Source organism: Bacillus sp. JJ1562 (assembly GCF_036962705.1).
Classification (GTDB): Bacteria; Bacillota; Bacilli; order Bacillales; family Bacillaceae_L; genus Ferdinandcohnia.
Genome location: NZ_JBALOQ010000010.1, coordinates 1 through 55,407 on the forward strand (window position 1 = coordinate 1; position 55,407 = coordinate 55,407).

Annotated in this window: 51 protein-coding genes; 46 read left to right on the forward strand and 5 right to left on the reverse strand. The window is 36.4% G+C overall.

Annotated elements, in window-relative coordinates; translation table 11 throughout:
• Positions 1-283: 283 nt before the first annotated feature.
• From V7097_RS06700 to V7097_RS06780, 17 genes are all read left to right on the forward strand, one after another.
• Entirely contained in the window at positions 284-1,057 is a 774-nt protein-coding gene (locus tag V7097_RS06700; protein ID WP_335702838.1) for an SDR family NAD(P)-dependent oxidoreductase, read from the forward strand.
• 328 nt (positions 1,058-1,385) lie between these two features.
• The gene (locus V7097_RS06705) at positions 1,386-1,856 is read left to right on the forward strand and encodes a RidA family protein (RefSeq protein ID WP_335702839.1); all 471 of its coding nucleotides are present in this window, start codon (positions 1,386-1,388) and stop codon (positions 1,854-1,856) included.
• Positions 1,857-1,898: 42 nt separating this feature from the next.
• Entirely contained in the window at positions 1,899-2,648 is a 750-nt protein-coding gene (locus tag V7097_RS06710) for an SDR family NAD(P)-dependent oxidoreductase (protein WP_335702840.1), read from the forward strand.
• Entirely contained in the window at positions 2,636-3,946 is a 1,311-nt protein-coding gene (locus tag V7097_RS06715; RefSeq protein ID WP_335702841.1) for a M20/M25/M40 family metallo-hydrolase, read from the forward strand. The genes V7097_RS06710 and V7097_RS06715 overlap by 13 nt, the downstream gene beginning before the upstream one ends.
• A 30-nt stretch (positions 3,947-3,976) precedes the next feature.
• Positions 3,977-4,753, forward strand: coding sequence for an MBL fold metallo-hydrolase (locus tag V7097_RS06720; protein ID WP_335702842.1), 777 nt, complete (start codon positions 3,977-3,979; stop codon positions 4,751-4,753).
• A gap of 32 nt (positions 4,754-4,785) precedes the next feature.
• Entirely contained in the window at positions 4,786-5,727 is a 942-nt protein-coding gene (locus tag V7097_RS06725; protein WP_335702843.1) for a carbohydrate ABC transporter permease, read from the forward strand.
• Positions 5,728-5,730: 3 nt separating this feature from the next.
• Complete coding sequence (locus tag V7097_RS06730) at positions 5,731-6,564, forward strand: carbohydrate ABC transporter permease (RefSeq protein ID WP_335702844.1); 834 nt, start codon at positions 5,731-5,733, stop codon at positions 6,562-6,564.
• Positions 6,565-6,585: 21 nt separating this feature from the next.
• On the forward strand, positions 6,586-7,674 hold the full coding sequence (locus tag V7097_RS06735; RefSeq protein WP_335702845.1) for an alanine racemase: 1,089 nt from the start codon (positions 6,586-6,588) through the stop codon (positions 7,672-7,674).
• Positions 7,674-8,765 (forward strand): aldose 1-epimerase, encoded by a 1,092-nt coding sequence (locus V7097_RS06740; RefSeq protein ID WP_335702846.1) that lies wholly within the window; start codon positions 7,674-7,676, stop codon positions 8,763-8,765. The genes V7097_RS06735 and V7097_RS06740 overlap by 1 nt, the downstream gene beginning before the upstream one ends.
• Before the next feature lie 14 nt (positions 8,766-8,779).
• Positions 8,780-10,114 (forward strand): neutral/alkaline non-lysosomal ceramidase N-terminal domain-containing protein, encoded by a 1,335-nt coding sequence (locus V7097_RS06745; protein WP_335702847.1) that lies wholly within the window; start codon positions 8,780-8,782, stop codon positions 10,112-10,114.
• A 41-nt stretch (positions 10,115-10,155) separates the two neighbouring features.
• Positions 10,156-11,409: an extracellular solute-binding protein gene (locus V7097_RS06750; protein WP_335702848.1), complete on the forward strand. Its 1,254-nt coding sequence runs from the start codon at positions 10,156-10,158 to the stop codon at positions 11,407-11,409.
• A 35-nt stretch (positions 11,410-11,444) separates the two neighbouring features.
• Positions 11,445-12,095, forward strand: a complete 651-nt coding sequence (locus V7097_RS06755) for an RraA family protein (protein ID WP_335702887.1) — start codon at positions 11,445-11,447, stop codon at positions 12,093-12,095.
• A 20-nt stretch (positions 12,096-12,115) separates the two neighbouring features.
• Positions 12,116-13,342 (forward strand): ROK family transcriptional regulator, encoded by a 1,227-nt coding sequence (locus tag V7097_RS06760; RefSeq protein WP_335702849.1) that lies wholly within the window; start codon positions 12,116-12,118, stop codon positions 13,340-13,342.
• Between the two features lie 16 nt (positions 13,343-13,358).
• Positions 13,359-14,696, forward strand: coding sequence for a hypothetical protein (locus V7097_RS06765; RefSeq protein WP_335702850.1), 1,338 nt, complete (start codon positions 13,359-13,361; stop codon positions 14,694-14,696).
• Between the two features lie 88 nt (positions 14,697-14,784).
• Positions 14,785-15,795, forward strand: a complete 1,011-nt coding sequence (locus tag V7097_RS06770; RefSeq protein ID WP_335702851.1) for a zinc-dependent alcohol dehydrogenase — start codon at positions 14,785-14,787, stop codon at positions 15,793-15,795.
• Positions 15,796-15,805: 10 nt separating this feature from the next.
• Positions 15,806-16,705: a fumarylacetoacetate hydrolase family protein gene (locus V7097_RS06775; protein WP_335702852.1), complete on the forward strand. Its 900-nt coding sequence runs from the start codon at positions 15,806-15,808 to the stop codon at positions 16,703-16,705.
• A gap of 516 nt (positions 16,706-17,221) precedes the next feature.
• On the forward strand, positions 17,222-17,338 hold the full coding sequence (locus V7097_RS06780; protein ID WP_335702888.1) for a DJ-1/PfpI family protein: 117 nt from the start codon (positions 17,222-17,224) through the stop codon (positions 17,336-17,338).
• A gap of 125 nt (positions 17,339-17,463) precedes the next feature.
• Here V7097_RS06780 and V7097_RS06785 read toward each other — a convergent pair whose 3' ends face one another.
• Positions 17,464-18,531, reverse strand: coding sequence for a peptidoglycan endopeptidase (locus V7097_RS06785; RefSeq protein WP_335702853.1), 1,068 nt, complete (start codon positions 18,529-18,531; stop codon positions 17,464-17,466).
• 324 nt (positions 18,532-18,855) lie between these two features.
• On the opposite strand from V7097_RS06785, the gene V7097_RS06790 reads away from it, so the two are divergent.
• The gene (locus V7097_RS06790; RefSeq protein WP_335702854.1) at positions 18,856-20,178 is read left to right on the forward strand and encodes a short-chain fatty acid transporter; all 1,323 of its coding nucleotides are present in this window, start codon (positions 18,856-18,858) and stop codon (positions 20,176-20,178) included.
• A 182-nt stretch (positions 20,179-20,360) separates the two neighbouring features.
• Positions 20,361-20,507, forward strand: a complete 147-nt coding sequence (locus V7097_RS06795) for a hypothetical protein (protein ID WP_335702855.1) — start codon at positions 20,361-20,363, stop codon at positions 20,505-20,507.
• A gap of 158 nt (positions 20,508-20,665) precedes the next feature.
• Here the strand turns inward: V7097_RS06795 and V7097_RS06800 are convergent, their stop codons facing one another.
• The gene (locus V7097_RS06800) at positions 20,666-21,283 is read right to left on the reverse strand and encodes a TetR/AcrR family transcriptional regulator (protein ID WP_335702856.1); all 618 of its coding nucleotides are present in this window, start codon (positions 21,281-21,283) and stop codon (positions 20,666-20,668) included.
• A gap of 445 nt (positions 21,284-21,728) precedes the next feature.
• Here V7097_RS06800 and V7097_RS06805 point away from each other — a divergent pair, with 445 nt between their 5' ends.
• Complete coding sequence (locus V7097_RS06805; RefSeq protein ID WP_335702857.1) at positions 21,729-22,934, forward strand: PLP-dependent aminotransferase family protein; 1,206 nt, start codon at positions 21,729-21,731, stop codon at positions 22,932-22,934.
• Positions 22,935-23,351: 417 nt separating this feature from the next.
• The gene (locus V7097_RS06810) at positions 23,352-24,770 is read left to right on the forward strand and encodes an amino acid permease (protein WP_335702858.1); all 1,419 of its coding nucleotides are present in this window, start codon (positions 23,352-23,354) and stop codon (positions 24,768-24,770) included.
• A gap of 305 nt (positions 24,771-25,075) precedes the next feature.
• Here V7097_RS06810 and V7097_RS06815 read toward each other — a convergent pair whose 3' ends face one another.
• Positions 25,076-26,845: a sigma-54-dependent Fis family transcriptional regulator gene (locus V7097_RS06815; protein ID WP_335702859.1), complete on the reverse strand. Its 1,770-nt coding sequence runs from the start codon at positions 26,843-26,845 to the stop codon at positions 25,076-25,078.
• 278 nt (positions 26,846-27,123) lie between these two features.
• Between V7097_RS06815 and fdhA the strand changes: the two genes are divergently transcribed.
• From fdhA to V7097_RS06840, 5 genes are all read left to right on the forward strand, one after another.
• Positions 27,124-28,338 (forward strand): formaldehyde dehydrogenase, glutathione-independent, encoded by a 1,215-nt coding sequence (gene fdhA / locus V7097_RS06820; protein ID WP_335702860.1) that lies wholly within the window; start codon positions 27,124-27,126, stop codon positions 28,336-28,338.
• 12 nt (positions 28,339-28,350) lie between these two features.
• Positions 28,351-29,115 carry an MIP/aquaporin family protein gene (locus tag V7097_RS06825; protein ID WP_335702861.1) on the forward strand — a complete coding sequence of 255 codons (765 nt, stop codon included), beginning with the start codon at positions 28,351-28,353 and terminating at the stop codon, positions 29,113-29,115.
• Between the two features lie 393 nt (positions 29,116-29,508).
• Complete coding sequence (locus V7097_RS06830; protein ID WP_335702862.1) at positions 29,509-30,807, forward strand: DEAD/DEAH box helicase; 1,299 nt, start codon at positions 29,509-29,511, stop codon at positions 30,805-30,807.
• Between the two features lie 93 nt (positions 30,808-30,900).
• Positions 30,901-31,524, forward strand: a complete 624-nt coding sequence (locus V7097_RS06835; RefSeq protein WP_335702863.1) for a branched-chain amino acid aminotransferase — start codon at positions 30,901-30,903, stop codon at positions 31,522-31,524.
• Positions 31,525-31,594: 70 nt separating this feature from the next.
• Complete coding sequence (locus V7097_RS06840; protein WP_335702864.1) at positions 31,595-31,966, forward strand: nucleotide excision repair endonuclease; 372 nt, start codon at positions 31,595-31,597, stop codon at positions 31,964-31,966.
• A 478-nt stretch (positions 31,967-32,444) separates the two neighbouring features.
• Here the strand turns inward: V7097_RS06840 and V7097_RS06845 are convergent, their stop codons facing one another.
• Positions 32,445-33,440: a DoxX family membrane protein gene (locus tag V7097_RS06845; RefSeq protein WP_335702865.1), complete on the reverse strand. Its 996-nt coding sequence runs from the start codon at positions 33,438-33,440 to the stop codon at positions 32,445-32,447.
• Between the two features lie 192 nt (positions 33,441-33,632).
• Between V7097_RS06845 and tcuA the strand changes: the two genes are divergently transcribed.
• The gene (tcuA, locus tag V7097_RS06850) at positions 33,633-35,138 is read left to right on the forward strand and encodes an FAD-dependent tricarballylate dehydrogenase TcuA (protein ID WP_335702866.1); all 1,506 of its coding nucleotides are present in this window, start codon (positions 33,633-33,635) and stop codon (positions 35,136-35,138) included.
• Positions 35,139-35,187: 49 nt separating this feature from the next.
• Here tcuA and V7097_RS06855 read toward each other — a convergent pair whose 3' ends face one another.
• Complete coding sequence (locus tag V7097_RS06855; RefSeq protein WP_335702867.1) at positions 35,188-36,048, reverse strand: LysR family transcriptional regulator; 861 nt, start codon at positions 36,046-36,048, stop codon at positions 35,188-35,190.
• A 175-nt stretch (positions 36,049-36,223) separates the two neighbouring features.
• Between V7097_RS06855 and V7097_RS06860 the strand changes: the two genes are divergently transcribed.
• From V7097_RS06860 to V7097_RS06950, 19 genes are all read left to right on the forward strand, one after another.
• Positions 36,224-37,699 carry an aldehyde dehydrogenase gene (locus tag V7097_RS06860; RefSeq protein WP_335702868.1) on the forward strand — a complete coding sequence of 492 codons (1,476 nt, stop codon included), beginning with the start codon at positions 36,224-36,226 and terminating at the stop codon, positions 37,697-37,699.
• Between the two features lie 32 nt (positions 37,700-37,731).
• Positions 37,732-38,619: an NAD(P)-dependent oxidoreductase gene (locus tag V7097_RS06865; RefSeq protein WP_335702869.1), complete on the forward strand. Its 888-nt coding sequence runs from the start codon at positions 37,732-37,734 to the stop codon at positions 38,617-38,619.
• Between the two features lie 148 nt (positions 38,620-38,767).
• Entirely contained in the window at positions 38,768-39,925 is a 1,158-nt protein-coding gene (locus tag V7097_RS06870; protein WP_335702870.1) for a 3-hydroxyacyl-CoA dehydrogenase, read from the forward strand.
• Positions 39,926-39,950: 25 nt separating this feature from the next.
• On the forward strand, positions 39,951-40,721 hold the full coding sequence (locus V7097_RS06875) for an enoyl-CoA hydratase/isomerase family protein (protein ID WP_335702871.1): 771 nt from the start codon (positions 39,951-39,953) through the stop codon (positions 40,719-40,721).
• Between the two features lie 31 nt (positions 40,722-40,752).
• Complete coding sequence (locus V7097_RS06880) at positions 40,753-41,541, forward strand: enoyl-CoA hydratase/isomerase family protein (protein WP_335702872.1); 789 nt, start codon at positions 40,753-40,755, stop codon at positions 41,539-41,541.
• A gap of 54 nt (positions 41,542-41,595) precedes the next feature.
• Positions 41,596-42,735, forward strand: a complete 1,140-nt coding sequence (locus V7097_RS06885; RefSeq protein ID WP_335702873.1) for an acetyl-CoA acetyltransferase — start codon at positions 41,596-41,598, stop codon at positions 42,733-42,735.
• A gap of 1 nt (position 42,736) precedes the next feature.
• Positions 42,737-43,144: a Zn-ribbon domain-containing OB-fold protein gene (locus V7097_RS06890; RefSeq protein ID WP_335702874.1), complete on the forward strand. Its 408-nt coding sequence runs from the start codon at positions 42,737-42,739 to the stop codon at positions 43,142-43,144.
• Positions 43,145-43,413: 269 nt separating this feature from the next.
• The gene (locus V7097_RS06895; protein ID WP_335702875.1) at positions 43,414-44,994 is read left to right on the forward strand and encodes an ABC transporter substrate-binding protein; all 1,581 of its coding nucleotides are present in this window, start codon (positions 43,414-43,416) and stop codon (positions 44,992-44,994) included.
• Between the two features lie 109 nt (positions 44,995-45,103).
• Complete coding sequence (locus tag V7097_RS06900; RefSeq protein ID WP_335702876.1) at positions 45,104-46,048, forward strand: ABC transporter permease; 945 nt, start codon at positions 45,104-45,106, stop codon at positions 46,046-46,048.
• 16 nt (positions 46,049-46,064) lie between these two features.
• The gene (locus tag V7097_RS06905) at positions 46,065-46,904 is read left to right on the forward strand and encodes an ABC transporter permease (protein ID WP_335702877.1); all 840 of its coding nucleotides are present in this window, start codon (positions 46,065-46,067) and stop codon (positions 46,902-46,904) included.
• 17 nt (positions 46,905-46,921) lie between these two features.
• Positions 46,922-47,950: an ABC transporter ATP-binding protein gene (locus V7097_RS06910; protein WP_335702878.1), complete on the forward strand. Its 1,029-nt coding sequence runs from the start codon at positions 46,922-46,924 to the stop codon at positions 47,948-47,950.
• Positions 47,925-48,890 (forward strand): ABC transporter ATP-binding protein, encoded by a 966-nt coding sequence (locus V7097_RS06915; protein ID WP_335702879.1) that lies wholly within the window; start codon positions 47,925-47,927, stop codon positions 48,888-48,890. The genes V7097_RS06910 and V7097_RS06915 overlap by 26 nt, the downstream gene beginning before the upstream one ends.
• 124 nt (positions 48,891-49,014) lie before the next feature.
• On the forward strand, positions 49,015-49,404 hold the full coding sequence (locus V7097_RS06920; RefSeq protein WP_335702880.1) for a hypothetical protein: 390 nt from the start codon (positions 49,015-49,017) through the stop codon (positions 49,402-49,404).
• A 20-nt stretch (positions 49,405-49,424) separates the two neighbouring features.
• Positions 49,425-49,784 carry a MaoC family dehydratase gene (locus V7097_RS06925; RefSeq protein WP_335702881.1) on the forward strand — a complete coding sequence of 120 codons (360 nt, stop codon included), beginning with the start codon at positions 49,425-49,427 and terminating at the stop codon, positions 49,782-49,784.
• Positions 49,785-49,868: 84 nt separating this feature from the next.
• Positions 49,869-51,449: an AMP-binding protein gene (locus V7097_RS06930; RefSeq protein WP_335702882.1), complete on the forward strand. Its 1,581-nt coding sequence runs from the start codon at positions 49,869-49,871 to the stop codon at positions 51,447-51,449.
• Positions 51,450-52,093: 644 nt separating this feature from the next.
• Entirely contained in the window at positions 52,094-52,432 is a 339-nt protein-coding gene (locus V7097_RS06935) for a hypothetical protein (RefSeq protein ID WP_335702883.1), read from the forward strand.
• A gap of 36 nt (positions 52,433-52,468) precedes the next feature.
• The gene (locus tag V7097_RS06940) at positions 52,469-53,167 is read left to right on the forward strand and encodes a DUF6946 family protein (RefSeq protein ID WP_335702884.1); all 699 of its coding nucleotides are present in this window, start codon (positions 52,469-52,471) and stop codon (positions 53,165-53,167) included.
• 285 nt (positions 53,168-53,452) lie between these two features.
• Positions 53,453-55,012, forward strand: coding sequence for an HNH endonuclease (locus V7097_RS06945; RefSeq protein WP_335702885.1), 1,560 nt, complete (start codon positions 53,453-53,455; stop codon positions 55,010-55,012).
• Between the two features lie 64 nt (positions 55,013-55,076).
• On the forward strand, positions 55,077-55,235 hold the full coding sequence (locus tag V7097_RS06950; RefSeq protein WP_335702886.1) for a hypothetical protein: 159 nt from the start codon (positions 55,077-55,079) through the stop codon (positions 55,233-55,235).
• The last annotated feature ends 172 nt before the right edge of the window (positions 55,236-55,407 follow it).

Sequence of the window (55,407 nt, forward strand, 5' to 3'; positions counted from 1 at the left end):
GTCAAATCCATTATCTGTAGTCATCGTAGTTCTTCATGAAGTTATTAGTTATTAATCAAAATATACTTATCTTTAAATATTTAAAATAATCAAAAGATTCATTTAAAAGGTGTTGACTATGGATTAATATAGATGCTATTATGTGATAAATAAGTTAATAAAGATACTTTAATAACTAACTTTATTAACTAAGTAAAATCCTTGGTTGGTTTCTTGGTTCTATAAAAAAACAACCAAATGTAAGCGTTAGCATTTAAAAATAAATAATGAGGAGAGATATCATGTGGGAAGGTTAGCCGGAAAAGTTGCACTTATCACCGGAGCTGGTTCAGGTATTGGAAAAGAAACGGCCATTCTGTTTGCTGCAGAGGGTGCTATGGTTGTTGTTAACGATGTTAATGAAGTTGCTGGAGAAGCTGTTGTGAGTGAAATACGTGAAAATAATCATCAGGCTGCCTTTATTAAAGGGGATGTTACAAATCCGTTAGAAGTTAAGAGTTTAGTAGAGAGCATGATTGGGCAATTAAATCGGGTTGATATTCTATTTAATAATGCTGGTATAAGTGGTGTTGGACCACTGCATGAAGTGGAATTAGAGGATTGGCAACGTGTGATGAATGTGAATGTTAATGGTGTATTTTTAGTTTCAAAATACGTTCTCCCTTTTATGATGAGTCAAAAGAGTGGATCCATCATTAACATGTCTTCTTGTCTAGCGGATATAGGATTAGCTAATAGAGCTTCATATTCAGCTAGTAAAGGAGCTGTATTATCGTTAACAAAATCAATGCAGGTTGATTATGCAAAGTATAACATTCGAGTAAATGCATTGATGCCAGGTACTATTTATACACCATTTGTAGAGGATTATCTATCCAGAGATCCGAACCCAGAAGCAGCACTTGATGCGATCAAAAGAAGACAATTAAGCCAGGAATTAGGAAAACCGATCGATGTGGCATTTGCAGCGCTTTATCTTGCATCAGATGAGTCTCGATTTATGATGGGTTCCTCCTTTGTCATTGACGGTGGAGTCATAAATGGAAAGTTAAATTAAAAAAGTGTCCACACATTTCAAGGTTCATAAAATAGGTTAAACAACTGACTTCAATTAAATATAAGTGTAAGACAACTTAACTATCAAACATCTAAACTTATTAACTTATTAATAAGCAACTTCGCACTAATTCTTATATTGACCTCAGCAGAAGACGCATAATCAAACCTTCATGACCATTACTGAAACACTTGACTTAAAGAATCATGTACAAATAGCTCCAAAACATGTTGTTCTATGATATTAAGATACGTCTTAAGACATGTTGCTTTGTATAGTAAATTATTTAGTTTAACTAACAAAATTAGTTTAAGGAGATGTTTTTTATATGTCAAGAATAGAAGCAAGACTAAGAGAACTAGGAATTGAATTACCAGAAGCACCTAAAGCAGCTGCAGCGTATGTTCCTGCAAAAACATTCGGTAACGGTAATTTTGTGTATACATCCGGTAACGATTGCCGTGTAAACGGAAAATTAATGTATGAAGGAAAGCTTGGAAGTGATTTAACGATAGAACAAGGTCAGGAGGCTGCTAGACAAACAGCTATCAACTTACTTGCTGTCCTAAAAGAGCATCTTGGTGATCTTGATCGTATTAAAAGTATTGTAAAAGTATTAGGATTTGTAAACAGTGCTCCAGGCTTTGTTGAACAGCCGTATGTAATCAATGGGGCGTCAAATCTTTTCGAAGAAGTATTTGGTGAAACGGGGGTACATGCGAGATCAGCATTAGGTACGAGTGACCTACCTTTTAATACCCCTGTGGAAATCGAAATGGTAGTTGAAATAAGCGATTAATACAAGCTTTTTCAAATGAAAAATCTGATAAGGAGTGAGTATATGCGTTTAAAAGAAAAAAAGGCGATTGTTACAGGCTCAGGACGAGGAATTGGTTTAGCCATTGCAAAGAAGTTTCTCCAAGAAGGAGCGCAGGTTGTAATTTGTGATATTAACGAAGAAAATTTAAACAAAGCGGAGGACGAACTTCGTCAATATGGCGAAGTATACCCGATAAAAGTTAATATAACGGAGCGCTTGGAAGTAGAGACTCTGGTGGCTTTTGCTAAAGAGAAGCTAGGGCGTATCGATGTTCTTGCAAACAATGCGGGAATCGCTCACTTTGAACCATTTCTTGAAGTGTCAGATGAATATTGGAATAAAACACTTTCAGTAAATTTAACAGGGACATTCCTCTGCTCACAAGTTATAGCGAGAGAGATGGTAAAACAGAAATCTGGTTCGATAGTAAACATGTCATCTAGTAACGGAATATTAGCTGAGGCTAATCTAGCACATTATAATGCTAGTAAAGGTGGAGTGAAGCTACTTACGAAAACGATGGCGATCGAATTAGCTCCATATAATATCAGAGCAAACAATGTTTGCCCAGGGTTTATCTTAACTGAGCTAGCAATTGAAGGAGGGATTACTGAAAAAGAACTCAAAGAATATACTCAAAAAATCCCTTTAAATCGTTATGGAAAAGTTGAAGAAGTCGCAAATGCATTTTGCTTTTTAGCTTCTGATGAAGCTTCATTTATCACAGGTACAGAGCTTGTAGTAGATGGAGGTCAATTATGTCAGGAGTAGTGAATAAATCAGATACGAATTATCTAGATAAAATTGATCAATGGATTACAAATAATCAAGAAGTGATTCTTGCTTTCAATCGTTCTCTTGTCTCTATTCCAAGCCAGAATCGGTATCCTACAGGTGAAGAAAAAGAGGTACAACAATTAGTTGAAAAGACATTAAAAGAACTTGGTTGTGAAACAGATGTATTTTTACCTACGGATGTACCTGGATTAACAGCACATCCTGCATACCTAGGGGAACGATTCTATGAGGATCGCCCAAATGTCGTAGGTACAAAAAAAGGAACAGGTAATGGAAAGTCTATTATTTTTTCAGGGCATATGGATACCGTACCGGAAGGCGATGACCCGTGGTCGGTGGATCCTTATGCTGGGGAAATTAAAGATGGAAGGCAATATGGATTAGGGTTATTTGATATGAAAGGAGGAATGGCCGCATCCATGATGGCCTTAAAACTCCTTAATGAATTAGGCATAAGGCTTAAGGGGGATGTCATCATTGAAAGTGTGGTGGATGAAGAATACGGGGGAGCGAACGGTACACTGGCATGTCGATTAAGAGGCTATGAAGCAGATATTGCAATTGTTCCAGAACCGTCAAATATGATTGTTTGTCCTGCTGCTCAAGGAGGAAGTATGTTCCGAATTAAATTTCAAGGTCGGGCAGGTAGATCCTTTAGTGGGGAAAAACTATTAAACCCAGTTTATCCGGCTGCTAGATTTATAGAGATCTTTCGCCAATTTGAAGAAAATAGAAGTCAAGCTATACCTAACTCAAAGTATTATAAACTAAATCCAGGTCTTCCAACCTACATACAAGGTTTGAAAGCAGGCCCAATCAATCTCCCACTTTGCGATCGAGTACCTAGTGAATGTACATTGGACGTCTGGTTCCAATGCTATCCAGGTACAACTGAGGAAGAACTGCGTGAGGAGTTTGAAGCCTTTATAATGGAAAAGTCAAAAGAGGATGAGTTATTAAAGATGATGCCTCCTAAAGTCCAAAAACTCATTCGTTTTTTACCAGGTACAAGTATTCCGGAGAATCACGGAATCCTTGACGTCGTAAAAGAGGTGTCTGAAGAAAGTAAGGAAGAATTACTCATTGATGGTGCGCCATTTGCATGTGATTCATTTATGTTCAATATGTACAGCAATACTCCAGCAATTATTTGGGGACCAAAGGGTGGAAATGCCCATGCACCCGATGAATTCATTTATGTAGATGATTATAAGAAGTTAATTAAAATGTATGCGCTAACAATAATAAAATGGTGCGGAGTTGAGAAGTAGGGAATCAATTAGAAGGTTGGAGGAATTGAAATGGATTTAATGAATGAGATTTTAGAATTCGACGTTCAATCATCCGAGATTTCAATATGGTATTTGGCTGGGGCTGGTTTTGTATGTAAGACCCAAAATATGCTATTTATGATGGACCCATACTTAAATACGCTGCCAGACACAGCTGATTTAACGAGAAAACCGTTTATTCCATTTGAGGCAGATAAAATTAGAAAATTAGATTTAATCTTCTCAAGTCATGAACATGATGACCATTGTGACCAGAAAACCATTGAAGCAGTTGCAAAAAATACCAAAGCCATATTTATTGGTCCAATGACTTCAACAAATAAAGCATCTTCTTGGGGTTTTTCAGACGATCGATTGAGAAGTGTCAAAGCCGGTGATGTAGTTAATATTGATCATATGAAAATTACAACACTCGAATGCTTTGACCCAGCATGTCCAGATGGGAATATCTATTTAATTGAAACGGAAGGAATCACTATGATTTATTGTGGTGATAGTTTTGGACATGAAAAATTTAAGCAGTATGGTGAGGAGTATGATATCGATATTGCATTTGTCAGTACAGCTATCAATCCTCCAGGTGTCAATTGGTACATGCCAGCAGGCGAAGCATGTGAAGCAGTAAAAATGCTTCATCCAAAATTATTTATTCCAATGCACTGGAATATTTGGCAAGAGGCATATTTAAGTCCCTTGGAAATTCATCGAGCCGCAGTAGAAAAAAATATTGCTGATATTACACTGCTAATGGGTGTAGGTGAAAGAATCACTTATAAAAAAGGATAGGTACTAAAACTTTTAAATAAAGGGGGAAGAGCATGAAAGTAAATGGAACCGATGTAGAGATACCATTGTCGCAGCAAAAAAACATTCAGACGGTGAGAAAAAGGCGTAAAAAGATTGTTTTGGGACCATATCTATGGCTACTTCCAAGTGTCTTATTAATTTTTACGGTTGTATTATATCCAATCATTGAATTGTTGATTACCTCTGTCTCAGATATGAGTCTATCTGGTTTACGCAAGGGATTCATTGGATTGGAAAATTTTAAAACTCTGTTTAAGGATGCAACCTTCTTAAAGGTGCTTAAAAACACGCTCATTTGGACCGTCGCTGTAGTTGGAATCAGCACCGTATTATCCTTAGGGATCGCTAGCTTGTTGAATCAAGAATTTCCTGGAAGACGTTTTGTACGCGCTACGTTGATTGTGCCTTGGGCGGTTTCGACGATCATTACAGCAGTAATTTGGAAATGGATTCTAGACTTCAACTACGGTTCTCTCAATCTAATGTTATTAAAATTAGGGATTATCGAAAAGAATATATATTGGCTTGCAGATCCAGTTCTCTCATTTCCACTCATGATCGTTGTAGGGATATTTGTGACAATTCCTTTTACCTCATTTATTTTCTTGTCTGGATTACAATCAATTCCATCATCTTTGTACGAGTCCGCAAGTGTTGACGGGGCCAATTCAATCAAATCTTTTTTTTACATTACACTACCACAATTGAAACCGGCCCTCACAGTTAGCACAGTATTAAATACGATTTATGTTTTTAACTCCTTCCCAATTATCTGGGCAATTACAAAAGGAGATCCAATTAACCGGACAGACTTGGTTACTACATATCTATATAAACTTGCATTTCAGGAAAATAAAATGGGTGAAGCTGCGGCTGTATCGGTTATCAGTTTTATATTACTTTTATCATTTGCCTTATTCTATTTAAAACTAGTAACTAGAAAGGGGGACTAACGAATGCATAAACCTAGAGGAATGAAAAAAGGATTTCTTATTATTTCGGCTTATCTTTTAGCAACTGTCTTACTATTTCCATACTTAATAATGCTAATTACTTCATTGAAAAGTGAGAAGGAAGTTTATTCGTTACCTCCTACTTTGTTACCACAGGATTGGACATTTCAAAACTTTATTGATATATGGCACAAAATACCATTACTAGATTATTTACTTAATTCCTTTTATATCTCAGGAGGCACAATGCTAGTGACACTTGTTTGTGCGATACCTGCAGCCTACGTATTAGCTAGACTAAACTTTGTAGGCAAAAAATATTATCTTTACCTAATTATTGTAACCCAAATGTTTGCTCCAATTGTTCTATTAGTCGGCTTGTTTCGAGAGATTCAGTTTTTAGGTTTAATGGATTCAATCTGGGGATTAATTTTAGTAAACGCTGCGTTTAATCAGGCATTTGCAGTATGGATCCTAAATGGATACTTTTCCTCCATTCCTTATGATTTAGAAGAGGCGGCATGGTTAGATGGTTGTACAAAATGGCAGGCACTTCGAAAAATTATTCTTCCACTTGCCGTACCAGGAATTATTACGACCGTCATCTTTGTCTTTATTATGGCATGGAACGAATTCGTTGTTGCTTTAACCCTAATTTCCACAGAAACAAACAAGCCTTTAACAGTTGGGATTTATGCCTTTTTTGGAAAGTTTGATGTGAAATGGCAATACTTATTTGCCACATCTCTTGTGACAACCATACCTGCGATTGTACTCTTTTTGATGATCGAGAAGTATTTAATCAGTGGAATGACATCTGGAAGTGTAAAGCACTAGGAAGAAGAAGGAGAGATAGTTATGTTAAAGGAGCTCGATACACCGGCGTTAGTATTGAATCTTGATGTCATGGAAAAAAACCTTCGTAGAATGTCAATGCTCGCAAAGGAAAGCGGGATAAAGCTGAGACCGCATATCAAAACACATAAAAGTCCGTATATTGCACTAAAACAAATCGAATACGGGGCGGCAGGGATTACAGTTGCAAAGCTTGGAGAAGCAGAAGTGATGAGTAGGCACGGAATAAAGGAGATATTAGTAGCCTACCCAATCATTGGAGAAAAGAAGCTAGAAAGGTTAAAGGTCCTTGCAAAAGAAGTCAATATTATTACTTCCTTAGATAGTGTAGAGGTTGGAGAGGGAATTAATAGAGTCGGTGCGGAATTAGGGAAAGAAATGCAGGTTTATGTTGAAGTGAACACAGGTTTAAATCGTGTTGGAAAAGATCAAGAGAATACTGTCGAGCTTATTGAGAGATTAGCAGGCTTTGAGTATGTAACCATTAAAGGATTAATGACTCATGCGGGACAGTCGTATAAGACGAAGAACAAAGAACAATTACAAGAGATTAGTGTTCAGGAGGGGGAATACTTGGTAGCTACACAAAGATTGGTGAAAGAAAAGCTAGGCATCGACATCCCAGAAATTAGTGTTGGATCAACTCCTACCTCTTATATTGGTCATCAGGTTGCTGGAGTAACTGAAATGAGACCAGGTACCTATGTGTTCAATGATGGTACCCTGATCGAGCTGGGGCTTATCGATGAAAAGGATTGTGCTCTAACCATCGTATCAACGGTAGTTAGTAAACCGGACCGTAATAGAGTGATCGTCGATGCTGGTTCCAAAACATTATCTTCTGATAAGGGTGGATTTAACCAAGGATTTGGATTAGTGAAGAATAAGGATGTTTATGTAAGCTGGTTATCTGAAGAGCATGGTGTAATTGAAAGTATGGATGTAGGAGCGAATATTCAAATTGGAGAAGTAGTAGAAATCATTCCGAATCATGTTTGTCCAACGGTTAATTTAGCGAATGAGCTGATTGGATACCGCAAAGGTAAAATTGAAAGATTCATTCAAGTAGAAGCTAGAGGGAAAAACAAATAATGATACATGAAAGAAATTACGGCTGTAGGATTGAAACGGGATGGATCTACAAAGGCATGAATGTACTTATTCTTCAAAATGAATATCTTAAGCTTTCTATGTTCGTAGATAAAGGAAGCGACATATTTGAACTTATTTACAAACCAATGGATATCGATTTTTTATGGAGGTCTCCTTCTGGAATAAGAAAACCAAACTCCACTCCTTTTGCTACTACACCTTCTGAACATTTTATGGATTCCTATTTCGGTGGATGGCAAGAATTATTTCCTTCAGCTAGCGGTTCTACTACTTATTTAGGAAGCTCAACTGGCTTTCATGGAGAAGTAACCTATCTACCATGGGAATACAAAATATTAAAAGACACTACAGAAGAAGTTGAAGTACTTCTCACAACAAAAACTGTTCGGACTCCATTTGAAATCAAAAAGAGAATCAAATTGAAAGCAGGTCAGAAGGTTGTCTATATTAATGAAACGATCAAGAATCATGGAAATATCGACTTACATTATATGTGGGGACATCACCCTGCATTCGGTGCACCTTTTTTAAGTGAGGATTGTGTTCTATCCCTACCGAGTTGCGAAATCATTTCGCAGAAAAAACAGGAAGATAACAATCGTTTTAGAACAAATGATGCGTTCGTGTGGCCTCTTGGAAAAGACAGTCAGGGGAACCCTGTTGATATGAAGGAGATAGTTAGTATCAATGAAGGAACCTCGGATATGCTTTTTGCTCGTAACCTAAAAGAAGGATGGTTCGGGTTAACCAACCAAAAGCTTGGTATTGGAATAGGGATGAGCTGGCCAGTTGAAATGTTTCCTTATATCTGGATATGGCAAGAATTTGGTGGGAACAAAAGCTACCCGTGGTACGGCAACGCGTATACTCTTGCGATAGAACCATTTACGAGTATCCCAGAGCTAGGAATAAATGGATTACAAGAAGCGATTTCAAATAAAACAGCAGGTGTAATTAAAAAGAAACAAGAGGTAAAGAAAGAATTGAAAGTGGTAGTTTTTGAGGGGGATTCGAAAGTGAAGAGAATTCACCCATCTGGGGAAATTGAATTTATAGACAATGCTATATAAAAGGAGGTAAAGGGATGAGAGCAGGTTGTTCGAAAGTTGATATCACTCCTCCGTTTGGAGCGCCTATTGGGGGAAACATTAGAGAGGATAACATTTCAAGAGATATCCATGATCCATTGTATGCAAATGTCTTATATTTAGAAAACGACAATCACTCCATATTGTTTATAGGATTAGACATTATTAATGTACATGATTCGTTTACAAAAGATATCAAGGAATATCTTGAAGTTCTTTTTCAAATCCCTATAAAGAATATCATTATTTTTGCAACACACACACATTCTGGACCAGACACTCAAATATTTAGTGAAGAAAAGCATCCGATTATACGTGAATACTTAGAAAACCTTAAATTTAAAATTGTCAAAGCCACTGAACAATGTTTGGAAAATACTTTTACCTGCAAAATAGGGATTGGTACTCAACATGAAAAAAGTGTTAGTTTTAACAGAAGGTTATTTATGAAGGATGGGTCACTACGGATGAATTGGGAGTCATTGAATCCAGCTGATGTAATAGGCACTAGTGGACCGATTGATCCCTCACTTTATGTGATTTCTGTTAAGGATCAAGTCGGCAGAATCCGAAGTGTACTTGTAAATTTCACATTACATCCAGCCATTTTAGTAGGGAAGGATTGGAAAATATCTAGAGACTTTGTCGGTCCACTTACGGATGGTCTAGAAGAAAAAATAAGTAAAGAGCTTGTCGTTTTATTTGCAAATGGTGCAGTGGGGAATATTAACCATATAAATGTTCATGATTCAAATCAAACACGTGGATTTGAGGAGACAAAACGAATTGGCGAAGTGCTTTGCTCTAAAGTGGTATGTGCTTTAGATGAGATACAGTATTTGGAAGACTTTGGAATAAATAGCCAAACAAAATCTATAAAACTACCTCGAAGGAAAATATCAAAAGAAAGAGTACAAGAAGCGATTGCCCTACTAGAGAAAGTAAACTGGAAGGTTCCCTCTTTATTGGATGGTAAACCGAAGGAAACGTATGCATTAGACGAAATTTATCTCAGCAAACTTCCAGAAACCTTTTTAAAAACAGAGATTCAGACCATTCAGATTGGTGATGTCTGTATTGTAGGTTTACCAGGAGAGTTTTTTGTTGAAATAGGTTTGAAGATAAAGGAGCTCTCTCCTTTTACACATACTCTCATATTTGGTTTGGCAAATGATCATGTTGGATACGTACCTACAAAACAAGCATTTAAGGAAGGGGGGTATGAGACAATTACATCTAGAACAAGCCAGCTTTTACCTGAGACAGAAGATCAGGTAATCGGACATGTCCAAGACATGCTTACTCGTTTGGAAGCAAAAATAGTTGATTAATTGTACGACTATCAATTTGAACACTGAAAGGGGAAAAAGAAATGGAAAAGAAATCTGGATTTATGAAAGTGGTGTTTGTCTTAATCCTGTTTTTCTTGCTTTTGATTGGCTGTTCTAGTAATAGTGAAACATCCCAAGAAGATTCAGATGGTGACGTGAAAAAAATTAAATTTGTTGCTGCTCAATATAGTGACGCGACAGAGCCGTATTTAAAAGGAGTAATCGACAAGTTTGAGGAAGAGAATCCGGATATTAAGGTAGAATTAGAGGTTATTGGTTGGGATGTTCTTGAGCAGAAGGTAAATACAATGGTAGCAACAAATCAAACTCCTGATCTTTTAAATACATCTCAATTTGCTGCTTTTGCAGAAGATGGTTTACTTCTACCTGTTGAAGATGTAATTTCTCCAGAATTAAAAGGGATGTTTTACGAGTCCTTCTTTAATGCAAATACTGTAGATGGTAAAGTGTATGCTCTTCCTTACTTGGCCTCTATCCGAGGTCTATTCTTTAACGAAGATCTTTTTGAAGAGGCAGGAATTAAAGAAGCTCCAAAAACATGGAAAGAGCTTGTTGAAGTAAGTAAAACGATTAAAGAGAAAACAGGTAAAGACGGATTTGGTATCCCAATGACGAACTTTGAAGGTCAAGCTTATTTTTCATACTTCACATGGGGGAATGGTGGAGGCTGGAAAAAGGATGACAAATGGGCTTTGAATTCTCCTGAAAACGTGGAAGCTCTTGAATTTATGAGCGAATTAGTTCACGATCATAAAGTCACGAATCCAGAACCAACAGCTATTAACCGTGATGAAATGCATAAGGTATTTGGAGCTGGGGAGCTAGGTATGATGATTTCAGCTAACTTCTTACCAACGATTTTAGCAAAGGATGCTCCAGACTTGAACTATGGTGTGTCAACGATACCAGTAAACGATGGAAAAGATCCATTTAACCTGGGTGTTGAAGACGTGTTAATGGTATTTAAGTCAACAAAACATCCTGATGCTGTTGGAAAGTTTTTAGAGTATTTTTACTCGGCTGAAAATCATGAACAGTTTATGACAAATGAAGGAATGTTGCCAGTCATTGAAGAAGTAGGAGATAGTATGGCAAGTAAAGACCCTGAAAAGGCAACTTTTATAGAACAACTACCAGTTGCGAAATTTTATCCAATTACCGACCCAACATACACTGAGGTACGGTTAGGCGCAATTAAAGCAACACAACAAGTGCTTCTAAAAGAGTTATCACCGAAAGAAGCATTAGATGCATTGCAAGCAGAAATTGAATAAACAATACTCGATAGGAGTGGAGTGAATTGGAAAAAATGACGGTAAATTTAAATCTCTTACAAGAACAATTATATAGTGCTGTTTTAGTGGATATATTAGATGATCTTGGGTACAGAAACCAGGGTATGGACCATACCATTCGACCTGTAGATCCTTCTTTTAAAATAGTAGGCTATGCATTTACCATGCTTGCTACAGACGTCTACGAAATACCAACAGAGCCATATAAGAAGGAACTGCAAGCCATTGATGAACTAAAACAAGATCATGTCGTTGTAGCGACTACAAATGGGTCTACAAGTAGTGGATTCTGGGGCGAACTATTAAGTACAGCTGCACAGGTCAAGGGATCAAGAGGAGCTGTAATCGACGGATTAACAAGGGATAGTGAAAAAATAAAAGAAATAGGATATCCTGTGTTTGCAAGAGGGTATAGTCCATATGACTCAAAAGGAAGAACCGATGTAATTGACTATAATGTCCCAATTAAATGCGGAAATATTCTCGTATTTCCGGGTGACTTAGTATTTGCAGACCATGATGGAATCGCTGTAGTTCCCAAGCAGTTAATAGAACCCGTTCTGCAAAAGGCATTAGAAAAAGTTAATGGTGAAAATGAAATGAGGAAGGCTTTACAAAACGGTATGGGTGTAGTAAGTGCCTTTAATAAATATGGTATTTTGTAAACTAAGTTAGGAGTGAAACTATGTCTTCCCCTTTAACAGCAACGGATATAAGACATTCAAATAAAGTGAGAATTCTACAATATATTAAATTAAAAACTGAAACGACGAAGCCAGAAATCGCTAAGGAGCTAAAAATAAGTATCCCTACGGTATCCAGCTTAGTTGATAGTTTAGTCAAGGATGGATATGTAAAAGAGTGTGGTAAAGGGGAATCAACATTTCATGGTGGAAAACGTCCTCAGCTTTTAACATTTAACCCACTAGGTAGAGGAATAATAGCTGTTCATATTAGTTCAACGGTTATTACAGGTGCTCTAATCGATCTTAATGCAAATAGCCTATATAAGACCCAAAAATCGATTAAAGGTTGTAAAGGAAAAGAAAGTTTATCAGTTATTGAAAGTATTGTAGCCGAGTTTGTTAAAGTGGCGAATGAATTGGAGATAGAATTATTGGGGATTGGCGGAGGAGTGCCTGGTTTGGTAGATCAAAATTCAGGCACCATCCAAAAATCGATTCACTTTAATGATTTAACAGGTGTCAATTTAGGAGAAATATTATCTAGTAAATTTCAACTTCCAGTCTGGATAGACAATGAGGATAACAATTTTGCATTAGCTGAAAAATGGTTAGGATTAGGTCGTGATGCTAATTCCTTTGTCAGTTTGATTACCGATATTGGAATTGGGGCTGGAATTATTATCGATGACCGTCTTGTAAGAGGTGTTGATAATAGTTTCGGTGAGGTTGGCCATACGATAATTAGCTTTGATGGACCCATATGCAGCTGTGGAAATAGGGGCTGTTGGGAAACATATGCATCCTCTTCAGCATTATTGAAACAAATAGAATATCAGTTAGAATATACATCAATCTTAAAAGATCTTGTGAAAGAGAATGATAGTCTTACAGTGAAGCAAATTATTAAAGCCATTGAACTAGGAGATCGCCTAGTTGAAAAAATCGCGATTAAGGAACTTGGGAAATATCTTGGATTGGGGATTGTCAATTTAGTTAATATCTTCAATCCTGAAATGGTTATCCTTTATGGTGAAATTAATCAGCTAGGTGATCGATTACTGAAAGAAATCCAATACTGGTTAGACGAACGAGCTTTACGAGCCCCAGCGAATAGGGTGAAAATCAGATTTTCAACTCTAGGTGAAAATGTTCATATTTTAGGTGCGGCTGCACTTGTTAATATGGAATCGTTTAATAAACCCGAGTATCTTTTTTCTAATAGATAAAGAAGGGGAGATTTTCTTGCAAGCAGGATGTAAAAAAGTTGAAATCACACCACCTGTAGGAGCACCGATTGGTGGGAATGTTAGAGAGGATAACTATTCACGAGGTGTACATGATTCCCTCTTTGCTAATATCTTGTATTTAAATAATGAAGAAAATCAAATTCTTTTCATCGGAATGGATGTTGTAGCTGTACCAGGTTTCCTTGTGAAAAGAATGAAAACAAGAATTGAATTGGAATGTGGGATAGGTGCTAATCAAATTACGATTTTTGCCACTCACACTCATTCTGGACCAGATATTATGGAATGTTTTAAGGACGACTTCCATCCAATAATTATAAAGTACCTTGATGAATTAGTAGAAAAGGTTGTTGCTGGAGTTTCAAGCTGCATCGAACATAAGTGGACAGCAGAATTAGGAGTTGGAAAAGGGTTTGAGGAATCGGTTGCCTTTAATAGAAGAATTTTTATGAAGGATGGTTCCTTGAAAATGAACTTTGAACCTATCAATCTACATAAGGTAGATAAGTCTGCTGGTCCGATAGATCCAGATCTATTTGTGTTAAGTGTTAGGGATGAACAACAAAACATTCAATCTCTTATAGTAAACTATACACTTCATTCTGCTATATTGGTTGGAAAGGATTGGCTTTTCTCGAGGGATTTTATCCATAAATTAACGGTTAAATTAGAAAGCGAAATTGATGAAAATTTGGTTGTTCTATTCGCGAATGGAGCTTCAGGAAATATTAATCATATTAATATTAATGAACCAAATCAATCAAGAGGGTTTGAAGAAGCAGATCGAGTCGGTGAAATTTTAGCGGATAAGGTGCTTGCAGTAATTAGGTCTATCAATTATTCATCATCGCACCAAATAAATGTACTGTCTAAACAAGTACAATTGCCAAGAAGAGAAATCACATCAGAAATGGTGGAAGAGGCAAAGGTGATTCTTGACCAAGTAAATTGGAAGGTTCCTTCTCTATTAGATGGAGTTCCAAAAGAAGGATATGCTAAAGAAATTATTGCCCTAAGTAAAATAAAAGAAGATTATTTAGAAACTGAAATACAAGTGATTCAAATAGGAGAGCATGCAATTGCCTGTTTGCCAGGTGAATTTTTCGTTGAACAAGGGTTAACGATAAAAACAAATGGCCATTTTAAAGAAACTATGGTTATTGGTTTAGCTAACGATTGTGTCGGATATGTTCCCACAGAAAATGCTTTTACTGAAGGTGGTTATGAAATTAAAACAGCAAGATCCAGCCAGCTTTTGCCGAAATCAGGACAAATGGTAGTAGACGAAATCCTGTGTATGCTAAAAGAGGTAAAGAAGGTAAATGCTGTATAGGTAACTTTGTTAAGAACAAACTCAGCTGTACGATTACTCGGCTTGGAAAGCCCAATTTTAAAAAAGGAACTAGTAAAGGAGTGATGGAATGAATGCTACCATGAAGGCACTGGTATATGAAGGACCAAGATTAATGAATATGAGAAGTTTACAAGTACCTTCACCTAGAGAAGATGAAGTTCTAATCAAAGTAAAGAAAGTTGGAATTTGTGGTTCTGAATTAAGTGGATACCTAGGACATAATTCATTACGCAAAGCACCGCTTGTCATGGGCCATGAATTTTCAGGAACAATTGAGGAGTTAGGATCAAAGGTATCTTCTTTTCAAGTACATAATCATGTTACTGTGAATCCTTTGATTTCATGTTTGAAGTGCAATAAATGTATAACAGGTAAAGCTCATTTATGCACATCAAGACAACTGTTAGGGGCTCATGTTCCAGGGGCTTTTGCCGAATACGTTTGTGTTCCAGAGCGAAATGTCTATATGCTACCAAGTGATGTTTCTTTAGACATAGGAGCTTTAGCCGAACCACTTGCCTGTGCTGTCCATGTTTGTCGGTTAGCGAATCTTACTGGGATAGATACGGTACTAATTATAGGTGCAGGTCCGATAGGTCTATTCTTATTACAATCTGCCAAGATCTTAGGGTCAAGCAACATTATCATGATGGATATTAATAAAGAACGATTACACATTGCTGAAAAGTTAGGGGCAAGTACCGTCTCTTCTGTCGAAGAATTAAGAGGGGTTATACCTAAGATTGGGGTAGACATTGCGATCGATGCAGTTGGATATGATGTGACTCGAAACCACTGTGTTGAATTTTTAAAGACGTCTGGGAAAGTTATTTTTACCGGACTACATGAGTCACGTGCTAGTCTTCCAGTAAACGACATTATCCGAAAAGAAATTAACATGCAGGGAGCATTTGCTTATACGCCAGATGATTTTGAAATTGCCTTGCATTGGTTAATTGAGAGAAAAGTTGAGCTTCTTCCAGGTACTGTTTATTTACCAATAGAAGAAGGACAATCTGCATTTGAAAGTCTGATAGAAAACGCAGGGAATGTGACAAAAGTTCTATTAACCTTGTAGGAGGGAAAAAATGAAACTTTTAACTATAAAAAAAGAGGATAAATGGGTGTTAGGCGTTCAAGAAGAAGTGGGAATTATAGACATGGAGAAAGCCTTATCTCTTCATCCAAAAGAGGGCGTCCCAACGACCATAATAGATGTGATTCATGGTGGGGCTAAAGTGATGGACATTTTAAGTACCTATTTAAAGGAGCTCCCTTTACAGAAAGATTCTCCCTTTGTCCAAAAACCACAACACATAGAGTGGGGACCAGCTGTTACACAACCAAGTAAAATAATTTGTGTAGGGCTAAACTACAGAAGGCATGCAGATGAAACCAATTCTTCTTATCCAGAGGTCCCTATCTTATTTAATAAATTTAATAATACATTAACAGGACACAATTGTAGTATTGAAATTCCTAAGGTAACCCATAAGCTAGATTACGAGGTTGAATTGGGATTAGTTATTGGGAAAAAAGCGAAGTATGTTTCGAGAGAAGAAGCACTAGAATATGTATTTGGGTATTGTACAGTAAATGATTTATCTGCAAGAGACCTACAAACAAGAACTCAACAGTGGCTTTTAGGAAAATCATGTGATGATTTTAGCCCGATAGGTCCATACTTAGTGACAGCCGATGAAGTGGGGAATCCAAATAATTTAGCCATTAAAACGATAGTAAATGGTGAATTACGTCAGAATTCGAATACATCCGATATGATTTTTTACTGTGATGAAATTATCAGCTATATATCTCAACACATGACTCTAGAACCAGGTGATTTGATCTTAACTGGAACACCTGAAGGAGTTGTGCTTGGATTTCCAGAAGACAAACAAGTCTACATTAAACCAGGTGATATTGTCACGGTAGAAGTAGAAAAATTAGGTGCGTTAACAAATACGTTTATTGAAGAATATAGATGATTTTAATAATCGATAAATTAAGGACAGGATACCTTTCTTTTTTTCAAAAAAGATTTCTTTGAAAATTTTCCAGTGCTAATACCTTAGGAACACGAGGTAATAAGACTTAGAAGATAACTGATTATGAAATTAGGATTGTTGAATATCAATAAGGCTGTATCACTAATATTGGTAATGGTTGGATTGATTTAGATTTTATAAAAGAAACCATTAGACAGATTAGACAGATAGAAAAGAAGGACAAAGATTGTAATTTGTATCCACGTGCAAAACAAAGTGATAATTTGTCTGCTGTATTAATTGAAAATAATAAACATAACAAAAAACTGGTAAATGGAGTTGGTTTCGAATGAAACAATTGCTACCAGTATCTGTTGCAGTTTCTTAGGGTACGTTTGATGACAAAGAGCACCAACGTACACAAATTAGGAAAGTATTAACTTTTGTACCTAAACACAAGAATTTCCTTTGCAAGTATCAGAAGTTTTAAAGTGTAAAGTAAGAGAACGAAACGGTATAAAAACGCTGAAGAACTTTTTGGACCAAGAGGTAGTGGTTGATGGAAATATTATCACTTCTCGTACACCTAAGGATGAACCGGGATTTATTAAAGAAATTTTAAATAAATTATAAGATTGTCTAATCAAAGGGTCTCTTCTAGTTTTGGAAGTGGCCTTTTTTACAACAGGTCTTACTTTAATGAGAAGTAAAAAGGAAGTCAATCCCTAAGAATTAACTTCCTCACGCGTTAAAATCTCTTAATAAAACCTCTTAAACCCTTCAAAATGTTTTTTCCAATAAGAGTCATTTACGTTCGAAATGACAACTCCGTCATTTGAAGCATGGATAAATTCATTGTTCCCAATGTAAATCCCCATATGGGAAATACCAGGTTTATAAGTTCCTTGGAAGAATACCAAGTCTCCAACATTAGGTGTATTTACATAATAGGATCGCATATGGAAGCCTTCGCTTGAATAGCGATTAATATTTAATCCTGCTTGGTTATATGCATAGTAAATGAACCCACTACAGTCAAATCCATTCGGTGAAGACCCACCCCAGGCATAGCCAGTTCCCAATAGGCCTTTAGCGACGTTAATCAACTTATCGACATTATAGCTAATATTTGTTGGCGGAGTTTCAACTACAGGAGCTTCTACCTTAGCGCCATCACCAATATTTAGCTTTTGACCAATATAGATTATATCTGATTTCAGGTTGTTCCAGTTCTTAAGGTTTGTAACTGTAACCTTATATTCTAATGCAATTCTTGATAAGGTGTCGCCTGACTTTACTGTATAAACAGTAGCAGATTGAACCGTTTCTACTTGAGGCTTCTCTGTTGTCTGTGGAGTAGAGTTAGTTGGTACCTCTGTTGTGTTCGGTTTACTTACAACAAATACATTTCCTGGGAATATAAGCGTGGAATTCAAGTTATTCCATTGCATTAATTCATTAAGTGAAATCTTATGTGCCAATGCAATCCGACTTAGTGAATCACCAGATTTTACAGTGTATGTAGTTGCCGTTGATGTACTAGGTATTTGGACTACTTTTTCAGTTACGGGTTGTGTATTATTGCTTGTTGCATTGTTGGTGGAATCTGTCTTAAGAATTTGATTCGGAAAAATAATATCACTTGTTAAATTGTTAAAGGACTTCAATTGTGTAACAGTAATATTATGTTTTTGAGCAATCTTCCAAAGTGAATCACCACTCTGAACTTTGTATGTGCTTGATGCCTCAACCTCACCCGCAGCAAATAATGCAGAGGCAATGATTGCAGCCGTAGTCGCGGTCATATATATTTTCTTATTACCCAACTTTTGTACCTCCTCACCAATCTATCATTCTAATAAAATATTATACTATATGCTTGTCTTGTTTTGTAGATTAATGTGGAAATAGAGGAAAAGTTATCTAATTTTAAAAGGCAAATGCCACCTGAAATTGCTCATTTTTGTCGAATAAGTTGCAAAAATAAAAATGTCACGCCAAGCGGAAAGTACACCTCCTAAGTAAAAAGTAATATCATCTCCGCCAAATTTCCTATTCTCCTATAAGAAAAATCAACGGAAAATAACGATTTTCATATTCTACAACTATTAGGAATATAATGATTCAAATGCTTACAAGGGGAGTGTGAAATGAGAGCGTTAACAAACTTTTTCGTTCGACTAGTTCATCGTTTTCTTCCAGATGCCTTTATCTTCGCTATTATTCTTACTTTCTTAGTGTTTGTATTAGGCATCTTGTTTACAGAAAGCGGACCAGTTGAGATGGTTTCGCATTGGGGAAATGGATTTTGGGATTTACTTGCTTTTACGATGCAAATGTCGCTCGTGGTGGTAACTGGGTATGTATTAGCCAATGCACCTGTTATCAAGAATTTCCTAGTTAGAATAAGTAAATTGGCTAAAACGCCAGCGCATGCAGTCATGCTTGTCACTTTTGTGGCATCAATCGCTTGTTTAATCAATTATGGATTCGGATTAGTCATTGGAGCCCTGTTTGCTATCCATGTGGCCAGGCAAGTACCATCTGCAGATTTTCGTATTTTAGTAGCAGGGGCATACAGTGGATTTCTGGTTTGGCATGGTGGATTTTCAGGATCAATTCCATTGACGGTGGCAACGTCTGGTCACTTTTTAGAAGACCAAATGGGAGTCATTCCGGTTAGTGAAACCCTCTTTAGTCCATACAATCTATTCATTGTGGCAGCACTAGTAATAACACTGCCAATATTTAACCGGTTTTTGATAAAAAGCACGACTACAATCGACCAAGACCGATCTAGTTTGATGATTCCAGATGACTCGGATTCTACAACAGAATCGAAAAATCCAACTACACCGGCGGAAAAAATTGAGAACAGTAAGATCATTTCGATGTTGATCGGAATCATGGGTTTGGGCTATATTGCCTATCATTTTGTTACGAAAGGCTTCGATTTAAATATTAATATCGTAAACTTCATTTTCTTAATCTTAGGAATCATGTTGCATAAAACACCGAAACAATTCCTAAACACGGTAACGAATGGAGTAAAAAATGCAGGGGGAATTATCATTCAATTCCCGTTCTATGCGGGTATTATGGGAATGGTTACATTATCAGGACTTTCCGAGCAAATTGCTTTGTGGTTCCTCACATTTTCAAATGCACATACTTTACCATTCTTTTCGTTTGTTAGTGGTGGCCTTATCAACATATTTGTACCATCCGGTGGCGGTCAGTGGGCATTCCAAGGTCCGATTATGATCGAAGCAGCGGAGGCTATTAATGCAGATATGGCGAAAACGGCAATGGGTGTTGCCTGGGGGGATGCCTGGACCAATATGATTCAACCATTCTGGGCCTTGCCAGCTTTAGCAATAGCAGGATTGCATATTCGGGATATCATGGGGTTCTGTGTCATGATTCTCCTCTATAGCTTCATTCCGATTTCAATTGGTTTATTACTGTTTTAATAGAAACGCAAACGGTCAATCCGTTTGCCTTTTTACATAATTTATAGAAAAGGGATAGCAGCGGTTGTTCGCAACCTTAATTTTGGAGTCAATCTAAAATTGGAGATTGGTTGAACATAAAAGCAGTTTTTGAGGGAAATGTAAAAGTGAGAAAAGATTTGACTTAAGGAGGCTATACTTTTGTGAAAAATAGGAAGAAAGAGGCTGAAGAAGCTAATAGCAAGATGGATGAGATTTTTAATGGAGAAGATAATGATGAATCGATACATATCGTACCTCTTTTAAGTGACAATACCCGATTAGCTATAATCGAGGAGGAAGAGGAATAATTCTAGTGCTTGGCCCACGGTTATAAATTACCGTATTGGGGTCAGGCGCCCTTTTTAAGAAATATGCCTTTGATACCCCAAATAAATATTATAGTGCAAAAAAAAGCTCCCCGAATATTAATTCCGTAGGAGCTGTTGTTTATTTTATGAAAGAAAGCTTATAAATAAATCGCATCGACATAGATTGTGACAATTGTTTCTGCTATTTCTTCCATTGGACTTTTATTTTTCTCAAAAACAATTTCCCACTGGTACATTTCATTAGCATAAAACCACATACGTGCCGCAATTTCTGCTTTCAAATCTGTTCTAGCTAGACCATTTCTCTGGGAATAGGTAATATCTTTTGTAATGCTTTGAATAAAACCTTGCCTAATGTCTTCCCATTTTTCATTTGCAATAGGTGAAATTCCAATTCCCTCTGAAAATACCTTCATGATATCTCTTTCAGTCTCAGCTATCTTTAGAAACCTCAAAATTTGCCCTAAGATTATTTCTTTCGCTTCTTCTCTTGTAGAAGGAAAAAAAGGAGTATGCGCTATCTCGAAGAATTCCTTCATAACATCTTCCATTAAAAAAATTAAGATGTCATCTTTTCCATCGAAATGACTATACGCAGTTCCATAACCTATTTGGGCATGTTCAATAATCTGTTTTATGGTTGTATTTTGAAAACCTTCCCTTAAAAAAACATGACGAGCAGAATTTATTATTTTGTATCGAGTTTTCATAGCCCTTAAGTGTCTGCCGTCTTCAGTCTTCTCTGCTTCTTTCACAATTGAACCCCCCTTTTTATAGGTATCGATAGTAAAATGGCATAATAATCCTTACGTTTAGAAAGAAAGTATTGTCTATTAATCTAGCATTCCGGAATGTTAGAAAGGTGGAAATTAATGATAATAGAGGAACATTGATAAAACGTTATTAATCGGGAAAAAAGAAGATTATCATCTTGGTTTCAGTCCGAACCTGTCTCCAAAATTGCTGTTATACAGACCTATATAACATATCTTGACTTATTAAGTAAATACTATTCTACCAATTACTTGGAAAACGAGCAAGTTTAGTAACAGTTATGTGTTGAGGATGTATTTTAAGAAAAGAACTTGACACCATGTCGGAATTATTTTATTGTATTGATACAACATAATTTTTAGAATTAACAGAATTAATTTAATACTCAAATTTGTAATGCTTATCATTGAAGGGAGGCTTATTTATATGAGCTATCGTTTTGCAGAACGAACTAAAATGTTTAAATCTTCACCTATTCGTAAAATAGCAGGTCTAATTCAAAAAAAAGGAAGTGAAGTCATTTCATTTGCTGGAGGAAATCCGTATGAACCTTACTTTCCTTCAGCAGATATTAAGAAAGCATTTGATAAAGTTTTTGAATCTGGAAACAAAAGTTTGCAATATGGAATGACTCCAGGGTTTATGCCATTAAGAGAGCTTATAAGCCAACGTGTGTTGACCAAAGGAATACAAGCAAAGCCAGAAAATATCCTATTAACAACAGGTGCCCAACAAGCGATCGATTTATTTAGCCGTATTATGATATCTCCAGGTGATGTTGTACTTACTGAAAATCCAACATTTTTCGCAGCCGTTCAATCATTTGAATCGTATGAAGCGAACGTAGTTGGAGTAAATGGTGATGAAGATGGAATGTATCTTGATGAGTTAGAATCCAAATTAATTCAATACAAACCGAAATTTATCTATGTTGTCCCTACATTTTCGAATCCAGAGGGAAGAGTTTGGAGTCAAGAACGTCGTAAAGCCTTATTGGAACTAGCCTACAAATATAATACGCTCATTTTAGAAGATGATCCGTATGGAGATATTCAATTCAATGAGAATGATCAATATATCCCTATTGCAGCAATGGATTACGAGAAAACTCATGTTATATATACAGGTACTTTTTCCAAGACAGTTGTTCCTTCTTTGCGTGTCGGCTGGGTAACAGGACCTACTCAAGTTCTTAAATATTTATCGCAAATTAAAGAGGCAGCAGATCTTATGTCAAGTACCCTTAACCAACAGGCCCTCTATTACTTAATCAAAGATATGGACTTGGACGCTCATATTAGTATGTTGAGAAAAAAATACTTTCTACATATGAACACAATGCAGAATTATTTAAAATCGGTTGATCCAAACTTTGCATCTTGGGTTGAGCCGAAAGGTGGAATGTTTATCTGGGTAAAAGTCCATGAGAGTATTAATACAACAGAATTATTATCAGAGGTATTAGACCATGGGGTTGCATATATTCCTGGCGGTCCATTCTATGTTGAAAACCCACAGCAAAATACGTTACGCCTTAATTTTACACATTCAAGCCCAGAACAGATAAGTGTAGGAATGGAGCGATTAGTATCTGTATTTAACCAAACTGTTGCGCATGTAATTAGGAATTAGGGAGCTAAACTTATGAAATTATTAAACCTTCAGTTTAATGGGGACAATTTATTATATTAGCTCTTGAAATGCTTAATATGGCTGAATGATTTAAAAAAGTAATAGATCATTTCTAAATCGAAATTTATAACTTGAGATTCGCGCCTCGAATAAGCACCCCTTTTTCGAGGTACTACATATTAGTAACCCTTGTTCCCATTGGATAACTCAGGGTTATGCATGATTCCATTTTGGAATTGGTGGTTCGCAGAAAAATTTAATAGACATATTTAATAAAAACCAACTTGTTTTTCCAAAATAAAGAGGAGTGGTAAAGGAACTAGAGATATAATGATATGCCGCTGCCATAAGAAATAATAGTTTGCTAGAAAAAATAGTAAAGTGCATATTTACGTCATTTATATGAGGGTGAGGAAAATGAAACATAATGACAATTTCCAGGATATTATCGAAAGGGAGAAAGGGTTAAATAAGAGTTTAAAAACCTCCCAGCTTACCATGATTGCAATTGGTGGTGCCATAGGAACTGGATTATTTTTAGGTAGTGGTCTTGCAATTGGCAGTGCGGGCCCAAGTGTGATTGTAAGTTATGCAATTGGCGCGTTAATCTCTTTGATACTAATAGGATGCCTTTCTGAAATGACAGTTGCTCATCCGACTTCGGGATCATTTGGTGCTTACGCTGAACGATATTTGAATCCTTGGGCAGGGTTTACAGTTCGTTATTCCTACTGGTTTGGTCTTGTTTGTGCAGTTGGCACAGAAATCACTGCGGTTGCCATTTACATGAAATATTGGTTTCCAACTGTCCCGGGGATCGTCTGGATTTTACTATTTTCTGCGACGCTTCTTTTTGTGAACGCTACCAGTGTAAATGTGTTTGGTGCTGTTGAATATTGGTTCTCCCTTATTAAAGTCATTGCAATTGTTGGTTTTATTATCTTAGCGGCTTATGTCATTGTTGGAGGAAATCAAACCAATATCGGTACACAAAACCTAACTATACATGGTGGTTTTTTCCCAAATGGGTTTTGGGGAATGTGGATTGCCATCTTTGTTTCTCTCTTTAGTTATTTAAGTATTGAAATGATTGCCGTTAGTGCTGGGGAAGCGGAAGACCCTGAAAAAGCCGTGCCAATTGCACTTCGCTCTGCAGTTATTCGTCTTATCTTATTTTACCTATTAACGCTTTTCCTTATGGTCATGATTGTACCGTGGAGTTCCGCAAGTTCAGACAAAAGTCCATTTGTAAAAGTTATGGAGATTCTCCACATTCCAGGAGCAGCGGGAATCATGAATTTTGTTGTCCTTGTTGCTGCGCTTTCCGCAATGAATAGTCAATTATATATTTCTACTCGAATGATGTTTTCGTTATCACGTGCAGGATATGCTCCTAAGAAGTTAGGTCAATTAAGCAAAAATAAGGTTCCTGTCATTGCTTTATCTACTTCAGTAATCGGGATTGCAATAGCATCAGTTTATTCAGTTGTTTCCCCTGATACAGCTTTTGTACAAATGATATCGATTTCAAGTTTTAGTGCGATGTTTGTTTGGTTCATGATTTTTGTGACACATTTCTTTTTTCGAAAAAAGTGGGAGCAGCAAGGTGGCCGGAAGCTTCCTGTACGTATGATTGGCTATCCTTACTTAACAATTTTAGGTGCAATTTTGTTAGCATCAGTCGTATTATCTACTTGGTTTTCTCCTATGTTTAAGGATACCTTGGTCCTTGGCTTTCCATGGTTAATTTTCATATCAGTTATCTATTTTATTTGGAAGAAGATAAAATCAAAAAGTCACGATGAAAGTATAAGCAACAAAGGTACAAGCTTATAAAAATCTATTAAACAATAAAAAAATTGAAACTAGGGGACAGTTCGTGTGTTTCTACTCTGATAAAGAAACAAGAGAACCGTCCCTGTGTTTTATGTTGTAAGTAGTTGAATTCTATATTTGATAATTATTTTGATAGCAGACCACCTAAATAGCAAATGAAAGAGAAAGATGAGATATTTTTGGGGAAAGATGATGAGTAAAACTGGCAAACGTGGAGTGGCGTGGACTGTAGAAATAAATGGTTAAAAGGGCCCACCCCCGAGTGTGCTAAAGCATTACCGCACTTGGAGTCAGGCCCTAAATCTCTATTTCTGTAATTTATACTTTTTCATTTTTAGATATAGCGTATTTCGACTGATTTGTAGGATGTTGGCGGCTTTAGTAATATTCCATTCTACAGAATGTAATGTATGTAAGATAGCCATTTTTTCAGTGTTCGTCAGAGAAAGTGGAGTGTTTACTTCAGAATTTCCACGAGTAGGTTGACGCTCAAACTCATCTTCAAAGTGTAAATCCTCACCATTAATCTTATTTTCTTCTGCAAAAAAAGATGCCTGCATAAGAACGCTTTTAAGCTCCCGTATATTACCTGGCCACTGGTGGGAGATTAGTTTTTGTTTCGCATCATCCGATAAATGAATAGAAGGGGTATCTAGTTTTGTTATCAAATGTTCTGCTAGCTCAATAATGTCAGTTCTATGTCGTAGAGGAGGCAGTGTAATAAAGATTCCTCTCAACCGATAGTATAAATCCTCTCTAAATCTTCCTGCTAGTACTTCCTCGCGCAAATTTTTATTTGTTGCAGCGATTACTCTTGTGTCAATGACTTTAACTGAATCTCCGCCAATTCGGGTTACCGTTTTTTCTTGTAAAACGCGAAGTAAGGCTGCTTGTGCCTTCAAAGACATGTCTCCAATTTCATCTAAGAATATAGTTCCACCGTCAGCAGCTTCGAACTTACCGGGTGCTCCTTCACGCTTTGCACCTGTAAAAGCACCACGTTCGTAGCCAAATAATTCACTCTCAATCAAACTATCAGGGATGGCACTGCAATTTATCGCAATGAAAGGTTTTGTTTTCCGTGTACCAGATGTATGTAAGGATTGTGCGATTAATTCCTTACCGGTTCCGCTTTCTCCATAAATGATGACAGGATATTCAGATAAGGATGCTTTTTTAACAATTTTCCTTACATTTACTATTTTTGCACAGGAGCCAATAATATCAGAGATTGTATAAAGCTTTTTGTCCTGGGAGGATTTAGTGCTATTTCTATGTAAGGAAACAACAGAACGAAAAACTTTATTTGAATAATCGTCTATTATATCGATCGAAGAACCACCTTTCATATGGAACTCCTGTCCAATACAATCACTGCCTAATAATTGCTCGGCGGGTTTATTTGCACGAATAATTCTTCTTTCATGATCGAGTGTAAGATGTGGATTTGAACATAGATTAGCAGTAATTTCCATTTCTTTTAATGCTAGTAGCTTTTCACGGTTTACATGATCCATGAGTAATCGGTTTTGCACAGCTTCTACAATCATACTTGCTAAAGAAACCATCGAAGGATGAAATAACTCTTTCCTAGCACTAATATTAACTGCTCCGATAAATTGGCCACTTGGAGAAAAAATGGGGCTTGCAGCACATGTGAGAAAGTGATTTTTAACATGGAAATGGTGTTCTGCGTGGGTGATGATGTTTTTTTTCTCATAAATGGCAAGTCCAATTGCATTTGTACCCTTAACTTCCTCTGACCAATTTGAGCCAATTGAAAAATAATCAATGGATACATCAATATCGAGTTTACCTATTTTATGAATGATTGTTCCATTACCGTCAACGATCACTGTAACAAGTCCACTTGACTGAATGGTAGGATAAAGCTTTTCTAAAATGGCAGTAGTATGTTTGATCAAATACTCATTCTCTGTTAGAACCTCTTGTAATTTCTTACCCGTAATTTTGATATCCTGAATTGGGCCAGTGGGTGAAAGTCCAAACCTTTGACATCTCTTCCAAGAAAGATCAATGATGTTTCTTTGATTTAAAAGATTGACGGATGACATGAATATACCTATCCCCCTTAAATACTTTCATTGCCATTCTATGCGCGAAAATCATATTTTACATCTATTATTATACTATTATTCCAATATTTTGAAAGTAATGAATACATTTGTTTCACTTCTGTATCAAAATAGGACAGATGGTGCTCAAGTTCTGAACAGCATTTTTATTTTTCATTCTTAAAAAGGCTAATTTTAAAAGAAATTATGTTTGGCACGATAATTGCAAGTATATAAATTGACTGATTCATATTGATCTTAATAAAGGGGGAAAAAAGATGGCAGGGAATAGAGCAGTAGCTTATATGGGACCTGGTAAAGTAGAGGTAATGGATATTGGTTATCCAGATTTAGTGTTAAGAGATGGACCTGGGGTAAATCCTTTAAACGTAGGACGTAAATGTGATCACGGTGTTATCTTGAAGGTAGTGACAACGAATATTTGTGGAAGTGACCAGCACATGGTTAGAGGGAGAACAACAGCTCCTTCAGGACTTGTGCTTGGGCATGAAATTACTGGAGAAGTAATTGAAGTTGGTCGTGATGTGGAATTTATCAAAAAAGGTGATCTTGTGTCCGTCCCGTTCAATATTGCGTGTGGACGATGCCGAAGCTGTAAAGAGCGCAACACACATATATGTGAAAATGTAAATCCGGATCGTCCTGGTTCAGCCTATGGTTATGTAGATATGGGGGGATGGGTAGGAGGTCAGTCTGAATATGTGATGGTACCCTATGCCGATTTCCAATTATTAAAATTTCCGGACAAAGATCAAGCGATGGAAAAAATTAAAGATTTAACAATGCTCTCTGATATTTTTCCAACAGGTTATCACGGAGCAGTGAGCGCAGGTGTTAAACCAGGATCTACTGTTTATATTGCAGGAGCAGGTCCTGTTGGGCTAGCAGCTGCACATTCGGCACAGCTATTAGGGGCTTCTGTCGTTATTGTAGGGGACTTAAATGAAGAAAGGCTTGCCCAAGCAAGAAGCTTTGGCTGTGAAACAGTAAATCTACGTCATCACACTGATTTGGGAGAGCAAATTGACCAAATTTTAGGTATTCCTGAAGTTGATAGTGCTGTAGATTGCGTAGGCTTTGAAGCATCTGCCCATGGTGCAAGTGGTATAGAAGCACCTGCAACTGTATTAAATTCAATTATGCAGGTCACACGTGCTGGAGGACGACTTGGGATTCCAGGTCTTTATGTAACAGGAGATCCAGGTGGAATTGATGAAGATGCCAAAATTGGTACATTGAGAGTTCGTCTAGGATTAGGTTGGGCAAAAGCGCATACGTTTGTTACAGGACAAACACCAGTCATGCAATACCACCGTGACTTAATGAAAGCGATTTTAAGTGGAAAAGCACAGATTGCAAAAGCTGTTAATGCAACTGTTATATCCTTAGATGAAGCACCAATGGGCTACGAGAAGTTTGATAAAGGCGCTTCAAGAAAATATGTAATTGACCCTCATGGACTTGTGAAATAAAGGTGGCTGCTGATGGAGACGCCCAACCTGTTCAAACGATGTTTTGCTGAAGGTATTGGTACTGCTTTATTAGTTCTTATTGGTCCTGGAACAGCTGCTTTTAATGGAATTATTACGGCTAATAACAACGAGACTACAACATTGGCGGATATTGGAGTTATAAGCTTTGCCTTTGCAATTGTTGTTATGGCAATGATCTATTCAATAGGACGAATAACGGGTTGTCACATTAACCCAGCTGTTACAATCGCATTAGCTTCGACTGGTCATTTTCCATGGAAAGAAGTAGGACCATATCTTATTGCACAATGTGTGGGCGGTACCATAGGGGCGTTTGGAATTGTAACGGTTTTAGGCATGGACGGAGTCTTGTTAGGTAATTTAGGGGCTACTGTACTTGCACCAACTACCGGATATATGCAGGGTATGATTATCGAAGCCATTGCAGCGTTTATTCTTATGTTCGTCATTATGGGAATTGCAGTAGACTCCAAGGCTCCAAAGGATTGGGGAGGGCTTGTTATTGGTTTAACGGTTGGAGGGATTATCATGATGACTGCCGGTCCTACGGGCGCATCATTTAATCCCGCAAGAACCTTCGGACCATATGTTGTAGATAGTCTATTAGGCGGCAATATCAACTGGATCCAATTCCCTGTCTATGTAATTGGTCCAATCATTGGTGCCATTGCAGCGGCGGTCGTTTATAAGTATATGACTAGTTCGAAAAAGCTACCATTATCGAATGAGACTTCTCATAATGAAGTAGTTAAATAGAGTTATGTAAGGGTGATAGTACCTCCATTTTTTTGAGGCGACTATCACCTTTTTAGTTTTTATGGAGGATAATATGAATGAATATCTAGTTTTTTGCCGAAATATTATATGTGCATGAAAATTGAATAAAGAAAAGAAGGTATTGTTTGGCAGAAGACTAAAATGTACCCGGAACCATAAGGACCTGACCTGACCCCAATGTTGATATAGCGACTCAGCATTAAAGCATTACCGCACCTGGGGTCAAGCCCCTTTTTTCAAAAGAAATGCGCATCATTGAAATGCAACATTAATAATCCAAATCACTCTGTAAATACTAACCAATATGCTATAGTAAATAAGCCTTTGAACAAACAAACGGACATTAATATACGAAAAGAGACGTGATTAGCCTTGCCAGATTTTTTACAACTGGGTATTCGAAAAGAGATTAACCATACATTAAAGTCATTAGGTATAGGAGTGCCTACTTCCATACAAGAGCGGACGATTCCATCAGTACTAGAAGGGAAGGATGTGATTGCAAAAGCACAAACTGGAACAGGAAAGACGTTGGCTTTTGTTCTGCCCACTCTTGAAAAAATTGATGTGCACAATTCGGATGTTCAAGCCCTTATTTTAACTCCAACAAGAGAATTGGCTCAGCAAATTTCAAAAGAAATTAAGAAAATGATTGAGAACTTAGATGGTGTCAATGTGTTAGCTGTATATGGTGGTCAGGATGTTGAGCATCAATTAAAAAAGTTAAAAGGAGCTCAACATATTGTCGTTGCAACGCCTGGTCGGTTATTAGATCATATTCGCCGTGGAACAATTGATCTTTCAACGATTCAGATGCTTGTGATCGATGAAGCTGACCAAATGTTACTTATGGGTTTTCTTCCAGAGGTAGATGACATCATTCATGAAACATTCCCATCTAGACAAACCATGTTGTTCTCTGCAACAATGCCTAACGAAATTCGCTCTCTTGCAAAAAAATACATGATAGAGCCAGAGTTTATAGAAGTGAAAGCAAAAAAAGTAACTGTTGAAGAGATTAAACAAGTTGTGATTGAAACAACTGACCGGAGAAAACAAGCAACTTTATTGCATTTAATCGAAGAGCATCGTCCTTTTTTAGCGATTATATTCTGTCGTACAAAAATTCGTGCTAAAAAGCTTCATGATGCATTGATTGCCAACGGGTATGAATCAGATGAGTTGCATGGTGATTTACCACAGTCCAAACGTGAAAAAGCGATGAAACGATTTCGTGATGCGAAAACTCAGTTCTTGGTTGCAACAGACGTTGCTGCACGGGGACTAGATGTAGAAGGAGTAACACATGTCTATAACTATGATATTCCACATGATGTTGAGAGCTATGTTCACCGGATTGGACGAACTGGCCGTGCAGGTGGGGATGGGGTTGCCATTACTTTAGTGGCTCCTAAGGATATGGAGTTCCTACGAATGATTGAAAAAGGGATTCATCAAAAATTCGAAATACAAGTGATTAAAGGAGTAAGTATCCCTGATCGGGAGGAATACCAGAAAGAAAGAAACGAGCAAATTAAAAAAACAAAGCGCCATGAAGGTAGTGGAAAAGACAGAAGCAATGGTGCAAGGTTTTCTTCAAGTAGAAAACCTAATGGACAAAAAAGAAGCGAATCAAGCACTTCAACAAGAGGTAGAAGACGTAGTCGCTAAAGAGTAAATGATACATAATGGAATTCCTTACCTCTGGAACGAAAGACGCTTTAGTCCACCGGGGTAAGGCACCAAATACAGGAGGCTACACCCATGTTACAAAAACAATTGAAAAAATACATTTCATCAGAGTTGATGAGTAAAGAACAAACCGCCCCTTCGTCAATGCCATTATATCAAGAGGAAAAAGAGTATATTGAGAAATATGAATTGCTTTCAAATGACGTTACATTAATAGAAATAGATCCTACTACACGTTTCCTTGAAGCTTACATTGAAAGATGTGATAAAGAAACAGAAGAAACTCTCTCTAAAGAATCATTCGTTTTTTTAGAACACCCGATTGACTATCTACAAAAACACAAGAATGAATTTCTATACTTTGAATCTAATTGGTTGGAACTAATCGGCGTTGATGCGATTTCATTTGAAGTGAATGATGTATTTGGAACATACGATGTCATGGTAGGTTTGAAGCTGCAGAAAAAGTTTGGGTCATCTCTTAAAGAAAACTTACGTAAGGATTTACATGGAGATGAAGCAAGATTTGAATTGATTTTTAATCAAGGCGATGGCTTATGGGACTTGAATTTCGCTTTGAATTTTGTGAATGGGTTTAAAGAGGAGATGTCATTAGAGGAAGCATATCGTCTAATTTATCGATTTTTATTTAAGCTAGTAGAGAGAACGGAAGAAGGAAGCATGGACGTGAATTAACTGCAAAATTTCATTTCTTTCTTATATATGATACCATTTATCTCTATACAAAAAAGGGACGTGATTGGACATGATAAAAATTACCATACCTGCTCCAGATCTTACAATAACAGAACGGAAACAAATTCCGAAAGAAAATGAACCAGTAATCAAGGATATTTACGGATTTATTGATTTCCATCTAATACCAAGAGATAAAGGTGGCATTTTCTTATTTTTTGATAAAAATGATGAGCTTCTTTTTGTTGGGAAAGCGCGGAAACTACGTCAAAGAATAAAAAAACATTTTGAAGATACGGTATCTCCTATTAAAATGCACAGAGACGAAGTACATAAAATCGATATTTGTATCGTGGAAGATCCAATGGAGCGAGAAATTTATGAAACCTATATCATTAATAAACTCAAGTCGAAATATAACGTGGACAAAGTATTTTATTAAAAGATTGTTTTAGTAAACAGTTTTGCTTTTATACACCTGTTGATTTTCAGCTTAGGGACTCGCTTTCCGCGGACTCATGCCAATCAACATAGATTGCAGATCAATAAATTGTTTTACAATAGCAACAATCTCTTTAGAAAATAGCCATTAAAAATGACAAGAGGGCCTTAACGGGTCCTTTTTGTGTTATTAGGTAAAAGAAGACAAGGTCGAGAGATGTAATTTTGACAAGTAACAGTGACTTGTCGATAGGGGGTCTCAAGAACAAGTGTATAGGGAAACTAGGGGACGGTCTGTGTTTTTCTACTCTGAAAAAGAAACTAGAGAACTTTCCCTGTGTTTCCCATCAACAAGAGGTAGAAGACGTACTCGCTAAGTAGTTTAAACCATAAGTGCTCTGTAAAAAACACGGAACTTATACAAATGGAGTGCCTGCCCCCTGGTAACGCATTAGCTTATTGGGGGTCAGGCACCTTTTTCATGCAAAGCGATAATAAATCAATAAAAATGTACTTAGCACAAATAAAAAGTTTAGGAAAACAAATATCATTTGGTCCAATCGGGTCTTATGCATTTTAATTGGTGGATGATAAAAGGATATTCCTTCGATAATAAAAATGATTAAAACAATATGAATCATCGCATGTCCCACCACTTCAGTGTAGCCAAATATGGTCGTTGTCATGATAAATAATATGGTTACTACAACAGCCAATAAACGGTTGAGAATACCAACGACTAATAGGTAACCAACGACGAATTCAATAAATGCCGATAGAACGATAAATAGTTCTGGAGCAAAGCCAAAAGTAGGGACGTGATGGCGGTGAATAATATCGATCGTCATAAAAGGATAAACCCATTTTTCTACTGCAACCCAGCATAAACTTAAACCTGTTCCGAGGTAAAGAAACGGAAACCCTGCCGTCTCCAATCTCGTTCTTCCCACCAATAAAACACCGATGATAGCAAGGTAAAACCCATAATCTAACATATGAAACCAACCGGTATAACTCCAAATATGAATAAATAAACCAAGCATTAAAATGGAACCTAGTTTTGTTGCAAAATGATGAGGAATTAATAGTAAAACGATAATCGTCCACATAAGAACCGTTTGCCAATTATGATGGATCGTGAACTCAGGTGCAAACATAGTTCTATTAACAACTTGTAAAATAAACGCGGCAGCTGTTCCATATTTAAGAATATAACGAGAGTATTTCCGATACCCATCTAACGTCATATCGATTTTGGCGACACCGGGAATCTTCATCAACTGTGGTATGAATTGTGATAATAACGCTAAAAAAAGAGCAATTAGTAAGGATAACGTTATGAATTCTATAGAAAGGATTTGTTCTATAGGAACCTTTATTGGTTCTTTCTCCGTAAACCACTTTACATGTGCATTTGCAATAATTGGTGAAAAACAAATTAACCCAAATAAAAGAATAGAATTGCATTTCTTCAATAGATATACCCCTCCTTTTTGTAACAAAGTTCAAAAATTATTATTCCTAAAGAAGTAGCGGATTATGTTGGCGTTCACATGATTGAGAGTAATTATAAATATTTTCTATTACCCTAAATAAAATATAAATATTTTATTTATTTTCACAATCATATTACAATAATTTTGAATATTCATACGGAGGGGAAAAAAATGACAAAAGAATTCAATTATGATGTTGTAGTAGTAGGTGCAGGTAATGCAGCACTGTGTGCTGCATTATCTGCCAAGGAACAAGGAGCAAATGTTTTAGTACTTGAAAAAGGCCCAAAAGAAAAGCGGGGTGGAAATTCATTTTTTACTGATGGTGCCATTAGATTTGCCTATAATGATTTAGACGACATTCGTGTCTTAATGCCCGAATTAACTGATGAAGAGGCATCTAACATTAAGATGCCTCAATATACAATAGAGGATTATTATAACGATTTAATGAAAGTTACTGGAGGAAAAAGTGACCCTGAATTAGCAAATCAACTAGTATCAAATTCATACAACACGATTTCTTGGATGAAACAACAAGGAGTAGAATTTGAATTAAACTTCGCAAACCAGTCGTTTAAAAATAATGGCGTAATACAATTTTGGGGTGGATTACCTGTTAAAACAAAAGGAATTGGGATGGGACTGGTTAAAAAACTTTTTACACGTGCTGAAGAAATGAATATTGATATATGGTATGAGTCTCCAGCTTTCAAGTTGATTTCTGAAAATAATGTAATTTGTGCTGTAATGGTAAAACAAAAAAATGAAGATATAATTGTAAAAACAAATAGTGTTGTTTTAGCATGTGGGAGTTTCGAGGCAAATAAGGATCAGCGTGCAGAAAATCTTGGTGAACAATGGAAAGCAGCAAAGGTAAGGGGTACAGAATTTAATACTGGTGCTGGTATAAGAATGGCATTAGAAGTTGGTGCACAAAAGCATGGACAATGGACAGGATGCCATTCAATTGGAACTGATTTTAATGTGCCATCAGTAGGTGATTTTGATAAACCGGGGGATATTTATAAAAAGCATTCATATCCATTAGGTATAATGTTGAACAAAAATGGTGAGCGATTTGTGGATGAGGGAGCTGACTTTCGAAATTATACTTACGCTAAGTACGGTGCAGAAGTGTTGAAGCAACCTGATCATGTTGCCTTCCAAATATTCGATAATCAAGTTCGACAAGAACTAAGGGAAGAATATAACCTACCTGAGGCTACAAGTTTAGTTGCGAATACTTTGGATGAGCTAGCAGAATTACTCCCAGTAAATAAGGAGAAATTTTTAGAAACAGTTGAACAATACAATAATGCAGTACAAGAAGGGGACTATTTTCCATCTATAAAGGATGGGAAAGGAACCGAGGGAATTATCCCACCAAAATCAAACTGGTCATTACGTATTGAAGAATCTCCATTTTATGCATTTCCAGTTACATGTGGTATAACATTCTGTTTCGGAGGCGTACATGCAAATAAAAATGGAGAAGTTTTAAATAAAGAGGACCAACCAATAAAAGGACTGTATGCGGCAGGAGAAATGATAGGTGGAATTTTCTATGATAATTATCCTGGAGGTTCAGGATTAATGTCTGGAGCGGTTTTTGGAAAAATTGCTGGTGATAACGCAGCGAAATATTCTTTAAAACAATTAACCATTAATAATTAATAACGAAAACCTTTGAGTTGATTAAATTTGCTCAAAGGTTTTTATATTATCAGTAAACTTTGCTTTCTAGGAACGAAATAAATTTTTTAATGATAGGATAATCCAAGTCCTCATTTCTATATAGAAGCCATGTATCTCTTAATATTATCTCTCCATCCTCATTAGTTAAAAATACTTTTTTTAATTCAGGGTATTCAGCTAACCCAATACTTGGGACAATTGCGTAACCTAGACCATTTGCTACCATTTTTGTACATGTTTCTATATTATCAATATCCATAACAATAGAATATGGGTCTGAATAATTTTCTTGCCACCACCTATCGATTGTTTGCTGAAGCTCATTGTCAGTCTTAAAAATGATTCTTGGTAAATCCGGTAACTTTTTAATATTTATAGGGTCTTTAGAAATTATGCAAATCGGTTCTTTATGTAATAGGATTTTACCGTCTTTCCAAAAGTTTTCTCCTCTCATAATTGCCAGATTTATAGTATCCTTTTCTAACATTTTAATAATTGATTGACTCCAAGAAGTTATCACATGGAATTGTACATTTTTATATTGATCTAAAAACTCTTTCAATATATCAGGTAACATAAATCTGGCAAAATTTCTTGAAACACCTAATCGAATAATGCCACCATCCATTTCGTTCATATTTAATAAATGGTCTTTTACTTTCTGAAAATTATAAACCATCTTATTAGCATATTGGACAAGATATTCTCCTTCTTTTGTAAATTTTACTCCTTGTTTTGTTCTAAAAAGGATCTTTACACCTAGCTCTTGTTCGATGCTTTTAATTCTATATGTTAATGCAGGTTGTGAAATGTATATTCTTTCAGCAGCACGCGTTATATTTTTTTCTTCGTATAAAATTTTAATAATATTCCAATCCTTACTATCCATAATAAATTACCTCCTATTGAAATTGTTGTGGTTAGAAGCATTGGTATTACTGGATTATAAAAACGATTTATCAGAATTAATAAAAAACTGATATTGTTATTTATATTCATAATATTATACAATATCAGATAATAACAGTTTTTACTATAAGCACAGTATAAATAGGAGTGATATTTTGAAGTATTATCAAATGTACATAAATGGAATGTGGATAAACAGTTCAGCCTCAGAAGCTTTCACAACCATTAATCCTTATAATCAACTCCCCTGGGCCAAGATCCAACAAGCAAGTAAGGAAGATATTAATACAGCAATCGAATCTGCTAGAAAGGCGTTTAACTTAGAATGGCGCCAAACAAACGGCCTTACTAGAGCTAACTTATTATTAAAATTAGCCGATTTAATTGATAAAAATGCAGAAAGGCTAGCTATCTTAGAATCAACTGACAATGGAAAAGTAATAAGAGAAACAAAAAAACAAATGCATTTTGCTGCTAGAAATTATCGTTTTTTTGCAGGATTTGCTGATAAATTATCAGGTGAAACGATTCCTTTAGATAATGGCAATATGTTTGATTACACATTAAGAGAACCAATAGGAGTTGCGGTATTAATATCGGCCTGGAATTCGCCTATCCAAACATTGACTAACAAATTAGCACCAGCACTTGCAACGGGAAATACTGTAGTTATAAAGCCATCTGAACATACTTCCGCTACCACTTTAGAGTTAGGAAAGTTAATAGAAGAAGCAGGGTTTCCGAAAGGAGTTGTAAATATTGTTACGGGGGATAGTAGGGTAGGTACAATGCTTACCACTCACCCTGATGTTAATAAGATAAGTTTCACGGGAGGTCCCGCTACTGGAAAAATAATAGCTGAAAATGCTAGTAAAAATTTGATTCCATGCACACTAGAATTAGGTGGAAAATCCCCGAATATTATTTTTGATGATGCAAATATTGAAAATGCAATAAATGGAGCAATGGCGGGTATTTTTGGAGCGTCCGGTCAAACCTGCATCGCTGGATCAAGATTGTTGGTACACAAGCAAATATACGATCAAGTAATCAATACTCTTGCAAAAAGAGCTAGGGAAATTGTACTTGGTGATCCACTTAAACCAGAAACCCAAATGGGTCCTGTTTTAAACGAAAATCAACAAAATAGAATTTTATCTATGATAAAGGAAGGTATAAAAGAAGGAGCGAACTTAGTTGCCGGAGGCAAGAAAGTAACCGAAGGTGAATTGAATAATGGATTTTTTATAGAACCTACCATTTTCGGGGATGTAAAGAATGAAATGACTATAGCCCAGGAGGAAATATTTGGCCCTGTCTTAAGTGTAATTCCTTTTGAAAATGATGATGAAGCACTTTATATAGCGAATCAATCTAACTATGGATTAGCGGCAGGAGTCTGGACCAAGAATTTATCAAGAGCACATCAATTTGCTAGAAAAATTGAATCAGGTACTGTTTGGATTAATACTTATCGTTCGAGTGCTGCACAAGCTCCCTTCGGTGGAACAAAATATAGTGGTTATGGTAAAGAAAGAGGCTTACATGCAATTTTTGAATATACACAAATAAAGAATATAATGATTGATTTAAGTGAAGAAGTAAGGGATCCATTCTCCATCAAAGTATAGTTTTTTCAGTTTGGAAAGTGAGGGATATTTAAATGTATTCAAATGAATGGCGAATAGGAATCATTGGCTTAGGAAAGATGGGTGGTGCTGTAGCGGAAGCAATTATCAATGCAGAGATGGACGTAACGGTATATGATGTTAATCCAAAAGCTGTAACCTCGCTAGTAGAAATTGGTGCAAATGCTGCAATTGATATAGTTGACGTTGCAAAATCTTCAAATATTATTTTAACAATTCTCCCCAATACTGAGATTGTAAGTAATGTTTATGAGAGCTTGTTAGAAAATGCCGTTCCAGAAACAAGATTTATTGATTTAAGTACAATTGATCCAAACTTTATTCGGACATTAAACGAATCAGTACAAAGAAAAAATTGTATTTTAGTAGATTTGCCGGTAAGCGGAAGTCCTCAAGAGGCAAGAGATGGAAATTTGGTTTTATTAGCTGGATGTGAATCACTGGAGGTTCTTGAGGGCATAGAGCCCTTATTAAAATGTTTTGGTCATAAAATTCACTTCATAGGTAAGCCAGGTGACGCCAAAGCTGTAAAGATAGTAAATAATTTAATGACCTTAGGAAATATTGCAGTTGCTGCAGAAGCTTTTTCTATAGGAGAAAAGTTTGGTATAAATCCCAACCTTTTATTTAATGTGTTAAATCAAAGTGGTGGTAGATCACATCAATTTAGTAAGCGCTTCCCATTTGTGCTTGAAAGGGACTTCGATGGAAGATTCTCAATTGAATTAGGTGAAAAAGATTTAGGAATAGGGATTAACTTATCTAAAAGTTTAGGCATACCAACACCAATTGCATCCTTGATACAGCAAATATACAGTATTACAAAATATGAGGGGTATGGTAAGGAGGATATTGTGTCTGTAGTAAAAATTTATGAAGAGTGGGGAAGCGTATCAAAGTAATGGCAGCTCTACAGCATATGAAAAATGTTGGAAATATGTTTAATGGATTGGAAAGTGTGTTCACCTAAGATTTCTCACTTATGCATTTCAATGGCATTAGGCAAATATTAAATTATTTTTAGATTAATAAATAAATGGAGGTCTAGTAATGGAACTAAACGATATTAAACAAATGGGCGTTATTGGTGCAGGTGACATGGGACATGGTATTGCCGAAGTCATTGCCCTTTCTGGAATTCCTGTATACTTGTATGACAAAACTCAGGAGTATTTAGACAGAGGAGTAAATCGTATACATGGAAGCTTAGAAAAGCTTTTTGAAAAAGGTAAAATTGATGAGTCAACTTATAAAAGAAGTATAGAAATGTTACGTCCGACATTGGATATTAAAGAGGTAACAAAGCATTCACAATATATTATTGAAGCCGTTCCAGAAGTGATGAAAATTAAACAAAGTGTATTTAGGGAATTGGATGAACATGCACCTGCTAACGTAATTTTAGCTACTAACACTTCTAATATGAGCATTTCTCAGATAGCGAGCTCTACATCAAACCCTAAAAGGGTTGTAGGTGTCCACTTCTTCAATCCAGTTGTCATGATGAAGCTTGTTGAAGTAATACGAGGTAATGAAACTAGTGATGAAGTGATGGATATTTCTTGTGAATTATGTAGAAAATTTAATAAGGTTCCAGTAAGAGTAGAAAAAGACAGTCCTTCATTTATTGTTAACAGAATTAATTCACCCGTTAGAACATATCTCGGTGCAATAGTAGATAGAGGTCTCGCTCAACCTTCAGAAATTGATGCTCTTTTTAAATATCATGGTCAGCCGATGGGACATTTTGAACTAGCAGATTTTGTAGGCTTGGACATCTTATATGATTCGTCAAAATACCGTGAAGAAATTTTACATGAAGAATTTGGACCATATCGACTATTAGAAGAAAAGATAAATAATAAAGAGTTCGGAAAGAAAACAGGAAAAGGTTTTTATAATTGGATGAACGGTAGACCCAAAATCGACGTTGATGACCGAACTGATATTTTTGAATTCAATGATCTGGCATATATAAAGTTAAATGAAGCAACTAAATTAATAGAAAATGGAATATCTTCTGCAGAAGATATTGACATAGCGATGGAATTGGGAACCGGTGATAAGGTAGGTCCAATTAAAGCAAGTCGTCAATTTAATCAAGATGAGATTGTTAATAAACTTGATTTTATTAGCCAAAAATATGAAAAAGAAGTGTTAAAACCGACAAAGTTTTTAAAAGAAAAATTCAACTTGTTATATACATGATAAGAATAAGAGAGGGGAAATATTGATGACTTACAAAAATATTTTAGTAGACAAAAAAGATAAGATTGGTCGTATCACAATTAACCGAGCTGAAGTAAGAAATGCCCTTAACCCTGAAACTGTTCAAGAATTAAGACAAGCACTTGAGGAACTACGTGCTAATGATGGCATTATGGTGCTAATTATTACTGGTAGTGGGGAAAAATCATTCGTATCAGGCTCTGATATTTCTTCCATAAAAGATCGCCACTTTTTAGAGGCATTAACGCCGCATATGCAAAATCTTTATACTGAGTTGGAAAAGTTTGAAAAGCCAATTATTGCAGCGATTAATGGATTTGCTTTAGGTGGCGGATGTGAGTTAGCGATGGCGTGTGACCTTCGTATTGCTTCTGAAAATGCAAAATTGGGATTGCCAGAATTAAATTTAGGAATCATCCCTGGTGCAGGAGGTACACAACGTCTTGCTAGCTTAGTAGGAATAGGAAAAGCTAAAGAGTTAATTTACACTGGAGAAATTATTAATGCAACAGAAGCGGAGCGAATCGGATTGGTTAACAAAGTTGTGCAAATTGAAGAATTGCTTGACGCAGCTGAAGAGCTTGCTAAAAAAATCATTAATAAAGGTCCGTTAGCATTAAAATTAGCTAAATTATCGATTAACAGTACTCAAAATTTAACATCAGGATTATTAATAGAGGCACTTTCACAAAGTATATTATTTGCATCAGAAGATAAATATGAAGGTGCGTCTGCTTTTCTCGAAAAAAGAAAACCTAATTTTATAGGTAGATAGATAAATAGAAAATGAAAAGGGGAAAGTAAACATGCTATATGAGACGATTCTTGTAGAGAATCATGATGGTATTCGAACGATTACTTTAAATAGGCCAACTAAGTTGAATTCGATAAATTATGATGTGATTTCTGAACTTGAACATGCTGTTAATTCATCACAGTATAATGATGAAGTTAGAGTCGTTGTTCTAAAAGGATCAGGTCGAGCTTTTTGTGCAGGTGACGACTTAAAAGGGATGGGGACAGAAAAAAACCCATCACCTGACGATCATATCGTAAATAGAGTTGATATAGGTTATCCGAGATTAATTAAAAGTTTAAGGGAATTACGGAAGCCAGTCATTGGGTTTATCCATGGCTATGCATTAGGGGCAGGCTGCGACTTAGCCCTCTCCTGTGACATGATTTTTGCAACGGAGGAAACTAAATTTGGGCTGGTATTTGCTCAACGAGGTCTAGTTGGAGGGACAATTTTGTTGCCAACCTTAATTGGTTATCAGAAGGCATGTGAGCTTTTATTTAGTGGTAATATGTTTACTGCTCAAGAAGCAAAAAATATGGGAATCGTCAATTATGTTGCTCCTACTTATGAAGAAATCGAATCAATGGTAAACGAATGGGCTACTAGATTTTCTAAAAGTCCAACAACCGCTTTAGGTTTAATGAAGCAATCAATAAATCAAGGAATTGGTGCATCATTGGAAAGATCTATCGATATACAAAAACATATGACCGTGGGAGTATACCATACGAAGGATTCTTCAGAAGGAAAGCAAGCTTTTGTAGAAAAACGTGAAGCTAATTTTATCGGCAAATAAAATAGCTATTTATACATTTTTTTGAAAAATAATGCAAATAAAGGTTGTGTAAAAATGTCTACACTGTCACATAAAGCTGCTATTGTTGGGGTGGCTGAATCACCACTAGGAAAAGTGGGGGATATGAACCCACTCCAGCTACAGGCGTATGCAGCGAGAGATGCATTGCAAGAATGTGGAATCAATAAAAATGAAGTTGAAGCAGTATTCTCTGCCGGTCCTTTTTCTTATATGCAAACGATGGCTATCTCAGAATATTTAGGGATTGTACCTAAGTTTACTGATTCTACTAATATAGGTGGTTCCTCATTTGAGGCACATATTCAACATGCAGTCGCAGGAATCAATGCAGGATTATTTGAGGTTGCATTAATAACATATGGGAGTAATCAAAAGAGTAAAAAGGGGAGACCAGGTAGTAAGGTTGAACTTGATCAATATGAATCTCCTTATGGATTACCTTACCCGTTAGGAGCATATGCTTTAGCTGCACAGCGTCATATGCATTTATACGGTACCACTTCTGAACAATTAGCTGAAGTAGCCGTTGCGACACGAAAATGGGCAAACTTAAATCCAAAAGCTTATGTACATGGTGATTTGACGATAGATGATGTATTAAATTCACCTGTCATTGCCAGTCCGTTACATTTATATGATTGCTGTCTGTTAACTGATGGGGGCGGGGCTCTTGTTGTTGTGTCAGCAAACAGAACGAGGAATTGTAAAACAAAACCTATTTGGATCTTAGGTACAGGTGAAACTCATACCCATCAAAATATTAGCTCGGTACCTGATTTAACAACAACTGGAGCGAAAATTTCTGGCGCGAGAGCGTATGAAATGGCTGGTATTACGCCTAACGAAGTGGACGTTGTACAGCTATATGACTCATTTACAATAACGGTTATGTTACAGCTTGAAGATTTGGGATTTTGCGGAAAAGGCGAGAGCGGGGATTTTGTTAGTAATCAACGATTAGCACCTACCGGGGATTTTCCAGCTAATACAAGTGGAGGTGGCCTATCATATTGCCACCCTGGATTATTTGGAATTTTTCTTTTAATTGAAGCGGTACGGCAATTACGTGGTGAATGTGGAGAACGACAAGTACCAGACGCAAAAATAGCCTTATGTAATGGAATGGGTGCTGTTTTATCTTCATCATGTACTGTTATTTTAGGGAGGGATTAAGTTGATTGAGGAAGTTATGTCAATTATTGATAGTGATTCACGTCCCTACTGGGAAGGAACAAGGGAGAAAAAACTAGTGATTCAGCATTGCCCAGCCTGCGGGCAATATCAATTTTATCCAAGGGTTGTATGTAAACATTGCATGTCGGATGTAGATTGGATAGAAGCTATTGGTGAAGGAACAGTTTATAGCTATACAATTGTTCACCGTGTTTTTAATCCTTACTTTAAAGAAAAAGTCCCATTTGTAGTTGCATTGGTTGAATTGAAAGAAGGACCTAGAATAATGTCTAATATTGTAAATGTAAACATTGATGATGTGAGAATTGGTATGGAAGTAAAGGCTATTTTTAAAGAGGATTTTGGTGAATACAAATTAGTTCAGTTTATTCCGATCAAATTTGAGTAATATTATTATTTTAATAAAGAGACAAACAGAAATACACTTGGTTGGGTAATATTACTAGAAAATGAAACTTAAAAACTCCTATTTTCCCAATTTAGGAAGATAAGGGGACTATATTGAATCTTTATAATGCTTTCCAAAAAAATACAGATAACACAGTCGAGAATCGTTGTAATAAACTTGACTGTACTACTAACAGCTGAAATTCCCACCTAGTTTGAAGAACGTAGTTTTTCATGGTATTTAAACAAATAGAAGGAGTGTTAATTACAATGCATAAAATTCAAATTAAATTTATGTTTAGATTATTTCTGTTAGTAGTGTTGATGTTCGTAGTTGTAGGATGTTCTTCAGAGTCCAATGTACAGGAAAAAAATAATACAGACAAAACGACGGATACAGTTGAGGCGGATGAAGGCACCCCAAAAAAAGGGGGGGAAGTAGTATTTGCTTACGAAACAGATGTCACTAATTTGGATCCAATCAAAGGCAGCCATGGGAATGACCATGCCTTTTTGTGGCCGATATTTGATACATTAATTAAGTTCAGTCCGGAACTTGAACCCGAGCCGGGTTTAGCCGAATCGTGGGACTTTCCTGACGATAAAACAATTGTACTTACCTTAAGGGAAGGAGTTACCTTTCATGATGGTACTCCATTTGATGCAGAGGCAGTAAAGTTCAACATTGAACGTGTGAATTCAGATGATTCTAAAGTAGTGGATTTCGAAAAAATTGAAAGTGTAGAAGTTGTTGATGAAAAAACTGTTAAATTAAACTTGTCGGAACCTGATTCATCGCTTTTATTAGCATTTTCAGACCGTGGTGGTATGATGGTATCCCCAACAGCTATTAAAGAAAGCGGAGATGATTTTTCACAAAATCCTGTTGGTGCTGGTCCATATAAAATGGTAAAAAGTGTTCCGAATGGAGAAGTCATTTATGAACCATATGAAGACTATTGGCAGGAAGGTAAGCCATATCTTGATAAAATGACTATTAAAATAATGGCGGATGAGAATACAAGAATTAATGCTTTAAAATCGGGAGAAGTCGATTATGCACACAACATTTCTCCAGAAAATATTCCTAGTCTTGAGAAAGAATCTGAGATTGTGCTTAAAGAAATAATGGCTGTACCTTTTCGCCTTCTTTATGTAAACGCTTCAAAAGCACCGCTAGACAATAAAGCTGTTAGACAAGCAATCATGTATGGAATTAATCGTGAAGCTTTAATTGGTGGAATTACTTTCGGTATAGGAGAACCAGCCTATCAACCATTTCCTAAAGACTATTGGGCGGCAGATAAGGATATAAAAATTGCCTATGATCCGGAAAAAGCGAAACAATTACTGAAAGAGGCAGGTGTTGATAATGTCTCTTTTGAAATGAACCATTATTCGACAGCGTATGAACAAAAACTAGCTGAAGCAATTAAAGGCCAATTAAGTGAAATAGGTATCCAAGTTGATTTAAATGCAATGGATGCAGCAGCAGCAGGTGCAAACTATTTCACAGAAAAAGATGCACAAGTATTGGTAGGTAGATGGACTGGACGTCCTGATCCTTTAATGACAATAAACAACCTTTTTGGCGGTGACAGTTATTATAACGCTGGTAGTTATACTACACCCGAAATTGAAAAACTTATATCTGAAGCGGCCTCAAGTTATGACCAAGATGAACTCGCCAAGATTTATGGAGAAATTAGTAATAAAGCCGTCCTGGAAGAGGCGATCATGATTCCGATGTTTTTTACCCCAAAGGTGGCAGCTATGAACACATCAATAAAAGGCTATGAACCAAATATGATAGGAAAAGAAATCTTTTCAACAATTTGGAAAGAGCAATAATAATGTGGGGTAAGCAGCAATTGCTGCTTACTCTACTTATTGAAATTCGACATAAATTAGGCCTGCTAGTGCCTTCTAAACAAAATACATACGGAAGGAGAGAGTAGACATGTTTTTAAAATTTTTAGCGCGTCGTCTAATGTATGTCATCCCAATGTTATTGATTACAACGCTTATTGTCTTTTCTTTTATTCTATTAATTCCAGGCGACCCTGTTTTGGTGTTACTTGGTGAAAATGCAACGCCAGAAAAAATTGCACAATTTAACCAACAATTAGGTCTCGATCAGCCCATTATTATGCAGTATATTAATTGGTTGAAAAATGCTATACAGGGAGATTTAGGGCGCTCCATTTTTACGGGACAATACGTTCACGATGCGGTGTTCAGCCGCTTATCTGTAACATTTCAACTCGTTGTTGTTGCGATGATTATCTCCATTGTAGGAGGTATGATATTCGCAATTACTTCTATCTTTTTCAATGGAAGTTGGATGGACTACATTGCCCGCTTTTTTGGAACATTTGGGACGGCTATACCAAACTTCTGGCTTGCAATGTTGCTTGTTTTACTTTTCAGCTTGAAACTTGGCTGGGTTCCTGCAACGGGATTTGTAAGTATTACAGATAATCCAGGAAACTTTCTAAAAGGCATTTTGCTACCGGCAATTTCACTTGGCGCGGTCGGAACAGCTCAAATTACAAGGCACTTACGGTCTTCCTTATTGGAAGTCATGGGTGCAGACTTTGTAAGGACAGCATACTCAAAAGGTGTTGACCACTGGCAGGCTATTATTAAACATGGATTACAAAATGCTATGCTTCCCGTTGTAACGACAATCGGGATTTTATTCGGTAACTTGTTAGGTGCAACAGTTGTTATTGAGACGATTTTTGCGATACCTGGTATGGGACAGCTTGCAGTTAACTCGATTTTGCAGCGTGACTTTACAATGCTTCAAGGCGTTGTGTTAGTCATGATCGTCATGGTTATTCTTATCAATTTTATAACAGATATTGTGTATGCCATATTAGATCCTCGGATTGAGTATTAGTAAAGGAGTTGGGAAAATGAGTTTTGGAACAATCTTTAAACGCTTAATAACGGAACGGCTCGCATTTTTTAGTTTTCTCTTTTTAATGGTACTCTTCATTATCTCCCTGATTGCTCCTTTAATCGTACCTTACGATCCAGTGAAACAAGACTTATCGAAAGTCATGCTTGGCCCGAGTGTACAACATTGGCTAGGAACAGATGAGCTTGGACGCGATATTTTCAGTCGCTTGTTAATGGGAACAAAGTCTGCTATCCAGGCGGGGTTGATTGCGATTCTTATCCCCCTTTGCATCGGGGTACCGATGGGAATTTTGTCAGGCTATTTAGGTGGTATTATCGATGATATTTTCATGCGCATTGTTGATGGCATTATTGCCATCCCTGCTATTTTACTTGCATTAGGGATTACAGGAGCGTTAGGGGTTAACTTATGGAATGCAATGATTGCTATTGGAATTGTTTTCACACCGCAATTCGCAAGACTCGCTAGAGGCCAAACGTTACAAGTTCGTTCAGAGCCTTATGTCGAAGCAGCAAAAATTTCAGGTGCAGGTGCAGGCTGGATTATGTTGAAGCATATTATCCCGAATATTTCTCCCCCAATCATTGTTCAAGCATCGTTTAATCTAAGCTATGCGATTCTAGTAGAAGCGTCGCTCAGCTTTCTTGGAATGGGAGCGCAGTCTCCGCAAATCAGCTGGGGAAATATGATTCAACAAGCATACAGCATGATTAATATGAACGCTTGGATGATTATTTACCCTGGACTCGCAATTATGCTGACGGTACTTGCAGGTAACTTCCTTGGAGACGGCCTTCGAACAGCGCTTGATCCGAAGTATAAAAAAGTATAATAAAGGGGGCAAACCTCATGAGTATAAAAAATGCACCATTGCTTGAGGTGAAAAATCTAGAAACATACATCCCAACGCCGAAAGGTGAAATCAAACCTGTCAATGATGTCTCTTTTTCTATTAATAAAGGTGAAATTGTCGCTTTAGTGGGAGAGTCTGGGAGTGGAAAAAGCGTTTCTTCTCTCTCAATTATGGGACTGAATGCAAGCGCTATTAAATATAAATCTAAAAGTAAAATTTCATTTAAAGGGAAAGATTTGTTGAATTTGAAAGAAAAGGAATTGAAAAAAATTCGAGGCAACGATATCGCCATGATTTTCCAAGATCCAATGTTCTCACTCAATCCTGTCCATCCAATTGGTAGACAAATTGCTGAATCGATTGTATTGCATAAAAAAGTGAAATTTAAGGAAGCCAAAAAAACGGCACTCGATTTATTAAATAAAGTCGGCATTCCCGATGCATCGCGACGTTTAAATGACTACCCTCATCAATTGTCTGGCGGGATGAGGCAAAGGGTAATGATTGCGATGGCACTCGCTTGTGATCCTCAACTAATCATTGCCGATGAACCAACAACAGCACTTGATGTGACCGTTCAAGCGCAAATCTTAAACCTATTACGCGAATTACAGCAAGTAAGCGGTGTGTCCATTCTGTTAATTACGCATGATCTTGGGGTTGTTGCGGAAACAGCCGACCGTGTCTTGGTAATGTATTGCGGAAAGATTGTTGAAGAAGGCACGGTGGAAAACATATTCGAGAAACCACTTCATCCTTATACTAAAGGGTTGATGGCAAGTGTTCCAGAATTGTATGGACCATCGAAAGCAAAATTAGACGCAATCCCTGGTGTTGTACCGAACCCACTAGAATTGCCAACGGGCTGTAGTTTTGTTACGCGTTGTGAATATGCAACTGAAAAGTGTAGCCAAACTCCACCAACATTGACGCAACATCCATCAGGGAATCGGGTCTCCTGTTGGAACCCGCTTGAAAAGGAAGGGGAGTTCGTACAATATGCAGCAACCACTAGTTTCTCTTAAGGAAATTAAAAAGCAATTCCCGGTTGGGAGTGGACTTTTTGGAAAAAAGAATCAATTTGTGAAAGCTGTTGATGGGGTGAGCCTTGATATCTTTCCTGGCCAAACTGTCGGCCTAGTAGGCGAGTCAGGATGCGGAAAATCAACAACTGGTAGAATGGTCGTCGGCCTATCAAATCCCACGGGCGGTGAGATTTTTTTTGAAGGAAAAAAATTAAGTGAATACAAGGCTAAAAAGGCCTTAGGGAAGAACTTGCAAATGATCTTTCAAGATCCGTATTCATCATTGAATCCACGGATGACGGTGGCTGATATTATTGCTGAACCACTTGTCCTGCATAAAGTTGGTACAGCAAAAGATAGAAAGAAAAGAGTTGACGAACTTCTCGAGCGAGTGGGTTTAGCCTCCTATCATGGCAAACGCTACCCAATTGAATTTTCAGGGGGGCAAAGACAAAGGATTGGGATCGCAAGAGCACTAGCTTTGCAACCTAAACTAATTGTCTGTGATGAGCCGGTATCTGCATTAGACGTGTCAATCCAAGCACAAATCTTAAACCTATTAAAAGAAATCCAACAAGATATGAACTTATCTTACCTCTTTATTGCACATGGCATTCAAGCGGTCAAACATATCAGCGATAAAATTGCGGTAATGTATCTTGGTAGAATAGTAGAGTTTTCTGAAAAAGAAGAGCTATTTGCAAATCCGCGTCATCCCTATACGAAAGCACTTTTGTCCGCAGTACCTCACCCAGATCCTAAGATGCGAAACAGAGAGCGTATCATATTAAAAGGGGATTTGCCTAGTCCAGCGAATCCACCTAGAGGTTGCCGCTTTCACACACGCTGTCCTGTTGCTATGGAGCAATGTAAAAGCATCGATCCAAGGTTGTTGCCTACTTCAGAACAAAGCTTAACAGCCTGTATATTATTTGAATAGTCTTTTGTTAAATTAATAGGGACACAGAATTCGAATCCCGAAATCATCTGAAATGTGTAAAGAGGATCTGAAAATAATGACTAGTATGTAAGAAGAAAAACTAATTGGGGAAGGAGAACCATACATGAAAGTAATTGATTACAAAGCACTTTCGTTGGGAGAGAGATTTACAAGTAAATTTCATATTACAGAGCAACTAGTAAAGGATTATATTGATGTAGTAGAAGGAACTAATCAATTTGATAAAGTCGATAAAGTACCTAACTATGTATTTGCAATCTATAAACCTATCCACGAAGCAGTGGGTCAATTAGCTCAAGGTACTATTCATTTAAAGCAAAAGATGGAACATTATTCTGATGTATATATAGGGGATGAACTTGAAGTAATCGTTACGATAAAAGAAAAATATAAGAAAAATAGTAGGGATTATCTTGTTATAGAAGTTGAATTCCTACAAGATGACACTTTGGTGTGTAAACATGAAACGACTCATTTATGGGCTTTAGCTTAATATGGAGGGAGAACTTAAATTTGAATGAAACAAAATTTGAGAGTAGGCCATATAAAGTTACACAACAGCAAATAAATATATATGCAAATGCAAGTGGTGGGACAGGGAAAATTCACACAAACCCTGAATATGCTAAACATACACATTTTAAAGGAACGTTAGTTCATGGGTTGTATCTAGTTACTTTAATTGAAAAAGAATTAGCTAATTTGTATCCAGGTTGGAGAGGAATGTTGCAAGTTACGTTTATTAGTCCAGTAAAGGCAGAGCAAGAATTCAAATTGTTTTTCGAAAAGGAAGAGTATGAAAATCAAGTCAAAGTCTCAATCTTGCACAAAAACAATGATGTTGCTGTAGTCGGAAGGGCAACAATAAGGTAGTTACAGGATAAGTGGTATAAAAAATGGTTTTCATTTTAAGTGGAGTTTAATAGACTTAAAAAATATTGCAATTTGAGGTGCGTTATGACAGATACATTCGAATTAATTGGAAATAGAATTGATCAACAAGTAGATAAATACAGGGATAAATTATTTTTATATTATAAGGATAAAAAATATACTTTTACTGAAATGAATGAGATCGTAAATCGACTTTCCAATGGATTTTATGAAATTGGAATTCGAAAGGGAAGTAAAGTTGCTTTCATGTTACCAAGCGATGACTTCTTTGTATTTTGTTTATTCGCGAACATGAAGCTTGGCGCTGTATCAATTCCTATTAATATAAACCATCAAGGCATGGCGCTTAATTTTATAATCAATCAAAGCGATGCTGAATATTTAATTTATGCCAAGGATTCGCATGAAAAGCTAACTTTTATAAAAAATGACATAAATAACGTAAAAAAAATAGTAACTTATGATTTAGATCTTGGTTTAAATAATGATTGGGATATTCCAGTATTTAAAGCGGAGGACTTGTTAGCAAACTTCCCGAATAAATTGATTTATACCTATCCTTCTATAAAGCCGACAGACTTGATGGAAATTATTTATACTTCTGGGACGACTGGACCTCCAAAAGGGATAATGTGGGATCAAAATAAGTTTGATACTTATACTGCAGCCACAATTAATTTTACGGAGAATGATATTATTTATACTCCATTGCCATTATTTCATGGATTAGCCCAGAGAATGTTATTTATGTGTTTACTAAATGGTTCTACAATAGCGTTAGCGTCTAAGTTTTCAGCTAGTAACTTCTGGAAGGATATTGATAAATATAAGGCGACTTGGTTTAACTACACAGGATCAATTATCCCAATATTATTAAAACAACCAAGTTCTAATTTCGACGGCAAACATACAGCAAGGTCTTGTTATGGTTGTGGCGCACCACAAGATGTGGCTGTCTGGAAGGAATTTGAAGATAGGTTTAATGTGAATATTTTTGAATATTACGGAACAACAGAGTCAGGAGCGATTACTTTAGGAACAAAGCCTGGCTCAGTTGGTAAGGAAAAAGGCTCACACGATGTCAAAGTAATTAATGATATGAATGAGGAATGTAGGCCGAATGAAATTGGAGAATTGGTTTCGCGAGTTAAAAATCCTAAATATGATTTTAGTGGATATTATAAATTAAAAGCTGAGTCGAAAGAAAAGAGTGATGAAGGATGGGTTAAAAGTGGAGATCTTGTTTATCAAGATGAAGAAGGATATATCTATTTTGTTGGAAGAAAGGTTGAGTCAATGCGCCGACGAGGAGAAAATATATCACCCTGGGAAATCGAAAACGTGGTGAATTCTCATCCTATGATTTCAGAAAGTGCGGCTGTTCCTGTCCCATCAGAACTCGGAGAAGATGATGTGAAGATTTGTGTTGTTCTTAAAGAAGAAAGTTATTTATCCGAAGATTTATTGTTAAGATATTGCGAGGAAAGGATGGCCAACTATCTTGTCCCACGTTATGTAGAATTTAAAAAAGCTCTACCAAAGACACCTACAGAAAAAATTGAAAGGGTAAAATTAAAAATAGAAGGTATTACTGAAAATACTTGGGATCGCGAAGTTAATGGTTTTCAATTAAAAGCTAAATAAAGATATGGAATTTTTAAATGTAGGACATTTCCCCACACTGAGAATCCAGTCGTGTTTCTAATCGTATACCTCCCAATTAGATATACGATATTAATGGGAGACATTGTTTATTCTAAGGAGAATATAGAAAAAGACATTCCTTCAGGCAATACTTACAATATGATACAGACAAAAAAATCTGTAAATAAATTAATCTATATTGCCATCAGGTATAGGGGGAAATTAAACTTTACTCATGATCCAAATTTTTGGAAAGAGCATAAGCCTATCCCTTATTACTATCAATAATATTTAAAAGACCAAACAACTAACTAGTAGTAGGATGTTTGGTCTTTTAAATTTTAGTCTACCAGGATATATATACTCACATCACAGAAGCTGCTTTTAAAAGAAACCAGAAAAATTATTTTTTTTACCTGATCAATTGTTATTTGAAGATTTAAAGATTCCAGGCCTGCGGTTATTTTACTACACTAAACGATGATCTACTTCTCTCGAGCAACAAAGAATCCAATCCAGCAACTTGGAAGTTGCAGAACTTCTTTTATAAAAATCTTACACAAGTACACCATAAGACATGGCAAAATACACAAGATGGATTTTGTATAGTCAAAACAGGTATAGGGCAAGAGTTTGTTACTCAGTTGTCTGAAAAAGGAGAAGAATGGTTGAGAGAGCTTATCATGAAAAACCAAGATAATATTTACCGACATGAAAAATCCACGGAAAATAGAAGGACATGCAAATTGGAATTTGAAGAGTATTTAACACAGAAACACATTCTCAAGAATGGTGAAAAGGAGTTAAAGCCTATTTCTATAAAACAATATATGAATAGATTAGAGAGCATGCGTCGACATGGAATATATAACGAAGAGTTACAAATGGATTCTACGTTAGAAGCAAAAATCAGAGGCAGGTATAGAGATTGGAAAACATACGTGAAGACGGTTGAGCATTATCTATCATCTAAAAACTATTAATCAAGCAAAACATATATCAATGAAGGGTGTGAGATTATGGGGACATTTTTTATTCCGTCTAAAGGACCGGATTCATGGAGAGATTTCCTTGCAGATCCTAAGAAACAATGGAAAAAGGAGTATTCTGCATATGAATTAGCTCATTCGTGGGAAGAAGCTAAACATTTTCCAAAATGCGTACAAAGGGCATTTAAACAGAGTGGCATTTCAGTATTTCAAGATGTGAAACTATTATATGGATTTCCTGAATACAAAGTGAAAATACCTGGTGGCAACACAAGCTCTCAAAATGATTTATATGTACTTGCGAAGGCAAATAATGAACTAGTAACCATTATGGTAGAAGGAAAAGTGGCAGAACCGTTTGGGGAAACTGTAGCATCGTGGTTAGGTAATAGTCCAAGTGACGGTAAAAGAGAAAGATTGGAATACCTGTTTAAACAACTAGGACTAAGTGAAGATTCAGTTATAAATAAAAGATACCAATTGCTACATCGGACTGCATCCGCTTTACTTGAAGCTAGTAAGGTAAATGCAAAGCATGCATTAATGCTTGTTCATTCTTTTAGTGAAACAGGAAAATGGTTTGAAGATTATGCTGAATTTGTTCAACTATTTCAACTTTCCCCAAAGAAGGACGAGATTGTTGGACCAGTAGATGTAAATGGCGTTAATCTTTATTTTGGATGGGTAATTGGTGAAAAAACGGAAACAGAACAGACTAATGATAAATAAATGATGGTGCCTGTTCCACAGTGAGCTAATGCATTTCCTGGGGGCGGGCACCTTTTTTTATAGGAGATAGTGGGAAAATAAACATTAGTAAGTAAGGAACGGGTGAGGGTTGAAATTAAAAGGTGGTAAATATTGACTAAAATACGATAAAATTAATATATAGTAAATTATGTAATGAAGTGAATGTAACAATAATCCATTTGTAATATGCAAGATTAAATATATGTACAGGTATAGATACCCGGTAAGATACTGATAGAAAAAGGGATGAAGGGTGAGGGGAAATTGAACGAAAAGCTATTATTTAGAATTAAAGAGATATTAGTAGAATGTGCTAAAAAGAATAGTCTAATTGAATACGGTAAACTTAGCAAAGAGTTAGGTGGTGCTATTTCTCCTATTAAACTTAATGAACCATTAGGTGAAATCTCATATCGATGTATAAAAAACGGATTTCCACCATTATCTGTACTTGTTGTTAATCGAGATACACAGAGGCCAGGGGAAGGTTTCTTTACTTGGGTTGCTGCTAAAATGGGGTATACAAACTTACCTGGATCTGAATGGGAGAGTTTTTTTGAAGAACAGTTAGAGAAAGTATTTACATTTGATCGCTGGGATGAATTTTTGCTCAACTATCAACAAAAACAACCTAATATATCACAAAAAAACACATGGATTTTTCAAGGTAACCCAAGATATTTCCGGATCAATGATTATCTAAGAGACAATACCAGTATTTTATGGTCTCTAAACCAAGAGCATTTTCAAAATGTCATTAAAATAGGTGATACAGTTTACATATGGCGTTCTGAAGGTGGTCGAACGGGAACAGGAGGCATTATCGCAAAAGGAAAAGTATCTGGAATACCTGTTATGAATGACGATCCAAGCCCATATTGGAACAATTCAGATGGGCAAGAAATGAAAATAAGAGTGCCGATACAAATAGATGGACATTTATTAGATGACGGGTTTATAAAGCGACAAGAATTACTTGAGCATCCTAAACTTAACAATTTATTAATCCTTCGAATGGCGAACCAGACAAACTATTTAATTAGCAAAGATCAAGCAATAGTTATAGACAATATATGGAATGGAAAACTTAAAGGTATTAAGAGTAACAGTTTAAGCTTTGATCAGGAAAAGTTCATCCGTGAACTAACTAACAAAGCATATGTGAAAGGGAAAGAAACACCAATTTATATTTTAACAGTAAAGAAGTTCCTTGATAATAACCATGAGGGGCCATTTATATATGATACGTTATTATTAGTGCATCATGAGATAGTAAGTAAAGCAACTGTTAAAGACGATACTTCAAAAAAATTATTGACACCGGCAAAACAAAAGGGAATGGAACTGTTATTTTCACATAATCCACTAGTGAATATAGAAAATGTATCTATGATCCATTATAAGGAAGATAGAGTAAGAACTGATTCATGGGAAAAGGAGCCAAGTCATAGTTTGCTGTTCCTTTTTAATAAATTAAATAATAAGAGGTTATCTTTTATTATCAAACATGATTTGCTAGCAGAGAAATCGCAAAATGCCTCATTCTATAAAGATGGAGAAGTCAAACAATATTATGGTAATCGCTATGAAAGAAAAGCAATAAATAGATTACGTGCTATAGAAATTCATGGTACATCATGTAAAGTATGTGGGTTCAATTTTGAGGAAGTATATGGGCAACATGGTAAGGGTTTCATTGAAGTTCATCATATAAAACCGTTAAGTACACTAGACGAGGTAGTTGAAATAGAACCAGAAAATGACTTAGTTCCCGTTTGTTCTAACTGCCATCGAATGTTCATCGGAAACGTGAAAAAGTTTTGAGCATTGAGGAGCTTAAAGCCTTGTTAAGGGAAGGTCCTTTCATTTAACGGTAGGGGGTAGTAATATGGAGTATGAATTAGTTACATCTTTAGATGAAGCAGTACTTAATATAAAACAATCCAATAAAGATTTGAATGAGGAACTCGATGTTATTTCACAACTGTCTCAATTTAAGCACTGGTATTATAATCCACTGTTCGATTTATTTGGTCCAAGCAAGTAACCTTTTAAAAACAATGCATTAGACGATATTTCTACCCTGACCAAAGGTATTGATACAAAGTACTATAAAACGACGTTTCCCCAATGAACTATAACCCATAATATGGACAGTTTAATAAAAGAGACTATGCTGCTAACAGATGACCTCGATATTTTGCGAGGGCACTGAAAAA

What these genes read in the sequence shown, in the direction of transcription:
- V7097_RS06705 (WP_335702839.1), top strand. Translation starts at nt 1,386, where the DNA reads ATGTCAAGAATAGAAGCAAGACTAAGAGAACTAGGAATTGAATTACCA.
- V7097_RS06710 (WP_335702840.1), top strand. Translation starts at nt 1,899, where the DNA reads ATGCGTTTAAAAGAAAAAAAGGCGATTGTTACAGGCTCAGGACGAGGA.
- V7097_RS06715 (WP_335702841.1), top strand. Translation starts at nt 2,636, where the DNA reads ATGTCAGGAGTAGTGAATAAATCAGATACGAATTATCTAGATAAAATT.
- V7097_RS06720 (WP_335702842.1), top strand. Translation starts at nt 3,977, where the DNA reads ATGGATTTAATGAATGAGATTTTAGAATTCGACGTTCAATCATCCGAG.
- V7097_RS06725 (WP_335702843.1), top strand. Translation starts at nt 4,786, where the DNA reads ATGAAAGTAAATGGAACCGATGTAGAGATACCATTGTCGCAGCAAAAA.
- V7097_RS06730 (WP_335702844.1), top strand. Translation starts at nt 5,731, where the DNA reads ATGCATAAACCTAGAGGAATGAAAAAAGGATTTCTTATTATTTCGGCT.
- V7097_RS06735 (WP_335702845.1), top strand. Translation starts at nt 6,586, where the DNA reads ATGTTAAAGGAGCTCGATACACCGGCGTTAGTATTGAATCTTGATGTC.
- V7097_RS06740 (WP_335702846.1), top strand. Translation starts at nt 7,674, where the DNA reads ATGATACATGAAAGAAATTACGGCTGTAGGATTGAAACGGGATGGATC.
- V7097_RS06745 (WP_335702847.1), top strand. Translation starts at nt 8,780, where the DNA reads ATGAGAGCAGGTTGTTCGAAAGTTGATATCACTCCTCCGTTTGGAGCG.
- V7097_RS06750 (WP_335702848.1), top strand. Translation starts at nt 10,156, where the DNA reads ATGGAAAAGAAATCTGGATTTATGAAAGTGGTGTTTGTCTTAATCCTG.
- V7097_RS06755 (WP_335702887.1), top strand. Translation starts at nt 11,445, where the DNA reads ATGACGGTAAATTTAAATCTCTTACAAGAACAATTATATAGTGCTGTT.
- V7097_RS06760 (WP_335702849.1), top strand. Translation starts at nt 12,116, where the DNA reads ATGTCTTCCCCTTTAACAGCAACGGATATAAGACATTCAAATAAAGTG.
- V7097_RS06770 (WP_335702851.1), top strand. Translation starts at nt 14,785, where the DNA reads ATGAATGCTACCATGAAGGCACTGGTATATGAAGGACCAAGATTAATG.
- V7097_RS06775 (WP_335702852.1), top strand. Translation starts at nt 15,806, where the DNA reads ATGAAACTTTTAACTATAAAAAAAGAGGATAAATGGGTGTTAGGCGTT.
- V7097_RS06790 (WP_335702854.1), top strand. Translation starts at nt 18,856, where the DNA reads ATGAGAGCGTTAACAAACTTTTTCGTTCGACTAGTTCATCGTTTTCTT.
- V7097_RS06805 (WP_335702857.1), top strand. Translation starts at nt 21,729, where the DNA reads ATGAGCTATCGTTTTGCAGAACGAACTAAAATGTTTAAATCTTCACCT.
- V7097_RS06810 (WP_335702858.1), top strand. Translation starts at nt 23,352, where the DNA reads ATGAAACATAATGACAATTTCCAGGATATTATCGAAAGGGAGAAAGGG.
- V7097_RS06815 (WP_335702859.1), bottom strand. Translation starts at nt 26,845, where the DNA reads ATGTCATCCGTCAATCTTTTAAATCAAAGAAACATCATTGATCTTTCT.
- fdhA (WP_335702860.1), top strand. Translation starts at nt 27,124, where the DNA reads ATGGCAGGGAATAGAGCAGTAGCTTATATGGGACCTGGTAAAGTAGAG.
- V7097_RS06825 (WP_335702861.1), top strand. Translation starts at nt 28,351, where the DNA reads ATGGAGACGCCCAACCTGTTCAAACGATGTTTTGCTGAAGGTATTGGT.
- V7097_RS06835 (WP_335702863.1), top strand. Translation starts at nt 30,901, where the DNA reads ATGTTACAAAAACAATTGAAAAAATACATTTCATCAGAGTTGATGAGT.
- V7097_RS06840 (WP_335702864.1), top strand. Translation starts at nt 31,595, where the DNA reads ATGATAAAAATTACCATACCTGCTCCAGATCTTACAATAACAGAACGG.
- tcuA (WP_335702866.1), top strand. Translation starts at nt 33,633, where the DNA reads ATGACAAAAGAATTCAATTATGATGTTGTAGTAGTAGGTGCAGGTAAT.
- V7097_RS06855 (WP_335702867.1), bottom strand. Translation starts at nt 36,048, where the DNA reads ATGGATAGTAAGGATTGGAATATTATTAAAATTTTATACGAAGAAAAA.
- V7097_RS06865 (WP_335702869.1), top strand. Translation starts at nt 37,732, where the DNA reads ATGTATTCAAATGAATGGCGAATAGGAATCATTGGCTTAGGAAAGATG.
- V7097_RS06870 (WP_335702870.1), top strand. Translation starts at nt 38,768, where the DNA reads ATGGAACTAAACGATATTAAACAAATGGGCGTTATTGGTGCAGGTGAC.
- V7097_RS06875 (WP_335702871.1), top strand. Translation starts at nt 39,951, where the DNA reads ATGACTTACAAAAATATTTTAGTAGACAAAAAAGATAAGATTGGTCGT.
- V7097_RS06880 (WP_335702872.1), top strand. Translation starts at nt 40,753, where the DNA reads ATGCTATATGAGACGATTCTTGTAGAGAATCATGATGGTATTCGAACG.
- V7097_RS06885 (WP_335702873.1), top strand. Translation starts at nt 41,596, where the DNA reads ATGTCTACACTGTCACATAAAGCTGCTATTGTTGGGGTGGCTGAATCA.
- V7097_RS06895 (WP_335702875.1), top strand. Translation starts at nt 43,414, where the DNA reads ATGCATAAAATTCAAATTAAATTTATGTTTAGATTATTTCTGTTAGTA.
- V7097_RS06900 (WP_335702876.1), top strand. Translation starts at nt 45,104, where the DNA reads ATGTTTTTAAAATTTTTAGCGCGTCGTCTAATGTATGTCATCCCAATG.
- V7097_RS06905 (WP_335702877.1), top strand. Translation starts at nt 46,065, where the DNA reads ATGAGTTTTGGAACAATCTTTAAACGCTTAATAACGGAACGGCTCGCA.
- V7097_RS06910 (WP_335702878.1), top strand. Translation starts at nt 46,922, where the DNA reads ATGAGTATAAAAAATGCACCATTGCTTGAGGTGAAAAATCTAGAAACA.
- V7097_RS06915 (WP_335702879.1), top strand. Translation starts at nt 47,925, where the DNA reads ATGCAGCAACCACTAGTTTCTCTTAAGGAAATTAAAAAGCAATTCCCG.
- V7097_RS06920 (WP_335702880.1), top strand. Translation starts at nt 49,015, where the DNA reads ATGAAAGTAATTGATTACAAAGCACTTTCGTTGGGAGAGAGATTTACA.
- V7097_RS06930 (WP_335702882.1), top strand. Translation starts at nt 49,869, where the DNA reads ATGACAGATACATTCGAATTAATTGGAAATAGAATTGATCAACAAGTA.
- V7097_RS06940 (WP_335702884.1), top strand. Translation starts at nt 52,469, where the DNA reads ATGGGGACATTTTTTATTCCGTCTAAAGGACCGGATTCATGGAGAGAT.
- V7097_RS06950 (WP_335702886.1), top strand. Translation starts at nt 55,077, where the DNA reads ATGGAGTATGAATTAGTTACATCTTTAGATGAAGCAGTACTTAATATA.